Origin of the sequence: uncultured Stenotrophomonas sp., from assembly GCF_913778665.1 — a bacterium.
Lineage (GTDB): Bacteria > Pseudomonadota > Gammaproteobacteria > Xanthomonadales > Xanthomonadaceae > Stenotrophomonas.
Genome location: NZ_CAJYVQ010000001.1, coordinates 1 through 54,742 on the forward strand (window position 1 = coordinate 1; position 54,742 = coordinate 54,742).

Below are 54,742 nucleotides of genomic sequence, written 5' to 3' on the forward strand. Positions count from 1 at the left end.
GTGGGGCCATAGCTCAGCTGGGAGAGCGCTTGCATGGCATGCAAGAGGTCGCCGGTTCGATCCCGGCTGGCTCCACCAACTTTTCGGACATAGGCCGTCCGCAAAGGCGACATCGTTACACAGCGTCCCCATCGTCTAGAGGCCTAGGACATCACCCTTTCACGGTGGCGACCGGGGTTCGAATCCCCGTGGGGACGCCATTTTTCGCAGGAATTCCTCGCGCGCATCCGGGTTCGGCTCTGCCGAACGCAATGAGTGCGGGGTTTGTACATCGGAAGAAAGTCGGGTAAGATTCCGCTTCTGCCAGTACACGTGGGGCCATAGCTCAGCTGGGAGAGCGCTTGCATGGCATGCAAGAGGTCGCCGGTTCGATCCCGGCTGGCTCCACCAACTTTTCGGACATAGGCCGTCCGCAAAGCAACATCGTTATCTGCGTCCCCATCGTCTAGAGGCCTAGGACATCACCCTTTCACGGTGGCGACCGGGGTTCGAATCCCCGTGGGGACGCCAGTTTCAAAACGGACTCTGCTCCCGGCAGATCATCCGGAGTTTCATGGGGCCATAGCTCAGCTGGGAGAGCGCCTGCATGGCATGCAGGAGGTCAGCGGTTCGATCCCGCTTGGCTCCACCACTTCGACATTAGGCCGTCGAGGTTCTACAACTTGAAGTTTTCGTGCGTCCCCATCGTCTAGAGGCCTAGGACATCACCCTTTCACGGTGGCGACCGGGGTTCGAATCCCCGTGGGGACGCCAATTCTTGAGAACCCCGGTTTCGGCCGGGGTTTTTCTTTGCATGCGATTTAGGGGGTGGCGCCCCACCACCGCCCCTCAAAACCGGCGATACATCCCGATCGAGGCCGGTGCGGTCGGCGCAAAACCAAACTGCGCGTACAACCGATGCGCTTCGCCATCGGCCAGCAGGCTGACATATGCCGACGGTGGCAGGTTCGCCTGCATCCATGCGTCCAGGCGCCGCATCACCTCCTTGCCCAGGCCCTGCCCCTGCAACCGGGGCAGCACAGCGATGTCACAGACCTGCAGATGGCAGCCACCATCGCCAACAACACGGCCCATCGCCACCAGCTCGCTGCCCTGGTACGCACACACACCGTACACGGTATTGGGCAGCGCGCGGGTGGCGGCCTCACGGCTCTTGGCGCTGAGGCCGGCCAGTACACGCAGCTGGCAGTAGTCCTCCACCGTGGGCACGGCCTCGCGGAACTCGCAGGCGACGGAATCGTTCATGCACTTTCTCCCTGTTGGTCGGGCTATCCTGCCGCATCCGCGTCGCAGCAGTTGCGACCTACGCCGGCCGAGCTGCCATGTGCTATTCCGCCCTGATCCGTGCCGACTACGCCAAACTGGTGCGCGAATTCGGCGCCATCCTCTCGCTGGAGGCATTCGCCGAGTTGTACGCGCACGATCCTGGCAAGAAGCGCCCGAAGACGCCCAAGGCGATGGACGATGGCTTTGCCGGTGCGCGCACCGAGCAGGGCCGCGATATCGTCGCCAAGATCCAGCAATGGCATGCACAGGAGCGCCTCGATCTGGAAGCGGAACTGGCCCGCCAGCGCGAGCGCCATGATATCGCTCATGCAACGCTGGCGACACGCCCGACCCAGAAGGCACGCAACGACCTGCGCGTGGCCGGCAACCGTATCGAGCGCGCGCAGGCTCGGCTCGCAGACCTGCACCGGGCGCAGCTGCTGCCGCGCGACAACCGCATTTTCCCGGGCACCTACGCGCCAGTGATGGTCAGCGAGAACGGCCAGCGCGTGATCAAGCCGATGCGTTACCAGTGCCGGCTGCCCGACAAACCGGCGCGCAACGATGTGCTCTACCCCGGCACCTACAACGCGCGGCGCGACAGCCTGGAGGGCTACTGGCGAGGTGCGTTCGGCCTGCGCCACGGCGTGGTGGTGGTGCAGGCGTTCTACGAACACGTACCGCGCCACGCAATCGCCGGACGCTCTCTCGGCACTGACGGGAAGGAACAGGACGTAGTGCTGGAATTCCGTCCCGATCCGCCGCGCGACCTGCTGCTGGCATGCCTGTGGGCGGAATGGGAGGGGCCGGAAGGCCGCCTGCTGTCGTTTGCCACGATCACCGACGCCCCGCCCAGAGACGTCGCCGCTGCCGGGCATGATCGCGGCGTGGTGCCGATCCGCCGGGAGCACTTGGATGCCTGGCTCAATCCGGATTCCGAGGATCTGCAGCAGCAGTACCGCATCCTCGATGACCGTGAGGACATCCGCTACGTCTACGAAGCGGTCGCCTGAAGCGTAAAATTCAGGCCTTGACGCTGGAACGGCCTACTGCGCGAACCAGCGCCTGGATCAGATCTGCCGACAGATAGGGCTTTACCAGCAGGATCCCGGCCAGCATCGACGCCGGCAGCTGTTCGGCCAGCATCCCGGTGGCCAGCACGAACGGCACCCTGCGCGCCGACAGCGCGGCGGCGACCGGCTCGCTGGTCTCGTTGTGGGCCAGACGGTAGTCGAGCAGGGCTACGTCCGGCGCCGCGTCTTCCAGCAGGCGCAGTGCTTCGGCGACGCTTGCGGCCAACCCGACCACGGTTGCGCCGGCGTGCACCAGCTGCATCTGCAGCAGTGCGGCACTCATCTCGTCGTTCTCGACCACCAGCACCCTCAGGTCCTGCAACACTGTCATCGGCTACCGCTCCTGGAGGCATTCAAGCCGCCGCAGTATAGCCATCATGGGGCCTATGCCGACAGGAAGCGGCCTGATCGGCCTTCCCTCTATGAAAGCCCTGCCGACCTCGGTTACACTCGCACGCTGCCTGCCGGTGTGGCGGAATGGTATACGCAGCTGACTCAAAATCAGCCGGGGGTGACCCCATGAAGGTTCGAGTCCTTTCACCGGCACCAAAGACCCTTGTGGCGTAAGGGTTTCGACGAAAATGGCGTAATGGAGTCGTGAATTGTCCGACTCCGCTCATTTTTCTTCTGTCTGCTTGCCTTCTCCCGCTTACCCCTTGTCGCACGGTTGACGCCGCGGTAGAACGGGCGTCCCCAATGGAGCAGGGGGAGCTATGCAGGTGAAGCCGCCATGGAAATGCGATCAGTGCGGCGAACCAATCCTCAGCGTTGAGGACGGCTGGGTGGAGTGGCTGAGTGGAGCGGCATCTGGAGCGTATGAAGGTAGCGCCCACCATCTACGGCTTGTCCACACTCGACATTCTTCGCCCCGAGCGGACCGAAGGAATGGCTGTTTCCACGATGAGGCATAGTGGTATGCCACCAAGGGCTGGACGGTTTCGGATCTGCCGCTCTCGATGTTCGTTGGCCCTGACGGCCTTATGCGGCTACTCGAGTTCATCTCTGACAAGCGCTTCGAAGAGCCAGAAGAAGCTCTGGAACTGATCAAGCGCCTCTCATTCCGCGCTACGAGGCAACCCGGCTCTCGCTGGAGGCCGCTATCGCCAATGGCGTGTTCGAACTGAGGTGCAAGCCGAAGTATCAGGATCAGGACGAGTTGCGCGTAGTTCAGAATTGGTTGGCTGAGCAGGAGCAGTAAGGCCTGCTATCAACCCTAGAACCAGTCCGGGATCACCATTTGGCATGGCGACCGAGGTGTACCTCGGTAGTCCTAAACGCCCCGACGTAGCTGATGCAGCCCTGCCCTCACCCACGCCTTGGTTCGGGCGTCTCTCGCTCGGGGTTTCATCTCTGTCGGCGGCTTGCGCGGTTCAAGCGCCGCCTTGATCTGCTCGACCTCCTTCGCTCCTGCCTCGGCCAGACGCCGGGCCTGTTGCTGCTGCTCGCGGGTTGGCGGCAGGCCGGGCAGCGGAGGCTCCGGTTGGATCGGAGTGCTGTCGGTCAGCCGGGCAACCGACTGGCGCAGGGGCAGATCCCGGCACCCAACGACAACTCCAACGCTTGGCATCGGCTTCTGCCAAGCATTGCGGCCAAACACAGGCTGGACAGCAGCGATCTCTTCGCTGCGGCCTTCGAGCAATCACTGACGGTTCTGACTGAACAAATCGACGACGCTCACGCCTGATCGTCACCCGTCTGGTGCCGGCGCGGCGGTGCTCACGCGCTCCCGGGTTGAGCTGCCTGCGACTTCCGATCTTGGGGGTGTAGAGGCGCATGCGCCACGTTCACTTCCATCACGATCCGCATGCCACCTCCTGTTAGTGCAGGAGGGCTGGTTTTCCAGCCCTCCTTGGTCTGTCACGGCACTACGCCCCATCGCATACGCAGACGCCCGTTCTGGTCGTAAACACGCCAGTTTCCGTCGCTGTACTCCGTGCGCATACCGCCGCTCGGTGACGACACACAGAACACGTCAGCCAGCACGTCGAATGCAGACACACCGTTGGTGCTGGCGAGCCTCAGGCCACCCACTTTGCCGTCCGTGCGGACGTTCACCGACCAGGACGCCATGCTCTCCATACCGCCAGCGGACCAAGGGCCCGGCTTGTCCTGCGCTTCCGTGGCCTCCGCCAGCATCGGACGCACCCACCGGACAAAAGACGCAGCCGCTGGCGCTGGGCGAGCGCTTGCGCACCGCGGTCGAAGGCGACCCTGCCGGCCGTCGATGGCCACGTGACCATCAGCGTGGGCGTGGCATGGCAGGCGGCGAGCGATCACCGTGATCCGGCCGACCTGGTTGATCACGCCGAGCAGGCGCTGTACCGGGCCAAGCATGCTGGCCGGAACTGCATGCAGCTGGCCACGCTGGCCGACACACCGGAACCGCGCGCCGGCCAACCCGCCTAGACCACGCGCAGCACCGTTCCTCCATGTGCATGCCCGGCACCGTCGTGCACACGGAAGCCGGCAACGGTCTGCAGCAGCTGTGCCGATTGCTCCTCCATGCTGCGAGCTGCCGCCGAGGCCTCCTCCACCAACGCCGCATTCTGCTGGGTGCCCTGATCGATCAGGTCCACCGCATGATTCATCTGCTGGATGTCGTCGCTCTGCTGCTGCGAGGCGGTGCTGATCTCGGTCATCAGGTCGCTGACCCGGCGCACATTGGTCACGATCTCGTCCATGGTGCGGCCGGCGCTTTCGACCTGGGCGGTACCGGCGCCCACGTTGGCCACCGACTCATCGATCAGCTGCTTGATCTCCTTGGCGGCACTGGCCGACCGCTGCGACAGTTCGCGGATCTCGCTGGCCACCACCGCAAAGCCGCGCCCATGCTCGCCGGCGCGTGCGGCTTCCACTGCGGCATTCAGCGCCAGGATGTTGGTCTGGAACGCGATGCCGTCGATCACGCCGATGATGTCGACGATGCGCCGCGAAGACGCGTTGATCACCGCCATCGTCTCGACCACTTCGTGCACCACGCTGCCCCCGCGCGCAGCGACATCGGCGGCACCGCCGGCCAGCTGGCTGGCCTGGCGCGCATTGGTGGCGGTGCGCTGCACGGTCTCGGCCAGCCCCTTCATCGATACCGCAGTTTCCTCCAGCGAGGCCGCCTGCTGCTCGGTGCGCTGCGACAGATCACTGTTGCCCTGCGCGATCTCGGTCGCACCCACCGCAATGGTGTCGGCGGCGAACTTGATCTGGCCGATGATCGCTGCCATCGCCTCGACCAGTGAATTCACGCCGTCGCACAGATCGGCGATCGGCCCCTGCTTGTCGGCCATCGCCACGCGCCGGGTCAGGTCACCCTGCTTCGCGGCGGCCACCACCTCGCGGGTTTGCGCCACGGCGCGCTGCATGGCCTGGTTCTCATGCACCTGCGCGGTGATGTCGGTAGCGTATTTGACGACCTTGAACGGTTTGCCGTTGAGATCAAGGATGGGGTTGTAGGACGCCTGGATCCAGACCTCGCGGCCACTCTTGCCCAGCCGCCGGTATTGCCCGGCATCGTATTCGCCGCGCCCGAGCTTCTCCCAGAACTGGCGATACTCGGCGCTGCTGCGATGCTCGGGGTCGACGAACAGCGAGTGATGCTGCCCGCGAACTTCATCGATGCTGTAGCCGGTGGCGGCGAGGAAATTGTCGTTGGCCGAGAGAATGCGCCCGTCCATGCTGAACTCGATCACCGCCTGCGACTTGCCGATCGCTGCCAGCTGCCCGGCCGAATCGGCCGCCTGCAGCTTCTGGGCCGTGATGTCGGTGGCGAACTTGACCACTTTGTACGGCCGCCCCTGCCGATCCAGTACCGGGTTGTACGAGGCCTGGATCCAGATCTCGCGCTGCCCCTTGCCGAGGCGACGGTACTGCCCGGCGTCGTACTCACCACGCCCCAGGCGCGCCCAGAAGTCGCGGTACTCGGCGCTGCGCGCATGCTCCGGATCGACGAACAGCGCGTGGTGCTGACCCTGGATTTCCTCCAGCCGATAGCCCATCGCCTGCAGGAAATTGTCGTTGGCCTGCAGGATGGTGCCGTCGAGCGCGAACTCGATGACGGCCTGCACGCGGTGCAGCGCCGCGACCTGAGCCTCGAGTTCGGCGCGGTCGGTCGCTGCTGGTTCGGTGCCGGTGCGGTGCTGCGGGGCCAGGACGCCCAGCAGGGCACGCCAAGGCGACCAACGGGTATACAGCTCGGCCGGCGCCTGCGCGCCCGCCGTGAAGCCTGGAATGAGCATTGTCTGATCCTCGGTGTCCGACAAAGGGTTGCGACCCGACGGGCGGGATGCCCGGCGGCAACTTCAGTTGCTAAGGACTACAGGTGCCGGCAGGCACCCCTCGAGCGGCTGGCAAGAACGTCTCTGGTGCGGGTGCGATCGGCATCTGGGAGTGGCGGAACACACAGCGCGGGCCGCCCATCGGAGGCAGCCTGGGGTCCTGCAGCGGGTGACTGGAGCGGGATCCAGAGGGGATATCGGCGATGCCCGCGTCGGCTTTAGCGGATTTCCGCGACGTCCGTCGCAACTTGCGTGGCTGCTGCGGGAACGCGATAGACAATCGAGGTGTATTTCACGCTGCCCTCACGAAAGATGGGGACGCCACCAAGCGATTCCGCCAATCGCCGGCTGGGTGCGTTCTGCTCGGCCACCGGGTAGCGCAACGCGGTGCAGTCCAGCCGTCTGCACGCGAGCGCGCGAACGGCGGCCGCGGCTTCAGGGCCATAGCCATGCCGGTGCACGATTTCGGCGATCCAGATACCCAGTTCGGGCTCCGCATCACCGGTGCGATGCAGGCCCGCCAAGCCAAGGAACGCATCATCCACGCGTGGCTACTGTCATGGGGCACAGCCTGGCCCGGAACGGCGATGCAGTTCAAGCCGGAAAGGTTTGCATGACCAACGGGAGATTCCCCACTACGTGAAAATGGCGAGCATGCAGCGATCTGCAGGACCGTTCATTGACAAGGAAATCGTATGTTCGTTCGCTTGGGCAGCCTCATCCTCCTTGGCCTGTGCAGCACCGGCGCGTCTGCCGGCGAAGCCGGCTATCAGCGCGCTTTCCATCCCGACCAGTTGAAGGGACCGCCCGCCGGACGCCCGAACGAAGTGCTGGTGCTGGGCACCCCCCACCTCTCCGGCCTGCCCAAGACCTTCCAGCCAGCGTTGCTGGAGCCGTTGCTGCAGCGACTGGTCGCCTGGAAGCCGGGGCTGATCGCCACCGAAGACCTGTCCGGCCTGCAGTGCGATTTCATGCGGCGCAATCCCGCACGCTATTCCGAAAGCGTTGCCACCTACTGTTTCGATACCGCACCGGCGCAGGCCGCGACCGGGCTGGACGTACCCAGCGCCAACGCCGAGATCGAGCGCCTGCTCGCGGCGTGGCCGCAGCAGCCGTCTCCGTCCCAACGTCGGCACCTGGCGGCGTTGTTCCTCGCCGCCGGCGAACGTGGCTCGGCCCACGTGCAGTGGCTGCGCCTGCCTGCTGCCGAACGCAGAGGCGGCGACAGTTTGAGTCCGGCCCTGGTTGAGATCCTCGACAAGGGCATGACCCGTCGCAACGAGACCCACCTGATCGCGGCCGAGGTCGCCGCGCGACTGGGCCACGAGCGGCTCTGGGCCGTCGATGACCATACCGCCGACTCACCCACGCCGGCCGAAGATGAAGAGGCTACCCGGGTCGCCATCACTGCCGCCTGGAACAATCCCCACTCCCAGGCGCGAAAAGCGGCCGATCAGCGCCTGGTGGCCGATCTGGACAAACCTGGTGGCGTGCTGGCGCTGTACAGGGCGTACAACAGCCCGGCCGCGGCAATGGCGGCCTACCAGAGTGACTTCGGCGCGACGCTCGTCGAGCCTTCGCCCAAGGCATTCGGCAGGCAGTATGTCGGCTACTGGGAAACCCGCAACCTGCGCATGGTGGCCAACATGCGCGACGTGCTGGGCCAGCACCCGGGCAGCCGCATGCTGACCATCGTCGGTGCCTCGCACAAGGGCTATTACGAGGCCTACCTCAACCAGATGCACGATGTGCAGCTGGTCAGTGCGGACGCAGTATTGCGTTGACGGGCATAGGTGCCGGCCATGCGCCGGCACTATCCTGCTGGGCCCGATCTGCAGGTGCCGACATGCTGAAAGTAATCGCCGAGGATTTCATCCATCCCGATGCCGTGGACACCGTGCTCCCGCTGTATCGCGAACTGGTCGCGTGCACGCAGCGCGAGCCGCTCTGCCTGGGGTATGAACTGTTCGTCGACCAGAAGGATCCCGGGCACTTCATCTTCATCGAACAGTGGCCGGACCGCGCGGCGCTCGACCTGCACTGCGCCAGCGAACACTTCCAGCGCCTGGTGCCCCGGATCAATGCCTTCCAGCGTGCACCGTGCCGGTTCCTGCTGATGGATGCCGCGCCGCTGTAGTACCCGCATCGATGCCGCCGCGACCGCGGCGGCCACCTCGCCACAGCAGCACGCTGGCCGCCACCGTGCACGCCAGGGTCAGCACCAGCGACGCCACCACGCCGCCGTGCAGCAGCGGCAGCATCGCCTGGGCCAGGCGGTCGTCACGCAATTGTTCCAGGCGCAGGCCACTGGCCAGTGCCAGGCACCAGCCCACCATGGCCGGCGCGTAGGCGGCGACGACATTCCGATTCCAGGTGATCATCCTGCGTTCTCGCTTCCAGATGGGGTTGGGGCGATTGTTCCGCCCCGCCCTCTCACAGGCTGAGACCGCCTCCGGCCGCTACCCCGACCAGCCACCACCGAGCGCGGCCATCAGCGCCGCACTGGCCTGCAGCTGGCGGCTCTGGATGTCCTGCAGGCCGAGCTGGGCCTGGCGTGCGTCGGTCTGTGCACTCACCACATCCAGATAGCTGGTCGCGCCACCGGTGTAGCGATCATGTGCGATCTGCTCGGCACGCCGCGCGGCGGCCACCGCATCCTGCTCGTGGCCGCGCTGGGCATCGAGCTGGCGCAGCAGGGTCAACTGGTCTTCCACCTCGCGGATCGCGGCCAGCACGGTGACGCGGTACTGCGCCGACGCTGCGTCGAACTCCGCATAGGCCTCGGCCTTGGCGGCCTTGCGCCGGCCGCCATCAAACACCGGCAGCGCCGCCAATGGGCCGAGGGCCCAGTAGCGGTTGCCTGCGTCGAGCAGCGCACTGCCACCGGAGGTCTGGCCCCCCAGCAGGCCGCTCAGGCTGAGCTGCGGGAACCACGCGGCGCGGGCCACACCGATACCGGCATTGGCGGCGAATACCCGGCGTTCGGCGGCGGCGATGTCCGGCCGTCGATGCAGCAGGCTGCTGGGCAGATCGGCCGGCACCGATGGCAGCGCCGGCAGACCCGCATCGGCGACGGCGAAACCGCTGGCGGGCGCACCGACCAGTTCGGCGATGGCATGCCGCAGCAGTGCGCAGCGACCGTCGAGCGCATCCAGGTCAGCCTGCGCACTGGCCAGCTGGTGCCGCGCCCGGGACACGTCCAGTTCCGAGGCGATCTCGCCGCGGAAGCGATCCTCGGTCAGCGCCAGCGCCTGCCGGTAATCCTCGATGCTGCCACGCAGGGTCGCCTGCTGTGCCTGCGCGCCGCGCAGCTGCAGATAGAGCCCGGCCAACTGCTGCGACAGGCTCAACCGTGCGGCAGCCAGATCGTCGCCACTGGCGTCGGCGCGCGCCTTACCCGCGGCGGCGGCGTTGCGCAGGCGCCCCCACAGATCGAGGTCGAACGACAACGAGAACGTCGCGCTGTTGCTGTCATAGATCGCGGGCTGGGTGGCACTGCGCAGCGGCTTGTCATCGGATTGGCGCTGACGCACCGGGCCGGTGCTGAAGCCGACCTGCGGCAGGCGTGCCGCCGCCACCTCACCGGCGGCGGCGCGCGCCGCATCGTAGTGCGCCACGGCCAACGCCAGGCTCGGGCTGGCGGCGATCAACTGCTGCTGCAACTGGTCCAGTACCGGGTCCTGGAAGGCACGCCACCAGGCCTGGGGCAAGGGCATCGCGGCCGCTGCTTCCGCGTGCTCATAGCGTGCGGGCATCGCCAGCACCGGCGTCTGGTAGGCCGGCGCCAGCGAGCAGCCGCCCAGCAGCAGGCCGATCACCGCCAGCGCCGCTGCGCGCTCAACCGCGGGCATGCGCAGGCTCCGCGTTACCGGCGACCACGCGCACATGATCGCCCTCGCGCAAGGCATCCGGCGGGTTGGGAATCACCCGGTCGCCCGCCTTCAGGCCACGGTCCACCCGCAGCGTGCTGCCGAGGTCACTGGCGATGTGGATGTCGCGCAGGTGCACGATGTCCTTGCCATCAACCACCGCCACCTGGGTGCCCTTGGCACGGAAGATCAGTACCTCGGCCGGCACGCTCACGCCGGCACCGCCGCCCTGCAGCGGCAACGTCACTTCCGCGTAGCTGCCGGGCAGCAATGCGCCATCGGTGTTGTCGACCACGAACTGCGCGAGCAACGTACCCGAGCTGCGGTCGATCGCACTGGAATCGCCCTGCAGGGTGGCCGTGAAATGACGGCCATCCTGCCCCGGCACCTGCAGCGTGGCCTGCAGGCCGGAGCGGATGCTGGCCGCGCTGTTCTGCGGCACCGGCACCATCAGGCGCAGGCGCCGGGTATCGGCGATGTTGAACAGCTCGCGGCCGCTGTCGTCGGCGCGGATCAGCTGGCCGACATCGGTCTGCCGCGACGTCACGGTGCCGTCGAAGGGCGCGCGCAACGTGCGGTAGCTTCCCAGTTCCTGCAGCCGCGCGTAGTCGGCCTGCGCCGCTTCCACGCTGGCCTGCGCCGCCACCGCGTTGGCCTGCTTCTCGTCGGCCTCCTGGCGCGATACCGAGTGGCTGCCGAGCATGCCCTGCCAGCGCTCGGCGCTGACCTTGGCCAACGCCGCATCGGCCTGCACCTGCAACAGGTGGGCGTGGGCCTGGGCGATCTGCTGGTCAAGTTCCGGGCTGTCGATGACCGCCAGCACCTGGCCGGCCTTCACCGGCTGGCCGATGTCGGCACTCCAGGATTTCAGGTAGCCGCCGACGCGGGCATGGATCGGCGCTTCGCTCCAGGCGCTCAGGTGCGCCGGCAGGGTCAGGGTACCGGCAGCGCCCTGCTCTCCCGCAGTGACCACCTGCACCGAAGGAACCGCTTGGCGTTCGGTCCACTCGACCACCGCGTGCGCCTGCTGTGCGCGCAGGGCCAGACCGGCGGCCACCAGCACCAGCGCCACCGCAGCGGCCAGGACCAGGGGACGGCGCAGCGAACGCTGCGGCAGCGAAGACTCAGACATGCAGGGGTTCTCCGGCAGGAGCAGTACGGGTTTTACGGGAATGGGCCAGTGCGAACACCACGGGCACGAAGATCAGCGTGGCGCAGGTCGCCAGCAGCAGGCCACCGATCACCGCGCGACCCAGCGGTGCGTTCTGCTCGGTGGACAGTGCGGTCGGCAACATGCCCAGGATCATCGCCAGCGCGGTCATGCACACCGGCCGGAACCGGGTGAACCCGGCTTCCAGTGCGGCCTTGGCGGCATCGCCGTGTTCGGCCAGGCGCTCGCGGCAGAAGCTGACCACCAGGATCGAATTGGCGGTGGCCACGCCCATGCACAGGATGGCGCCGGTCAGCGCCGGCACCGACAGCGTGGTGTGGGTCAGGAACAGCATCCAGACCGCACCGGCCAGCCCGGCCGGCAACGCGGTGATGATCACGAACGGGTCGGTCCAGGACTGGAAATTGATGACGATCAGCAGGTAGATCAGCACGATCGCGGCCAGCAGGCCGTAGCCCAGACCGGTGAAGGCCACATGCAGCGCATCGATCTGCCCATGCAGGCCGACCTCGGTTCCGCGCGGACGCTGGCCGGCCATGCCGTCGATGACCTTCTGCACGTCCGCCGCCACCGCGCCCAGGTCGCGGCCCTGCACGCTGGCAAACAGGTCCAGCGTGGGCTGCACGTTGTAGTGGGTCACCACCGCCGAGCTGGAACCGCGCTGGATCTCGGCCAGCCCACCCAGTATCTGCGGAGTACCGCCGCTGCCGGTCACTGGCAGCGCCTGCAGCGCGGCCAGGCTGTCCATGCGGTACTGCGGCGTGGCCGCGACCACGCTGTAGGAGATGCCGTTCTTCGGGCTCAACCAGAAGGTCGGTGCAACCTGTCCGCTGCCGGCCAGGGAGGCCACCATGCTGTTGGTGACGTCGCGTTCGGTGATGCCCAGGCCATTGGCACGCAGGCGGTCGACGTCCACCTTCAGGGTCGGATAGCCGTCGGGCTGCTGCAGGCGCAGGTCGACCAGTCCGGGCACATGGCGCAGACGACGCTGCAGCTCCTGCGCATAGGAACGGTTGCCGGCCGCGTCCGGCCCGGCGATGCGGATATCCAGCGGCGCCGGTGAACCGAAGTTGAGGATCTGGCTGCTGGTGTCGGCTGGCAGGAAGGCGAAGCTGGCGCCCGGGAATGCGGCCGGCAGCACCTCGCGCAGGCGCTTCTCAAACTCGGCCGCATCACCGTGCCCCGGCTTCAGCGAGACCTGGATGTCGCCATCCTGAGGGCCGATGGTGCCGCTGGCGCTGTAGGCCATGTTGATGCCGGTCATCGGCAGGCCCAGGTTGTCGACGATGGCATCGATCTCATGCGGTGGCACTTCCTGGCGGATGCGCGCTTCGATGCGGTCGAAGGCGGCAGCGGTTTCCTCGATGCGCGTGCCCAGCGGGAGGCGCACGTGAAGCGACAGTGCGCTGGCTTCGGTGGCCGGGAAGAAGTCCTGGCCCAGCGTTGGCAACAGGGCGAAGGACAGCAGCACGCAGGCCATGAAGCCGACCAGGAAACGTCCGCGATGGGCCAGCGCCAAGCCAAGCAGCGCGTGGTAGCGGTCGCGGGTTGCGGAAAAACCGGCCTCGAAGCGCTGCTGCCAGCGCACCAGGGTGGCGGTGAGGCGCGCGCGGCGAGGCTGGGGGTGATCACCCTCGTGATGGTTGAGAAAGGCATCTTCGGGATGATGGCCGGCACCCAGTTCCACCCGATGCGGTTTCAACAGGTACAGCGCCATGGTCGGCACCAGCGTGCGTGAGAGCACGAACGAGCTGCCCATGGCGAAGATCACCGCCAATGCCATCGGCCGAAACAGGTAGCCGGCGATGCCGTCGAGCAGGAACATCGGCACGAACACGATGCAGATGCACAGCAGCGAGACAAATGCCGGGCCGACGATCTGCGCGGCGCCATCGAGGATCGCCTCGCGTACGCCCTTGCCCTGCTCCAGATGCCAGTTGACGTTCTCGATGGTGACGGTGGCATCGTCGACCAGGATGCCCACGGCCAATGCCAGACCGCCCAGGGTCATCACGTTGAGCGTCTGCCCGGCCGCCGACAGCAGCGCGATGGCCGACAGCACCGCCAGCGGGATCGACGCGGCGATGATCACCGTCGAGCGCCAGCTGCCGAGGAATACCAGGATCATCACGCTGGTCAGCAGCGCGGCGATGATGCCCTCGCGGGCGACGCTGCTGATCGATTCGCGCACGAAAGTGGAGGCATCGCCCAGCAGCGAGATCCTGAGCGACGACGGCAGCGACTCGCCGATCTGCGGCAGCATCGCGCGGATGCGGCTGACGAGGGTGAGCGTGGATGCATCGCCGTTCTTGAGCGCGGCCATCAATACCGAGTGGCCACCGTTGACGCGCACGATGTTGGTCTGCGGCGGCGAGCCGTCGCGCACATGGGCGACCTGGCCGATGGTGATCACCGCACCGTTGACGGTGCGGATCGGAAGACTGTTGAGCGCCTCGATCTCGCTGGGGCTGTTGTTGAGCAGCACGGTGAATTCGTTGCTGCCCAGCTTGGCGGTACCGACCGGGGTGATCTGGTTCTGCGCGGCCAGCGCATTGCCGACATCCTGCGCGGACAGGCCCTTGGCCGCCATCGCCTGCGGGTCCAGATCGAGGGTGATCTGGCGCTGCTTGCCACCGTAGGGCGCGGGAATGGCCAAGCCGGGAATCGAGGTCAGCGGCGGCCGCACGGTGTTCTGTGCCAGATCGCGGATCTGCGATTCACCCAGCGTCGGGCTGGAGAACGCCATCTGCAGCACCGGCACGGTGGAGGCGCTGTAGTTGAGGATCAGCGGCGGCGTCATGCCAGCCGGCATCTGCTTGACGATCGTCTGCGAGATGGCGGTGATCTGTGCGTTGGCGGTACGGATATCGACGCCGGGCTGGAAGAACACCTTGACCACGCCCATGCCGGCCAGCGACTGCGATTCGATGTGCTCGATGTCGTTGACGGTGGTACTGAGCGCACGCTCGTAGGGCGAAATCACCCGCCCGGCCATCGCATCGGGCGACAGCCCGGTGTACTGCCAGACCACGGCGATGACCGGGATGCCGATATCGGGAAACACATCGGTGGGGGTGCGCAGCGCGCTGAGCGGACCGACGATGCAGATGAAAATGGCCATCACCACGAAGGTGTAAGGCTTGTTGAGCGCGGTCCTGACCAACCCGAGCATGCGGCTCTCCAGCGATGCCACTGCCCACCGCGGGCAGCGCAGGCCGGCAAGTATCGGCGCTGCCGGCTAAAACAATGCTGTGCCGCAGATGAAACATATTTCATGAAGGGGGGGGTTGCAGGGCTGCGCCCTGCACCTGCCGAAGCTTCAAGCCGTAGCCAAGGCCAAAGCAGCTTGCTGGAGGATGGTGGGGTGCAAGCTTCTGCCTTTGACGTTGACGTTGATTGCAGCAGGTGCAGGGCTGCAAGCCCTGCAAGGAAAGAACACCGTCTACAGAACCTGCGGCCGGCACAGCAGGCTGAAGCGAGCGCCGCCCAGTGTGGACTGCGCCACCTGCAGGCGGAATCCGTGCAACCCGGCGATCGCCGCCACGATCGACAACCCCAGCCCAAACCCGCCGCCCTTGCTGGCCTCCGCGCGATGGAAACGCTGGAACACGAGGCTGCGCTCGGCCTCGGCAATGCCCGGCCCGGAATCCTCCACCACGATGCAGGCAGCGCCCTGCTCCACCCGCGCCGAAAGCTGCACACGGCCGCCTTCCGGTGCGAACCGGATCGCGTTGTCGAGCAGATTGCCGATCGCTTCGAACAACAGGCCGCGATCCCCCATCACGCCCGGCAGATCGGCGGCCAGCTCAAGCAGCAGCAGCTGCCCCTTCTCTTCCGCTAACGGCGCATAGAAGGCGTGGATCTCCTGCAGCAGCGCGCCCGGTGCCAGCGTACTGAAACCGGAGCGGCGCTGATGGTCTTCCAGCTCGGAAATCCGCAGCAGCGCGCGGAAGCGTGCCATCAAGGTATCGGTCTCCTCCAGCACCTGCTCCAGCGGCAACCACTGCGGATCGCCGTCGGCCACCTGCTGGCGCATGCGGTACAGCTGCGACCGCACCCGGGTCAGGGGCGTGCGCAGGTCGTGGGCGATGTTGTCACACACCCCCTTGACCTCGGTCATCAGCTGTTCGATGCGGTCGAGCATGGCGTTGACGATGGCCGCCAGCATGTCCAGCTCGTCGCGGCGGTTGGACACCGGCAGGCGCTGGCCCAGATCGCCGGCAACGATATCGGCGGTCGCCTGCTCGATCGCCTGGATGCGCCGCAGCGGACGCTGTCGCAGCAAGTGCCAGCCGAGCAGGCCGGGCAGCAGGGTCAGCGACACCCCCCACAGGAGCGCATCGAGGATCAGATGGTTCACTTCGTTCAGCGGCCCGCTGTAGCGCACCAGCACCAGGATGCGGCCATCGCGGGTTGGCATCGCCAGGCCGAAGCCGCGCTTGCCACGCGCGTAGGCATCGGTGACCGGCAGGCCGGAGACCGGATGCGCGCTGCCATCCAGCGGCAACTGTGCTGGCAGCGACTTCAACATGCCGGCCAGCGGCTTTCCATCGGGCGTGAACAGTCCATACGCATCGATGCCATGCAGATCGTAGCGGCGGTTCTCGCGCAACGCCGCCGTCAGGCCGTCGCCGGTGAAATGCTCGAACAGGTGCGCGCGCTGCAGTACCGCCGACTGCGCCAGCTCGTCCAGATAAACTGACACCCGCCAGTACAGCACACCCAGCAGCACGCACGACCAGGCCACGAACAGCAGGCTGTACAACCCCAGCAGGCGGCTGCTGGACGAGCGCCAGCCGTCAGACAGCTTCGCTGAGGACATAGCCGCTGCCACGTACGGTGCGGATCAGTGACGGCGCGTCGGCCTGGTCCAGCTTGCGCCGCAGGCGGCCGATATGCACATCGATCAGGTTGGTGCCGGGGTCGAAGTGGTAGCCCCAGACCTCCTCGAACAGCATCATCCGGGTCAGCACCTGGCCGGCGTTGCGCATCAGGTACTCCAGCAGCTTGAACTCGGTCGGCAGCAGGCTCAGGCTGCGCCCGCCGCGATGGGCGGTGCGTGCCAGCAGGTCCAGCTGCAGGTCACCCACGCACAGCACGGTCTCGTTGCTGGCCGGGCGCTGGCGACGGCGCAGCAGCACTTCCACCCGCGCTGCCATCTCGTCGGAGGCGAACGGCTTGGTCAGGTAGTCATCACCGCCGGCGCGCAGGCCGCGCACGCGCTCGTCCACATCGGACAGCGCGCTGAGCATCAGCACCGGCGTATCGATACCGATGCGGCGCAGCGTGGTGACGATGGCCAACCCATCCAGGCCGGGCAGCATGCGATCCAGCGTGATCGCGTCGTAGTCGCCGCTCGCCGCGCGCACCAGTCCTTCGCGGCCGTCGGCCACCCAGTCCACCTGCAGGCCATGGCTGCCCAGTTCCGCCACGATCTCCTGGGCAGTGATGGCGTCATCCTCGATGGTCAATACGCGCGACATGGGCACTTCGGAAGTCCAGGCTGGCCCATGCTCGCCAAATCGGCCGGTGCGGGCAAATGAAACATCCTTCATCCGCGCCCACGGGTGCGGGCCGGTTCAGCCCGGCTCGCCGTCGTCGGGCGGCAGTTCGGAAAGTTCGCCCTGCACCTGCACGTTGTTGCGGCCCATCGCCTTGGCGCGGTAGCACTGGGCATCGGCGGCAGCCACCGCCTGGTCCACGCTCATGCCGCCGGCCAGCGGCGCGATCCCGATGCTGGCCCCGACCCGCAGGCGGCTCTGGTCCCACGGAATCGACAGCGAGGCCAGGGTGTTGAGCAGTTCACCGCCAATGCGGGCGGCACGGCGCGGCGTACAGCCCGGCAGGATCACCGCGAACTCGTCGCCACCCAACCGCGCCACCACGTCCGAATCGCGAACGCCATGGCGCAGCACGCTGGCCACCGCCCACAGCACGGCATCGCCAGCCAGGTGACCCCAGGTATCGTTGATCGGCTTGAAGCGGTCGAGATCGATGAACATCAGCGACGCCGCCTGCCCGGTACGCTCGACGCGGGTGATCGCCTGCTGCAGGTGCGCTTCGAAGCCGCGGCGGTTGCCCAGTTCGGTCAGCGGATCGATCTCGGCCAGATGACGGGCTTCGCGCTGGCGCGCACGCTGCTGGGTGTCGTCGCGCAGCACCCACACCGCGCCGCGCACATGGCCTTCGTCATCACGCAGCCAGGCGCGGGTCAGGTCCACCGGCACCGTCGCGGTGCCCAGCCGCATCAGCAGGTCCGCGTGCAGGTCCACCGCATTGCTTTCCGGGTCCAGCAGCACCGACACGTCCAGCACCGAACCCGGCGCGTACTCGGTGGTCAGCGCCAGCACGTCCTGCACATTGTGCCCGGTCAGCGACAGCGCGCCGTCGCCCGCCAGGGTGCGTACCGCCGCCGCATTGGCATAGTCGATGCGCCCATCCAGGCTGACGCTGAGCACCAGGTCGGCCACCGCGTCCAGGGTGATGCGGCTGCGCTGCTCGCTCTCGAACAGGCGCTGCTCGCTGCTGCGCTGGGCGGTGATGTCCTGGATCTGCGACACGAAATGCAACGGTTCGCCGTGTTCGTTGCGTACCAGCGAGACCGACAGGCGCGCCCAGATGGTGCGGCCGTCGCGATCGAGATAGCGTTTTTCCATGTGGTAATGGCTGCGCCGGCCGGCCAGCAGGTCCTGCACCAGGGCCAGGTCGGTCTGCAGGTCGTCGGCGTGGGTCAGGCGCTGGAAATCCACCTGCAGCAGCTCTTCGCGTGAGTAACCGAGGATCCGGCACAGGGCATCATTGACGTCCAGCCAGCGCCCTTCCAGCGACACCAGCGCCATGCCCAGCGCCGCCGAGGTGAAGGCACCGGCGAATTTTTCCGCCGACAGGCGGGCCTCGGCGCGTGCCTGCAGGATCTCGGTAATGTCCAGTGCCATGCCGACATAGCCGATGCGCGCACCGTCGGCGCCGTCCATGCGGCTGATCGACAGGCGCACTTGGCGTGGCTGGCCATCCTTGCGCAGCAGCGTCCACTGCCGCGAATAGGTCTGGCCGTCGGCACGCGCACTGAGCGCTTCGAACACACCCGGCAGATGGCCCTCGGCATCGCCCATGGATTGCACCCAGGCGCGCAGCTCATCCGGATCATGGAACGCGTCCAGGCAGCGCTGGCCGATCACCTCCGCCGCGCTGTAGCCCAGCAGCCGCTGGGCGCCAGTGTTGAACAGGGTGATGGTGCCCTCGGTATCGGTGGCAATCACCGCCACCTCATCGGACGCATCGACCACGGCCTGCAGGCGCTGGCGGGTATCGGCCGCATCATGGCGGGCCTGCTGCAGTTCGGTCACATCGGCATGCGCGCCGGCCATCCACAGCGGCCGGCCCTGCCCATCCCATTCGAAGACACGGCCCCGGTCCTGGATCCAGATCCACTGACCGTTCTTGTGGCGCATGCGCAGCAGGCAGGCGTAGTTGTCGCTGCGGCCTTGGAAATGCTCTTCCAGCGCCGCGTCCGAAAGTGCAACGTCGTCGGGATGCACCAGCTTCAGGAACGTCGACTGGCAGATCGGCTCCAGCTCCTCCAGGCGGTAGCCGACAATCTCGGCCCAGCGCGCGTTGACCCGCATCTCGCCGGTCTGCACATTCCATTCCCAGGTGCCGGCGGCCGTGCCATCGATGATCATCGCCAGCCGGCGGCGCTCTTCGGCCAGCTCCTGCAGCCGGCGTTCCAGCAGTCCATTGCCGTTGGTGCCCTGCCCCGCCATCAGGTCGTCCTCCGGCCCGTGCGGGCAGGCGCGGGCCGCAGCGATTGGCTGCAGCATGCGACGAAGACGGCGGGTCGTGCTGACGTCATGGCCCTCCCCAGCGACAGCGGGGCGGCCGAACGCCTCCCCTCCAGCGCAAGTGTGCGCAATTGCGGGGAAAATCGACAAGTCCCCCGCTACGGATCAACCGTGACGGAGGGCGTGAACCTCAGCTGCGCTTGGCCCGGGCGAAGGCCTCGGCCAGGGCATTGTTGGCCGGCGGCGCGGCATGGGCGGGACGCCCGCCATTGCTCGGGCCCCGGCTCAGCCCGCGGTTCTGGCCGCCGGCCTCGCGGCGCGGCCCCTGGCCCTGAGCGCGTTCATCTCGCTGGCCCGGTCGGCTGGTCACCTGCACGGGGGTATCGTCCAGGCGCCGGGTCAGGGCAATGCGCTTGCGCGCCACGTCCACTTCCAGCACCTTCACCTTGACGATGTCGCCGGCCTTGACCACGTCGCGCGGGTCCTTCACGAAGGTATCGGACAACGCGGAAATGTGGATCAGGCCGTCCTGGTGCACGCCGATGTCGACAAAGGCACCGAAGGCCGCGACGTTGCTGACCACGCCTTCCAGCACCATGCCCTCGCGCAGGTCCTTGATGTCTTCCACGCCTTCGGCGAAGCGCGCGGCCTTGAACTCCGGACGCGGGTCGCGGCCCGGCTTCTCCAGCTCCTTGAGGATGTCGCGCACGGTTGGCACGCCGAAGGTCTCATCGGTGAACTGCTCGGGCTTGAGCCCACGCAGGAAGCTGCCATCACCGATCAGCGCCTTGATCGGGCGCGCGGTGCTGGCCACGATGCGTTCGACCACCGGATAGGCTTCCGGGTGCACCGCCGAGGCGTCCAGCGGCTCGTCACCATCGGCGATGCGCAGGAAGCCGGCGCACTGCTCGAAGGTCTTTTCGCCCAGTCGCGACACTTTCAGCAGGTCCTTGCGGCGCTTGAATGGTCCGTTATCGTCACGGTGGCGCACGATGTTCTCGGCCACCGTCGCCGACAGGCCGGACACGCGCGACAGCAGCGCGGCCGAAGCGGTGTTCACGTACACGCCGACCGCGTTCACGCAGTCCTCCACGCGCGCGTCCAGCGCCCGCGCCAAGCGGTACTGGTCCACGTCATGCTGGTACTGGCCGACACCGATCGCCTTGGGCTCGATCTTGACCAGCTCGGCCAGCGGATCCTGCAGGCGGCGCGCGATCGAAACCGCACCGCGCAGCGACACGTCCAGGCCGGGGAATTCCTTGGCCGCAAACTCGGAGGCCGAGTACACCGAGGCACCGGCCTCGCTGACCACCACCTTCTGCAGCTTCGGGTTGGCAATGGCGGCGATCGCCTCACCGGCCAGCTTGTCGGTCTCGCGGCTGGCGGTGCCGTTGCCGATCGCGATCAGTTCAACGTTGTGCTTGGCGCACAGCTGCTTGATCGTCTGCAGCGACTGGTCCCACTGGCGGCGTGGCTCGTGCGGGTAGATGGTGTCGGTGGCCACCAGCTTGCCCGTGGCATCGACCACAGCGATCTTGCAGCCGGTGCGGATGCCCGGGTCCAGCCCGAGCACGGTCTTCGGGCCCGCCGGTGCGGCCAGCAGCAGGTCCTTCAGGTTATCGCCGAACACCGCGATGGCCTCGGCTTCGGCTTTCTCGCGGGCCTGGTTGAACAGGTCCAGCAGCAGATGGGTGTGCAGCTTGGCGCGCCAGGTCAGGCGGCAGGCATCCAGCAGCCAGCGGTCGGCGGCACGGCCTTGGTCGGCGATGCCGGCCTTGCGCGCCACGCGCCCCTCGGCGTACTGGTGGCCAGCTTCGGCATCGCTGCCCGGGTCCAGCTCCAGGAACAGGATCTCCTCGCGGCGCGCGCGGAACAGCGCCAGCAGCCGGTGCGAGGGAATCTTCGCCAGCGCTTCGGCGTGCTCGAAATAGTCGCGGTACTTGGCGCCTTCGGTTTCCTTGCCCTCGGCGACGCGCGCGCGGATCACGCCGGTTTCGCCCAGCCAGGTACGCAGTTCACCGACCAGCGCGGCGTCTTCGCCCCAGCGCTCCATCAGGATCGCACGCGCGCCTTCCAGCGCCGCCTTGGTGTCGGCCACGCCCTTGTCGCTGTCGATGAAGGTTGCGGCAACGGTCTGCGGGTCCTGCGTCGGGTCGGCCAGCAGGCCGTCGGCCAGCGGCTCCAGCCCCGCCTCACGGGCGATCTGCGCGCGGGTGCGGCGCTTGGGCTTGTACGGCAGGTACAGATCTTCCAGCCGGCTCTTGGTATCGGCGGCAAGGATGTCGTTGCGCAGTTCATCGCTCAGCTTGCCCTGCTCGCCGATGCTGGCCAGCACCGCCGTGCGGCGGTCTTCCAGCTCGCGCAGGTAGGTCAGGCGCACTTCAAGGTTGCGCAGCTGGGTGTCGTCGAGGCCGCCGGTGACCTCCTTGCGGTAGCGCGCGATGAACGGAACGCTGGCACCTTCGTCCAGAAGGCTGACGGCGGCGCGTACCTGGGCGGACTGGGCACCGATCTCGGCGGCGATGGTCTGGGCGATCTGCTGGGCGAGCGCGCTCTGGGCGTTCTTGGCGTCGTGCATTGCTTCAGGTCTGTGCCGCATTACGGGAAGACCCCATTCTGGCAACCTACGACGGAGCCGGACAAGGCATTGACAGGGGGCGAGGTTCAGCGGCGGGGCCGGATTGGACGCCGGCATCCTGGCGATGGGGCTCGGACTGGCCCGGGCTGGGATGCCGGCGCGGGCGCGCGATGGTTGGGGCGCGCCCTGCCGCGTACTGCGAAGGTCAGCGGTAGTGGCGGGCGGCGCGCTGCATGACAATCTCGTCACGCATGCTTTCCAGAGCCATCAGGCGGACTTTGCCAACACCCTGCAGTTCCATGAACCGCTCCGTGTAGAACTCCGGCCCCAGCGCGGTGTCGGCGCGGGATTTGCTGAAACCGTAGGGCACCACGCCCTTCTCGCCATCCTTGCTACCACCGACATAAAGAACGATTGCCATGTGATGTCTTCCTCCAAATTGCTACTGCCTACTGCACGCGATGAGCGATGCCGCGAGCTCATCGAGGGAGAGCTTACCGCGTCGAACCTGACTGGAACGTCACGAAGGCTAATGACGATCGGTTGCATGCAGATGACTGCGGGATCGCAGCAGAATGCTTATGCATCCTTAACTTCCAGCTAACGAATGCAGGGGCGTTCCCGCCAACGGCGCAGCCCCTCGTGGCTTGGCCGCGAAATGCGCTTCATGTGATTGGGTCGGTCGGGGTGGGTGGGGGTGGAGGGGTATCCGCGGCATGGATGCCGCGGCTAAGCCCCCATGGATGGGTTCAAGGCGTCCCCGCCAGCCCCACTCCTCCGGCCAGCCCCCAGCAAGCGGGCATTCGGCGACCCAGCCATGAGGGGCTGCGCCGTTGGCTGGAAACTACGGCCACCAGCCGCGTCCGAACCGGGCGTAATGGTCCGCCGCGCGTTCGAACGGGTTGTGCGCGCTTACCCCACCACACAGCAGGTATACCGGCAGGTACAGCGGCCCCAGTACCAGGTACTGGTAGACATGCGCGCGCTCGTGGTCATCCAGCCGGATCAGCGGCTCCACGCCCCATCCGGCCTGATGCGCATAGGTGCGGCAGGAAATGCACAGATCGTTGCCGGTGTGCAGGATCACGTTGCCCAGCGTGATCGCCCCGCCCGGCCCCCATGGCCAGCGGTCGAACACCACCGCACAGTCGCGCCCGCTCCAGCGCAATGTCGCGCCACCGAGCATGCCGGCCAGCCCACCAACCAGGCCGACCAGGGTATTGGGCAGGGTCCACAGCGCGCCCAGCACCTGCAACGCGCGCAGCCAGCGTGGCCGAGGCCGGGACGTGGTGTTCAATCGGCCTCGTTGGGGATCAGCAGCCACAGGATCAGGTAGACCAGGATGCCGGGGAACGCGGCCGAGCCGATCGATACCAGCACGAACACGATTCGCACCAGGGTGGCATTCCAGCCGAACCGATGGGCGATGCCGCCCATCACGCCGGCAATCATGCGGTCGTTCAGTGAACGCGACAGCGTCTTGGGCGTGGTGTTCATGGCGGCGTCTCCTCGGGAACCAGAATGAGCAGTCGAGTGTGGCCCGACTTTACACTCCGGCCGTGTCTACGGCGTGCGTTGGCGTAACGCCTGCAGGTGGGCGCCGAACCAAGCGGCTGCGGTCTGCTCAGGCTGTCCGGGACACTGAATCCGGTAGGGCTTGCCGCTCATGCTGCTCTGGCTGGCGGCGCGCTCGATGAACTGCTCGGCACTGTTTACCTGATTCTTCTTCAGCAGGTAGTCGTACTTGCGCTGCAGGTGCGCACGCGCATCACCGCCGTCGTACCAGCTGCCATTGCGCTGGAACCGGCACTGCGAACCCTCGAGGCTGCCGATCAGCTGCGCGATCTCGCGCTGCGCCTGCGGGCCCGGGGCGGCGTAGGTGAGTGGCGCGGCGAGCAGTGCGGCCAGGATCAACGGAATACGGTACGTCATCATCCCCCCAAGGTAGTGGAGCATGGCTCGACCTTACAGATCGCGGGCCTTCAGCCAACCATCGATGGTGGCCGGTACTTCACGCTGCGCGCGGCCGGACACATAAATGCCGATGTGGCCGCCACGGAAACTGGACTCGGTATAGTCGTTCGTGCCCAATCGCCCGCGCATCGCCCGCGAAGCATCCGGCGGCACCAGGTGGTCCTGCTCGGCGTAGATGTTCAGCACCGGCAGGGTCACCTGCGACAGATCCACCGCCTCCTCGCCGATCCGCACCGTGCCCTTCATCAGCCCGTTGCCCTGGTAGAACTGCTTGATGAAGTCACGGAACGCCTCGCCCGCCAGGTCCGGCGAATCGAAGATCCACTTCTCCATGCGCAGGAAATCCTCCAGCGCCGCCTTGTCATCGAGGATGTCGAGCAGCCCGACGTACTTCTGCACGTTGAGGCGGAACGGCTTGAGCATCAGGTAGCTGGCATTCATCAGGTCGGCCGGGATGTTGCCCAGCGTATCCACCAGCAGGTCCACATCCACCTGGCGCGCCCAGTGCGAGAGCATGTTGTCGGCGGTCTGGAAATCGACCGGGGTGACCATGGTGATCAGCGTGCCCAGCTTGTGACGCCGCAGCGCGGCATAGCACAGCGCGAACACCCCGCCCTGGCAGATGCCGAGCAGGTCCACCGGCCCGCCACTGCGCGCCCGCAACGCATCCACCGCGCCATCGATGTAGCGCAGCAGGTAATCCTCCAGGGTCTGGAAGCGCTCGGAGCGGTCCGGATAGCCCCAGTCCAGCACGTAGACGTCCTGGCCAAGCGCCAGCAGCTTCTGCACCAGCGAGCGATCGGCCTGCAGGTCCACCATGTACGGCCGGTTGACCAGCGCGTAGACGATCAGCAGCGGCGTGCGCCGCGTCGGCGCCTGCTCGCCGACAAAGCGGTACAGCACCACCTTGCCGTCGCGCCAGACTTCCTCGCGGGCGGTAACGCCATAGTCGACGTCTTCCACCTGCGGCAGCAGCTTCAGCCCTTCCAACAGCTTGCGCTGCATGGCCAGGGTTTCCTGCATCAGGTCATCGGCGTTGAAGCCCAGCGGCCCTTTCATCGCGCGCGGGCCCGCGAGGTGCTGCGCGGCGCCGCCTTCGACGCCGCTGCCGGCTTGCTGGCCGGAGCCTTCCGTACCGCCGTCTTCTTCGCCGCGGGCGGGGTCGCCGGCGCGGCCTTTTTCGCAGGCTTGCGCGTGGCCGGTTTTACCTTCGCGGGTGCTGGCTGTGCCACCGGATCCACGGCAGCGGTGCCGGCCAGTACCGCCACCTGCGCCTGCAGGCGACGCAGGCTGCGTTCCAGCTCGGCGATGCGGCGGTGTGCAGCGTCCATCTCGCTGCGGGTCGGCAGGCCGATGCGTTCGCTGATCTGTTCAATCTCGCGCTGCACGCCCGCGCGCAGGCGCATCTGCGCATTGCCCAGCGCGGCGTACACCTGCTGGAACGGCTCGGACATGGCGACCTTGGCGTAGGCCTCTTCGGCCACTTCGATCCACAGATCGAACATCGCGCGGGCGCTGGTCAGCTGGCTGCCGGGCTGTTCGTGCTGGGCCAGGCGCTGTTCGAACAGTGAGAAGGCCTCATCCAGCGCCTGTCGGATCTGCTCGACGTAGGCCCGCGAATGCTGCTGGTATTCCTCCTGCGCACGCAGCAGTGCCTGCCAGCGCGCCTGGTGCTCGCGACCAGGCCCGAACGCCGGGCTCTGCAGCCACGGGCCGGCCTGCACCTGGAACTGCTGCAGCCACGCCGCGAACTCGGGCACCGCAGCGCCTGCCTGGGTACTGCCACGTGCGCCCTGCAGCATCCATTGCAACATGCCATCGCCCTGCCTCTGCACCGCCTCACGCCAGGCCTGGGCGACCTCCGCACTGCTGGCGTCGCGACCGGCAAAGCGCGCGGCCACTTCCTGCATCGTGCCGTACCAGCTGCCGGCCTGTTGACGGAAGCGCCGCAAGGCGTCTTCCGGCGCGCCCTGCCCCTGTTCGGGCAACAGCTGGCCCCACCAGTCGAACAGGCGCTGCCAGCTGCCGGGGTCATCGCCAGCCGGCGCGCCCGGTGCAGCCGCATGGCGCAGGGCATCGCCCCACGCTCCGAAGTACTGCCGGGACAGGTTTTCGAAATCGCTGCTGCCGGCATCGTGGGCCGAGCTGGTCATCGCAGGCCTCCGCAGGGCTGGCTCATGGCTTGGGAATACGCAGGGTCTTGCTGATCATCAGCGAACCGGACAGGGCGAACAACAGCACCATCGGGTGCAGCTGCCACGGCCCGACCTGCCACTGGCCGAACCACAGGTTCTGGCCGATCGCGTCGGTGCCGGCGGCAATCGCCAGCACGATCACCAGCAGCAGGCTGGTCGGGATCGGCGTACCCTCGAAATACGCCACCTTGCCCTCGTCGCCGGCCAGCGCCTCGGCAGTGACGTTGTAGCGTGCCAGGCGGCTGACGCCGCAGCAGACGAAGTAGCTCAGCACCAGCCAGTCCCAGCCGCCCTGCATGCCGCAGGCATAGGCCAGTGCCGCCGGGGCCACGCCGAAGGAGATCACGTCCGACAGCGAATCCAGCTCACGACCCAGGGTGGAACTGGACTTGCGCCAGCGTGCGATGCGGCCGTCGAGGGCGTCGAAGATGAAGGCCAACGGGATCAGCGCCATGCCGAACAGCAGATAGCCGCGCTCGCCATCCTGCAGGAAGCGCATTGCGGCGAAGACCGCACCGGTGCCGCAGAACGCGTTGGCCAGGGTGAACCAGTCGGCCAGCTGGAATTCGCGCAGCATCGAGAAGTGACGTTTCATGGAGTCTCACGGAGCATCAAGGCCCACAGATTACCGCGAGCGCCGCCGTGGGTGACAGCGCCCAGCGGGGCGATTCTTCACCACTCGCTCACTTGTCTTCGCCATCGGTGAATTTTTCGCCACCCATCTTGACAGCCTAGGGGGATGGCGCCTGTCGCGGCTTATCCACAAAGTTGCCCACGCGTAATCCACACCCCCTGTGGACAACCAGATCTCACCGACTGCGACGCTGGACATTTCCTCATCACCCGACAGCGGGGTTTCCCTACTTCCCAAGCTGCGATGCGGGCGTTATGTTCATCGGCGGACCCGCCGCCGCCACGTCCGAATCTCATCGATGGACGACGACGATGCTGGATGCTTCCACCCTGGCCGCACAGCTGCGGCAGCCCCATGGCGATGCCGCGCTGGCGGTCGCCGAGTCGATGAACCGCAGCAACCGCGCCCTGAACCTGGCCGCGATCGGTCTGCTGGCGGTCACGGCCGGCGAACGCATCCTGGAGATCGGCCCCGGCAATGCGGCCTTCACTCCCCAGCTGCTGCAGGTGCCAGGCAGCCAGTATCTGGGCATTGAACTGTCCGCCGCCATGGTCGAGGCCGGCAACCAGCGCTTGGCACGGGCCGGCCTGGGTGAGCGGGCGGCGATGCGGCTGGGCGATGCCCATGCGCTGCCGCTGGACGAGGCCTGCATGGATGCCGCACTCGCGGTCAACACGCTCTATTTCTGGCCCAACCTGGCCCCGGTGCTGGACGAGCTGGCACGCGTGCTGCGCCGCGGAGGCCGGCTGTGCCTGGCATTCGGCGATGCCGCCTTCATGCGCAGCCTGCCGTTTGCCGCCGATTTCCAGCTGCATCGGCTGGATGCGGTGGAGCTGGCCCTACGCGTATCGGGATTCAACGTCTCGGCCTGGCGCAGCCATCGCGAAACCGCCGCCGGCAACGACGGGCAGACGCGGGAAAAGCATTTCCACCTGCTGCTGGCGCATCGGCGCTGAACCTGGCCGGTTGCTCCGGCCGGGTCGGCGGTCAGGCCGCTGCCGGCAACCGGCTGCGCCACTTGGCGAAACACATCATCTGCAACAGGAGCATCGCTACCAGTCCCAGCGGCCACGCCCACCACAGGCCGGTCAGCCCGTGCCGCGCCTGCAGCCACATCGCCAACGGCAGCTCCAGCAGCAGCACCGCTGCCATGCCCAGCAGCGCCGGCAACAACACGGTCCCGCTGCCGCGCATCACGCCGACCAGCACCGTGGTGCCGCCCATCGCCAGCACACCCCACACCACCGTGCGCAGCTGCGCTGCGGCCAGTTCACGCACCTCCGGCGTCGCCAGGATCAGCCCGGTCAGCCACGGCGCCAGCGCCAGCACCAGCAGCACCACGACCATCAGCATCGCCAGACCCAGCATCACGCCGGTGCGGGCAATGGCGGGCAATCGTGCCGCACGCCCTGCCCCCGTCGCATGCGCGGCGAGGATGGTGGCGGTGATGCCCAGCGACATGGCCGGCAGCTGCACCCAGCTCATCAGCTGGTTGACCGCACCGTAGGCCGCCGTGGCGGTGTAGCCATAGCGGTTTATCCAGCCCAGCAACACGATCTCGGCAATGGCCAGGCTGAGCATCTGCAGCGAGGACGGCACGCCGATGCGCAGCATCGAACGAATGATCGCGCCATCGATACGAATGGCCGTCAGCAGCTCATGGCCCGGTGCCAGCGGATGGCCCAGGCGATGCCAGCGCCACAGCAACCAGAGCAACGCCAGCAGCGAAGCAAATGCCGCCGACACTGCGGCACTGGCCGCGCCCAGCTGCGGCAGACCGCCCCAACCGAGGATCAGCAGCGGCGTGCACAGCAGGCCAAGCACGGTCGCCAGCAGCAGTGCGTGCAGCGGCGTCTTTGCGTCACCCACCGCGCGGCTCACGGCCGTCGCCAGCCACAACAGGAAGAACGCCGGCGCACTCAGCAGCAACACCCGCGCATAGACGATGGCCTCGCCGAGGACCGGCGCCGGCGTCCCCAGCGCCGTCAGCATCTGCGGCGCGAACACGCCGCCGACGCCCGTCACCAGCAACGATAACAGCAGGGCAAGCGCCACGGCACTGCCGGCCACCGCGCGCGCCCGCTGCGGTTGGCCGGCGCCCCAAGCCTGGCCGATCAGCACCATTGCGCCCGTCGCCAGGCCCATCACCAGCGCCATCAGCAGGAAGAACACCGGGAAGAACGCAGCAGCGGCAGCCACCGCCTGCGTGCCAAGCAGATGGCCGAGGTAGACGTTGTCCAGCGTGCCGGCGGCCAGCTGCAGTGCGTTGGTCATCAGCATGGGCAGCAGCAGGGCCAGGTAGGTGCGCGACAGCGGCGGCGCGACTGGAGGTGTCGCTTGTGCGGAAAGGCTCATGGGGTTTCTCTGGGCAAGGCGCTGCCCTGCCCGGCGTTTCCGCCAGCAAAGCAAGCACGTGGGAAGCGGGCAGTCGCCCGCGATCAAGCGGCGCCGTCGTTCATCCACGGCGCCCTGGGTCGGTCGTCAGTACTTAAACAGGCGGGGTATCGAAGGCCAGCCGCAGGGCGTGATCGCGCACGTCGCCGGGCCAGCTGTGCAACGCCGCTTCCAGGCCCGCGCGGTCATGCGCGAACAGGAGGCGGATGGCTTCCTCGAAGCCGGGCAGATCACCCGCAATGGCCTGCAGGAAATGATAGGCACGCTCGGTATCGCGGCGCTGCCGGTCCTTGTCGGCACCCGCACGGCTGGCCGCTTCCACCAGCCTGCGCAGGACCACGGAGGCCCCACCCGGCTGTTCAGCCAGCCACGCCCAATGGCGCGGCAACAACGTCACTTCGCGCGCAACCACACCCAGCTTCGGGCGACCGCGGCCACGTGACGCTGACGGTGCATCTTCGGTGCCATCGGCGTGGGTTTCACCCTCCGTTCGCAGCGGCGCCGGAAACGCTTCGGAGACCCGCGAAAGCAGTTCCGCGTCGCTGCCCCGCGTATCGAAATCGCGAGTACGGCCGGTGACATTGTCAAACAGCAGCAACGGACCTGCGGCGTTGTCGGCGCGCAGCCGCTTGAGCGCCAGCGCCACGGTTTCCGGCGTGCCGGAAACGATCAGGCGATGGCCGTCGAAACAGCTGAAGGGGGGCAGTCGGGACGCGGGCATGGCACTGGCATCGGAGGCGATGCGCAAATATTGCCCGGGTAATTTTCGCTCGTCAATATGACCCGGGTATTAATCTGCCATAAGAGCGTGCCATCCCAGGTGGGCTCTCACCCGATTCGTCGGATCACAGGCGGCTGTAGGACCAACTCACCATTCGGCCGTCCTTGTACGGCATCACGCCATGGAACGGGCGCGGGTCGGCGTCGAACACCAGCGGCAGGAAGTTGCGGTCGCCCTCCCACATCGGCAGCGTGTCCAGCTTGTCCAGGTCCACCCACTCCAGCGTGCCTTCGTGGTTGCCACCGTGAGGGGTGCCTTCGAAGGTATCGATGACGAACACGAAGCCCAGCCAGTCCTCGCCGTGCTTGCCGAAGCCCGGCCAGCTGAGGGTGCCGCGCAGGCGCATGCCGGTGCAGTCGATGCCGGCCTCTTCCTGGATCTCGCGACGCATGCTGGCGGCCACGTCCTCGTCCGCCTCGATCTTGCCGCCCAGCCCGTTGTACTTGCCCAGGTGATGGTCGCCGGGGCGGGTGTTGCGGTGGATCATCAGCACCTGTCGGCGATCGGGCGAAAGCACATAGCCCAGGGTGGCGACGATCGGGGTATAGGGCATGGGGCAGCATCCAGCGGCAGGTCAGCCGTGGATTATCGCCGATCAGCGCACGAGCGACAGGCGGCGTTCGGCAGGCGCGCCGGCACCATCAGGGTCGCGGCGCAGGGTGGCGACGCCGTGGCCGCGCTCGGCAAGGTATTCCAGCCACTTGCCCAGGAAGGTGTTCATCCGCATGCGGTGGCTGATCAGCTCGGCCGGCGGCGGATACAGGCCCATGGTGTCCTGCCAGCGACGGCCGACGTAGCAATGGGTCGTCTCGGCCTGGCGAGCGTCACGGTAAAGGCGCACGTAGGCCGAGGGGTCGGGCTCGCCGGTGACCGGGTCCGCAATGTCGTAGGTGAGGCGCAGTTCCACCGTGTAGCGGTGGCATTCGATCACGTCCAGGCGCACGTCCAGGCCGTCGCCGATCGAGGAAATGTAGCTGCCCGCCACCAGTCCGGCCGGTTCGAACAGGCGCACCAGATGGCGGTAATTCTCCGCGTACAGGCCCATGAGCCAGCTCAGCCGGCTCAGGCGGGGAATGCGTTCGGTACGGGGCAAGGCTCGGGCCATGGGTCGATCCTACACGTTGGTGCTTCAACGTGGGGGCGGTTCCGGCCACAGCCAACCCGTGGGCCGCCGTCACCGCGGTATCGCCGGGCCATGCCCGACGGACGTGGCGCGCGCCTCAATACAGCTCGCGCTGCAGCCCCAGCGTGGCCAGCACTTTGCTGGAGATCTCCTCGATCGAGGTATGGGTGGTGCTCAGGGTCGGGATGCGCTCCATCTGGAACATCACCTCGGCTGCGGCCACCTCGCGCTTGCAGGTATCCAGGTTGGCGTAGCGCGAGTTCGGGCGGCGTTCCTGGCGGATCTGCTGCAGGCGGTCCGGATCGATGGTCAGGCCAAACAGCTTGCGCCGGTAGTTGCGCAGGCGCGGCGGCAGGCGGTCGCTTTCCAGGTCTTCGTCGGTCAACGGGTAATTGGCTGCGCGCACCCCGTAATGCAGGGCCAGGTAGATGCAGGTCGGCGTCTTGCCGGCGCGTGACACCGCCACCAGGATCACGTCGGCGTCGTCGTAGTTCACGGCGATGCCGTCGTCGTGGGTCAAGGCGAAGTTCATCGCGTTGATGCGGCGGTGGTAGGTGTCGAAATCGACCATGCCGTGGGCCTGGCCGACCCGGGCCAGGCGCGGGCTGGCCAGTTCACGCTCCAGCGGCTCGATGAACGGCGCAAACACATCCAGCATCAGCGCGCCACTGTCGGCCAGGATCAGGCTCAGGCTCTGGTCCACGCAGGAGTTCACCACGATCGGCCGGACCTGGTAGCGCTCCCCCGCCGCCTGGATGCGGACGCAGGCTTCACGTGCTTTTTCGGGGTCGTCGACAAACGACATGCGATCGGTAATGAAGCTGAACCCGGAGAACTGGGTCAGCAGGCTATGCCCAATGGTTTCAGCGGTGATACCGGTTCCATCGGAAACGTAGAACACCGGACGGATGGTCGACATGCGCGCTTTTACCCCCTACGAAGCCTAAAAGGGCCGCCAGCACAAGCTTGTGCCGACAGCGGTCTGCCCGGCATCATATCGGCTTCTTCCTACGGACGCGGCCATTCAGCCCGCCTCGGGCGATGGCCAAACGGAGCATCGCGCTTGAACGAGAACATCCTGTGGTTGCACGAACTGCGTCTGGCCGATCTGGCCCGCGTAGGCGGCAAGAATTCGTCGCTGGGCGAGATGATCGGCAACCTGGCCGGTCTGGGCGTTTCGGTGCCGGGCGGTTATGCCACCACCGCTGAAGCCTTCAAGGACTTCATCGCGCACAACGATCTGTCCAAGCGCATCTTCGACAGGCTGGCCACGCTGGACGTCGAGGACGTCAACGCGCTGACCGCCGCCGGCAAGGAAATCCGCGGCTGGGTCATCGATGCCCCGCTGCAGCCGCAGCTGGACCAGGACATCCGCACTGCCTACGCCAAGCTGAGCGCCGACAACGGCGGTGGCGACGTGGCCGTTGCCGTGCGTTCCTCGGCCACCGCCGAGGATCTGCCCGATGCCTCCTTCGCCGGCCAGCAGGAAACTTTCCTCAACGTCACCGGTGCCGACGATGTCGTGCACAAGGTCAAGGAAGTGTTCGCCTCGCTGTACAACGACCGCGCCATCGCCTACCGCGTGCACCACGGCTTCAAGCATGAGGACGTGTTCCTGTCGGCCGGCGTGCAGCTGATGGTGCGTTCGGGCGTTGGTTCTTCCGGCGTGCTGTTCACCCTGGACACCGAGTCCGGCTTCCGCGACGTGGTGTTCGTCACCTCCTCGTTCGGCCTGGGCGAGATGGTCGTGCAGGGTGCGGTCAACCCGGACGAGTATTACGTCTACAAGCCCACCCTGCAGGCCGGCAAGCCGGCGATCCTGCGCCGCTCGCTCGGCAGCAAGGCGATCCGCATGGTGTACTCGGATGTCCCCGGCGAGCGCGTCCGTGTCGAAGACACGCCGGTCGAACTGCGCAACACCTTCTCCATCAGCGACGAGGACGTGCAGGAACTGGCCAAGCAGGCGCTGGTCATCGAAAAGCACTACGGCCGCCCGATGGACATCGAGTGGGCCAAGGACGGTGTCAGCGGCAAGCTGTTCATCGTGCAGGCGCGCCCGGAAACGGTGAAGTCGCGCAGCCACGCCACCCAGATCGAGCGCTTCGCGCTGACCGAAAAGGGTGGCAAGGTGCTGGCCGAAGGCCGCGCTGTCGGTGCCAAGATCGGCTCGGGCGTGGCCCGCGTGGTGAAGACGCTGGACGACATGAACCGCGTGCAGCCGGGCGACGTGCTGATCGCCGACATGACCGACCCGGACTGGGAACCGGTGATGAAGCGCGCTTCTGCCATCGTCACCAACCGCGGTGGCCGCACCTGCCACGCCGCGATCATCGCGCGCGAGCTGGGCGTGCCGGCCGTGGTCGGTTCGGGCAACGCCACCAAGGTCATCGAAGATGGCCAGCTGGTCACCGTCAGCTGCGCTGAAGGCGATACCGGCTTCATCTACGAAGGCAAGCTCGGCTTCGAGCGCACCACCACCGATCTGGGCAACATGCCGCCGGCACCGCTGAAGATCATGATGAACGTGGCCAACCCGGAACGTGCCTTCGACTTCGGCCAGCTGCCGAACGCGGGCATCGGCCTGGCCCGCCTGGAAATGATCATCGCCAGCCACATCGGCATCCACCCGAACGCGCTGCTGGAATACGACCGCCAGGACGCGGCGACCAAGAAGAAGATCGACGAGAAGATCGCCGGCTACGGTGATCCGGTCAGCTTCTACGTCGATCGTCTGGCCGAAGGCATCGCCACCCTCACCGCCTCGGTCGCACCGAATGCGGTGATCGTGCGCCTGTCGGACTTCAAGTCCAACGAGTACGCCAACCTGATCGGCGGCAGCAACTACGAGCCGCACGAAGAGAACCCGATGATCGGCTTCCGCGGCGCCAGCCGTTACGTCGACCCGAGCTTCTCGGCCGCCTTCGCGCTGGAGTGCAAGGCCGTGCTGCGCGTGCGCAACGAAATGGGCCTGGACAACCTGTGGGTCATGATTCCGTTCGTGCGCACGCTGGAAGAAGGCCGCAAGGTTATCGAGGTACTGGAACAGAACGGCCTGAAGCAGGGCGAGAACGGCCTGAAGATCATCATGATGTGCGAAGTGCCGTCCAATGCACTGCTCGCCGATGAGTTCCTGGAGATCTTCGACGGCTTCTCGATCGGCTCCAACGACCTGACCCAGCTGAGCCTGGGCCTGGACCGCGATTCGTCGATCGTCGCCCACCTGTTCGACGAACGTAACCCGGCGGTGAAGAAGCTGCTGTCGATGGCGATCAAGTCGGCACGTGCCAAGGGCAAGTACGTCGGCATCTGCGGCCAGGGCCCGTCCGACCATCCGGATCTGGCCGAGTGGCTGATGCAGGAAGGCATCGAGTCGGTGTCGCTGAACCCGGACACCGTGGTCGATACCTGGCTGCGACTGGCCAAGCTGAAGGCCAACGGCTGATGCACTGAAGGGCGCAGGCTGACGTCGTGTTCATCGGCGTCAGCCCATACTGCCGCTGTACGCAAGCCCCGCCTCTGCGGGGCTTCGTGTTTCGGGCGTCCATGGACGCCCTGCCCCTTCGCACAAAGGACGTCCGCATGATCGCCGCAGCAGCACCCGCCGCTCCCGCCACAACGCCCTGGTTCCACTCACTGGACTGGGAGCGCCTGCTGGAAACCTATGGCTTGCCGTTGCTGGCCGCGATCGTCGTACTGCTGATCGGTCTGTGGATCGCTCGCCGCATTTCCAACGCAATGCCGCGTGCCACCTCGCGCATGGGCGTGGATCCGATGCTGGGCAGTTTCCTGCGCAACGTGGTGTACGCGGCGGCGCTGGTGATCGTGGTGGTGCTGGCGATCGCCACGCTCGGCGTGCCGATCTCGCCGCTGCTGGCCGTGCTCGGCACCGCCGGTCTGGCCGTGGGCCTTGCGCTGAAGGATTCGCTGTCCAATATCGCTTCGGGCGTGATGCTGGTGACGCTACGTCCGTTCCGCGTCGGCGACGTGGTCACCATCGCCGGGCAGACAGGCACCGTGCGCGAAGTGCGCATCTTCCAGACCGTGCTTACCGGTGCCGACAACCAGCACACCACCCTTCCGAACACGCTGATCACGGCCGCGCCGATCATCAACCTGACCGCCGAACCGACCCGCCGCGTCGAGCTGGTGATCGGCATCGGCTACGAAGACAACATCCAACTGGCACGCGACACCGCACTGGCGCTGATGAAGGCCGACCCGCGCGTGCTGCAGACGCCGGCACCGGACGTGGTGGTGTACGAACTGGGCGCACACGCGATCAACCTCGGCATCCGCTGCTACGTGAAGTCTGCCGACTGGTTTGGCACCAAGGTCACGCTGCTGGAGCAGCTGAAGCTGGGCTATGACAAGGCCGGCATCAACATCCCGTACCCGCAGCAGGACATGCACCTGTACCTGCACGGCAAGGATGGCGGCGTGGTCGAGGCCGAGGCGCTGGTGCGCGACAAGCCCTGATCCATCCTGGTAGTGCCGACCAACGGTCGGCACCTACCCACCGGCATCGGCAGCGCCGGGCCATGCCCGGCGGATGTTCGGCATCAGGCCTCGACAACCTCTTCCAGCGCCGGGTAATCGGTGAAACCCTCGGCACCACCACCGAAAAATGTGGCGCGATCCGGCGGATTCAGTTCTGCCCCCGTGCGCAGGCGCTCAGGCAGATCCGGGTTGGCGATGAACGGCCGCCCGAACCCGATCAGGTCGGCCCAGCCCTCCACCAGTGCCTGCTCCGCGCGCTCGGCGGTGTACTTGCCGGCGTAGATCAGCGTGCCCGGGTAGACCATGCGCAGTGCCTGCTTGAACGCCACCGGCATCAACGGCGCATCCTCCCAATCGGCTTCGGCGATGTGCAGGTAGCCCACACCCAGCTCACCCAGCAGGTGCGCCGCGGCCAGATAGGTCGCCTGCGGCGTATCGTCCACCGCGCCCTGCAGCGTGGTCAGCGGCGCCAGACGCACGCCGACGCGGCCGCCGCCCACCACCGACACCACCGCCTGCACCACCTCGCGCAGGAAACGCAGGCGGTTCTGCAGCGAACCACCATAGCCGTCGGTGCGCTGGTTGGCCTGCGAGTCGATGAACTGGTTGATCAGGTAGCCATTGGCACCGTGCAGCTCTACGCCATCGAAACCTGCCTCGAGCGCATTGCGCGCGGCCTGCGCGTAATCGGCGACGATGCCCGGAATCTCGTCTTCGCGCAGCGCACGCGGCATCGAATGCTGGATCATCTCGCCGACGCCGGCTTCGGGCCCCGCACCGGTCGGATCAACGAATACCTTCACGCCTTCGGCCAGCAATGCCGAGGACGACACCGGCGCTGCACCGCCCGGCTGCAGGGCCACATGCGAGACGCGGCCGACGTGCCACAGCTGGGCGTAGATGCGGCCACCGGCGGCATGCACCGCATCGGTCACCTGCCGCCAGCCCTGCACCTGTTCCGGGCTGTGGATGCCCGGCGTCCAGGCGTAGCCCTGGCCCTGCGCACTGATCTGGGTGCCTTCGCTGACGATCAGCCCGGCGCTGGCACGCTGCGCGTAGTAGGCGGCCATGTCCGCGGTGGCGACGTTGCCGTCGGCGGCGCGCGAGCGGGTCATCGGCGGCATCACGATGCGGTTGGGCAGCGTCAGCGCGCCCAGGCGGTGAGGGGTGAACATCATGGCGGCAATCTCTTGCGGGGGGAGTGCCGCAAAGGATGGGGATGCCGGCTGCCAGGCAACAGGCACGCACTGGCAAAACAATTGTTCCCTGAAGGCAAGGATGGGCTCCAGGATCAGATCCGTTTGCACAGCAAATGGATCTGACCCCAACACCGGTTACAGCGCGGGCTCGATCTTCATCGCGCCATGCGCCACCCGGTCATAGCAGGTGCGCACCACGTCTTCGCCGTACTTCAGCTCCAGCCGGCGCACGATGAAGTGGCCGCGCGCCATGTCCTGGTAGTAATCGGTGAACATGGTGTTGAGCGTTGCACCGGCGGCGGCGCCGACGATCGGCACCGCCTGCGCGGCGAACTTCTCGGTGACCACCACGCCGAAGCGCGCCGCCACTTTTTCCACCATCTTCGCCAGCAGCTTGCCGGCTTCCTTCGGTGCCACGCCCAGGGTCAGGTCGCGGCCGGTCACCACGCGCCCAGCCAGTTCGGCCGACAGGTGCCGCATCACATCGGTGGTGAAACCACGGGCCAGGTAATAGCCCGTCTCACTGGCGTCATCGCGCGGCGAGTTGCCGCCCAGCGCGAACACCTCCAGGCAGGCCTGGCGGGTGCTGAACTCGGCCAGGTCGAAGCCCTCGCTACGCGCCACGTCGGCCACCGCGCGCATCATGATGGTGGTCGACACCGGCAGCTCGATGAACAGCGCGGCAAAGCCGAAGGCGCCGCCAACGGCGCCCGACGTTGCGGCGGCCACCTTGTGCCAGCGGGTGGAGGCGCCCTTGCCGGGGGTGTTGTCCATGCTCCACAGCGCCGCCTGCGCCGACTTGGACAGCGCCACCTGCACGGCGCCATGGATGCGGCCGGAGACTGCCTTGGGCAGCGCCTTCACCGCGAATTCCAGCGGCGTACCGACCAGATTGGCCATGCGCGCGGTCAGCGTCGGCGCTTCCAGCAGGGTCACCGCACGCTGCAGGTCGGACCAGTCGCGGGCGTCGTGGGCAATATCGCGGGGAAGCAGGATCGGCTCGTTCATGGCGCCGATCTTAGCGCCAGGAAGTTGAACGGTTCGTCGCGGGGCACGGCAGCGAGGTCAGAGCCCTGTCCGCCGGCAAGGAATCCCACCCCGGCCCATTGCCGGCCAGCGGCCGGCCCCACCCCGCCCAGCCTCATCCGCCAGCGCCGGGCCGCGCCCGGCGTTGTTGCTCAGGCAATGGGCAGGCCCGACAGCGCGCCCATGAACTGGCGGTAGTGGCGCAGTTCGGCGATCGAGTCATGCACATCGCTCAGCGCGGTGTGGTTGCTGTTCTTGCCGACGCCCGCGGCCACGCTCGGCGACCAGCGCTTGGCCAGCTCCTTCACCGTGGACACGTCCAGGTTGCGGTAATGGAAGTACTTCTCCAGCCGCGGCATCTGGCGGTGCAGGAAACGGCGGTCCTGGCAGATCGAGTTGCCGCACATCGGCGACAGGCCGGCCGGAATCCACTGGGCGAGGAAGTTCACCGTCTGCGCCTCGGCCTGGCCAAGGGTGGTGGTGCTGTCCACCACGCGCTGCCACAGGCCCGAGCGACGGTGCTGGTTGCGGTTCCACTCGTCCATCGCTTCCAGCGTTTCCAGCCGGTGGTGGATGGCAAACTCCGGGCCTTCGGCCAGCACGTTGAGCTGCGCATCGGTGACCACGGTGGCGATCTCGATGATCGAGTCGTTGTCGGTATCCAACCCGGTCATTTCCAGGTCGATCCAGATCAGTCGCTCGTTGGCCGCGCCGTTGTCCGCCATGTGTCGCCTCGTTGCTGGGCAGGCACGCGGCCTACCGGTTGGGAAAAGAGGCGCCCATCATACCCGTTCGCCGTTCAGCCCTCGCCGGCGTGGTCTTCCAGCAGCAACGGCGCCTTGCCACGCTTGGCGCGGAAGTAGTTGGTCAGGCGCATGCCGGCTTCCTTGGCCAGCACGCCGCCGTGGATCTCCACCCGGTGGTTGTGGCGCGCATCGCCGAGCAGGTCGAATACACTGCCACAGGCACCGGTCTTGGGATCGCTGGCGCCATACACCAGGCGCGAGATGCGCGCATGCACGATGGCCATCGCACACATCGCGCACGGCTCCAGGGTCACATAGAGGGTGCTGCCGAGCAGGCGATGGTTGCCCAGCTGCTTGCCGCCGGCACGCATCGCCACGATCTCGGCATGTGCACTGGGATCGTGCGAGGCGATGTTGAGGTTCCAGCCCTCGCCCAGCACCTGGCCATCGGCAGCGACCAGCACCGCACCGACCGGGATCTCGTCGAACTCGCGCTGCGCGCGCTCGGCCAGCGCCAGCGCGTGGCGCATCCAGTGCTCATCGACGTCATGCACCGGTACACCCAGGACATCGGTCATGGCGGTTCTCGCGTATCAACAGGGCCAGGATGGCCGCCGGGGCCGCATTGTACGCCCCCGCCCGTGCAGGCGTCGCTAACGCGCGTCGAAGCGCGCGCGGGCGGCGTCCAGCGTTGGGAAGTTGTGCTCGGCTAAGCGATCCAGGGCGGACAGCGTGTCGACCAGGCCGCGCGCGGTCTCGGTCAGACGGTACTCCACGTGCAGCGGCTTGCTGCCCCGGTCGCAGCGCTCGACCAGGCCATTGCGCTCCAGTTGCCGAAGGGTCTGGGTCAGCACCTTCTGCGAGATACCTTCGATCTTCCGCAGCAACGCGCCGTTGCGCATCGGACCCAGGGCCAAAGCAGGCAACAGCAGCATCACCCACTTGCCGGAAATCAGCGCCAACGCATCGCGCGCCGAGCCGCCGGCGGCATAGACATCGCCAGGAAAGGCCATGGTTACCTCAAGGTGCGTAATTGCCGGAGCACTCCGGCATCGCGAGGATGGCCGCACACTCCACGGACACTTCGCCCCATGCGCGCCCTGATCCCGCTGGTCCATCCCGAACCACGCTCGTTCAACGCCCATCTGGCCGCGCAGGCCGCCCAGCAGATGCGGCACGACGGACTCCCGGTGCAGATGATCAATCTGCATGCCAACGGCTTCGATCCGCTTGAAGCGCCCCATCACCCTCCGCGGCGCCCGCGGCCGGACCGGTTCGATGCGCAGCGCGAACAGCGTCACAGCGCCGAGCAGGGCCAGCTGCCGATCGATGTGCAGCGCCACCTGCATCTGCTGCAGACCACGGATCTGCTGATCCTGCAGTTCCCGCTGTGGTGGTTCGCGGCACCGGCGATCCTCAAGGGTTGGCTGGACCGCGTACTGGTCTACGGGCCGGTCTACAACAGCCGGCAACGTCACGAACACGGCGTGATGCGCGGCAAACGTGCCCTGTTGAGCGTCACCACCGGCGCCTCGGCACGGGCGTGCGCGGTCGATGGCCGCGAAGGCGATACCCGTCTGTTGCTGTGGCCATTGATGTACAGCCTGCGCTACATCGGCTTCGAGGTGATGGAACCGCATCTTGTACACGCCGTGCGTTCCGGTCCGGCACCAGAGCGCGCGCAGGCACACGATGCGGCGCTGGCGGCAGCCACTGATGATTATCGGAAACGACTGGCACACTGGCGACAGTGGCCAATCGTGCCGTTCAACGACAGCGAGGACGTCGAGGACGGCGTCGCCCTGCGCGCGGAGGCGACCGCTTACAGTCCCTTCATCCGCCACCGCGATGCCGGATGAATCCACGCCTGCGCTGGGTCGGGATGCTTCATACTAGGTATTCCCTGCAAGCACCTTGGTGAGCCCATGACCACCCTGCGCCCCTCGCGCACCGACGACGGCGCGGCCCTCGTCGACCTCTGGCGCCGCGCTGTCGACGCCACCCACGACTTCCTCAGCATTGACGACCGCCAGGCCATCGATGCCGAAGTGGCCAGCTTCCTGCCACACGCGCCCTTGATCGTCGCCGTCGATGCCCAGGACAACCCGCAAGGCTTCATGCTGATCGATGGCACGCACATGGAAGCGCTGTTCATCGACCCGGACGTGCGTGGCACCGGCATCGGCCGCCAACTGCTGCTGCACGCATTGGCGCTGCATCCGCAGTTGAGCACCGACGTCAATGCGCAGAATGCGCAGGCCGTGGGGTTCTACCTGCGCATGGGTTTCGTCGAAACCGGCCGCTCAGCACGGGATTCGCAGGGCCGTCCGTATCCGCTGATCCACCTTCGGCACGCGGGCTGAGCGCCTCCGGTCAGGCGGTCGCGCCGAACGCCGGGGAATAGCGCACCTCTCCCTGCGCCCACGGCGGTTGCAGGCACAGCGCCTGGAAATACCCGGCAGGCACGCCCGGCAGCACCAGCCCCGGTTCGGCACGGAAGCCGAAACGACTGTAGTAGCCCGGCTCGCCCAGCAGCACGCAGCCACGGGCGTCCTGCTGGCGCAGCGTGTTGATGGCCGCGCGCATCAACGCAGCACCGATGCCCTGCCCCTGCCGGTCTGGCAGCACCGAGATCGGGCCCAGGCCAAACCAGCCGGTGCTGCCATCGGAAACCGTCACCGGCGACACCGCGACGTGGCCGAGCAACCGCCCGTTGTCCACGGCCAGCAGCGAGATCGGCAGCTCACCGCGCGCGCGCAGTGCGTCGACGATGAACTGTTCGGTGTGGCTGCTGTGCTCGGCCGTGGCGAAGGCCGCTGCCGTCAGCTCATGGATGCCGGCGATATCGGCCGGGGTTTCAGCGCGGATGATGAAATTCACAAGGCACCTCGTTCAGTGCGACGTACCCGGCCAGCGGGTCTGGAGAATGGGGAATGGGTCCATACGACGTGCATCATCGATTGTCCAGCTGCGGGCGCACCGCGACCAGGCCGGCGCGGTTGATCCGGTAGGGACGACCGTCATGCGAACTGATCAGGAGCTTGTTCTTCAGCTTCTTGAAGACGGCCAGCGTGCAATCGCTCAGCAACAGGCCTTCACGGCTGAAGCATTCAACGCTGCGGACGCGGCCTGAGCCATCACGACTGAATGCAATGCAGCCGCCCTGGGCGAGGACGTGCAACGTCCTCTGCTCCGCTCGGGAGATATTCATGGAGGTGATCCTGCGTAATCGGAAATGCGGACGACACGGGCTGCCAACGGCACCCGGCCAACGGAACACGCATTCGATAACCACACCCGGCAGACACACGGGCAGGGTTATCCGATGACGACAATCTCCAACATGAAAGACCACACTCGGTAAGCGCCCGCGTACTGCGGGCCCGCGCACGTTACCCAGCCCCCTGCGCCGGGTCAACCTCGGCGCCACGGCGATTGGGTGATAATTTGTCTTTCATCTGCAGGAGGCGACGATGGACTGGGTGGCTCAGGCACGCGCATTGGCCAGCGAGGCCCATGCCGGGCAGCAGGACAAGGCAGGACATCCCTATATCGAACATGTAGCGCGCGTGGCAGCGGCAATCCGTGACGACGACATGGCCAAGGCCGCAGCCTGGCTGCATGATGTGGTCGAGGACTGCCCGCAGCATGCGGCGCAGGTACTGGCCTTTCCGGCACCGATCCGCGACACCGTGAGCCTGCTCAGCCGGCACAGCGCCGCGGATGCCAATCAGTACTACGCACGCATCCGCCAGCACCCACTGGCCCTCAAGGTGAAGCTGGCCGACATCGCCGACAACGCCCATCCGCGCCGGCTGCTGCAGCTGGCCCCTTCGGTGGCCGACCGCCTGCGCGGAAAGTACACCGCCGCTCTGGCCGCGCTCGGAGGTCGCATCCAGCCGACCGCCGCCGCCGATCCGGCGCCTTCGCGGCTGCTGCAGCTGATGGACGCGGCACAGACGTTGACGGCGCTGGCAGACGAAGCCAACGTGAGCGCCCGCAACGGCCAGGATGCACCGCACCCACGCCGGGCGGCACTGCTCAAGGTGCGCGACATCGTGCTGGCCGAACTGGAGGCACAGATGACACCGCAGACCTTCGTCATCTGGAGCGACATGTACGTGCAGTCCTGAGTGGGGCCGCGTCGACGCGCGCACCACCGGCCAAACGCTGATTCTTGGCAACGGGCGCTGATCGCTGCTGCGGTGCAGCAGTACAATGGGTGGCTCTCCCGCCCCATCGCGCCCCCCCCCCCCGCATGAGCCCCAACTCTTCCCTGGCTGCGCGGCTGACGCCCCGTCAGCGCACCCTGATCATCCTCGCCCTGTCGCTGGGCGGCTTCGCCATCGGCACCAGCGAGTTCGCCAGCATGGGCCTGATGCTGGAGATCAGCCGTGGCCTGTCGATCTCCGAAACCCAGGTCGGCCACCTGATCAGCGCCTATGCCATTGGCGTCGTGGTCGGCGCGCCCATCCTGGCCTTCGTCGGCGCCGGCTTCCCGCGCCGCAGGCTGCTGCTGGCGCTGATGGGGTTCTATGCCGTCGGCAACCTCGCCAGCGCGCTGGCGCCGAACTACGCCACCATGCTGCTGGCACGCTTCGTCGCCGGCCTGCCGCATGGCGCCTACTTCGGCGTGGCGATGCTGGTGGCCGCAGCGATCAGCCCCGCCGGCCAGCGCGGCCAGGCGATGTCGCGCGTGCTGCTCGGCCTGTCGATTGCGATCCTGGTCGGCAATCCGCTGACCACCTGGCTGGGCCAGCAGCTGAGCTGGCGCACCGCCTTTGCCCTGGTCAGCCTGCTGGCGATCGCCACGGTGGCGATGATCGCCCGCTTCCTGCTGCCCGATCCGGACGAGGTGCGTACCTCACCGATGCGCGAACTGCGCGCCTTCAACACTACCCAGGTATGGCTCGCGCTGGCAATCGGCGCGGTGGGCTTCGCCGGCATGTTCTGCGTGTTCACCTACCTGGCGCCGACCCTGGTGCAGGTCACCGGCGTGGCCGAATCGTGGATGCCACTGGCGGTGGGCGTGTTCGGCATCGGCGCGATCATCGGCAACATCGCCGGCGGTTGGCTGGTAGACAAGTTCCACTTCAAGGCCGCCGCGATAGTGCTGCTGTGGTCGATCGTGATGCTGCTTCTGTATCCGCTGGCCGCGCAGTCGGTGTGGACCATTGGCCCGATGATCATCACCGTCGGCACCATGGGCGCGCTGGCGGCGGTGCTGCAGACCCGCCTGATGGATGTGGCCGGTGAAGCGCAGACCCTCGCGGCCGCCTCCAACCACGCCGCGTTCAATACCGCCAATGCGCTGGGCCCGTGGCTGGGCGGCATGGCGATCAGCGCCGGCTTCAGCCCGGCCAGCACCGGCTACGTTGGCGCCGCCACGGCCGTCGGCGGCCTGCTGTTGTGGGGCGTAGCGGTGATGCTGGACAGGAACCGCAAGCACGCCGCCACCGGCAGCCGCTGAGCATCGCGACGGGTCGTCTCCGCGCCGTCACCTGCCCGGTGACGGTGCGGGGACCGGCAGGTGCCGCGCGCAGGCTTCTCATCCTCGCGGTGATGGCCCACCATCTGCATGTTGCCGGCAACCCGCCGCCGATCTCAGCATGCAGAAGGAGTCGACGTGGCAGCAGGACCGACCCGGAACCGTGAGAAGCTGCTCGATGACCTGCTTTCGCTGGGCCGCAACTGGGCCCTGGCGATCGCCATCGCCGGTGCCGGCGCCGCAGTCCACTACAGCGAATCGGTTTACGAGGCAGGCCTCTGGCGCGGGCTGCTGCCCACGCTCTGCTTCCTGATCGCGATCGTCTGGATCGTGCTCAGCATCATCCGCTTCGACCTGACCATCCAGCAGCACTTCGAGCGCACGCTGTCGCGCTGGCTCAGCCGCCTGTTGTACGTGGTGTTGCTCGGCATCGGCATCACCGCCGTGTTCTTCGTCACCGAACTGGCGTCCAACAACCACATCGCACGCATGTGCGACTCGGTGGTCGACGAGCCGGCCAGCCGCATCCACCGGTCCGCCGAATGCCAGCGCCTGTACCAGCACCGCGCCGCCTATCGGCAACGGCTGGAATCGTCCGAGGGCGAGTTCGACTGAGCAGGCCGCCATCTGCGGCCTGCTGCTGCAATGAACACATTGCGTGGATGTTCCTTTCGGCACAGTGCGACCGACGCCGCGCTGTCGGCCCGCACCGGAACCGCCATGCTTCCCCACTCCCGCCCCGCCCGCCACGACGCCATTGCCCTGCAGGCGGGCGTGCTCGGCAGCGTGCTGGGGCTGGGGTTGTTCAAGGCCATCGCCCTGTCAGCGCTGGCGAGCGGCTCGCTGCTGGTGATCGGCGTTTGGCTGCTGGCCTGCGCCCTGCTGGCGGCGTGGGCCTTGGCGGCGTGCCTGGCCTGCCTGGCGCTGAGCCGGCGTGTGTTCGTGCTGATGCTGGTGCTGTGCAGCCTGCTGCTGATCTGCGTCGCATGATGCGGCGAGTCGCCCATCGCGGCCACCAGGGCGCAGCGTCGCAATAGCCGCGTCCGCTTGACCCGCCGCATGCACGGAGCTGACCGCGCCATCACCGCCGTTGAGCAACGATGCGCCATGTGCCCCTGCCGAGATGTCCATGCCTGACTCGATCCATCCCGTCATCCGCGCCTTTGAGGCGGTGTTCAACCTGTCTGGTGGAGTGGAGCGCATTACTGCGCTGACCATTACCTGCCGGCACTGCGCGGAAACCACCTCGGCCAGCGAACACAGCCTGCTGCAGCTGCCGGGCGGCGCCCTGTTCCGTTGCGAACGCTGCGGTTGCCACCAGCAGGTCAGCCACGCACGGGTGGCCGATTGGCAGCTCCCCACACTGTTGGGTGTATGAGCATGTAATGTCCGGATGCCGCGCGTGCCTGTGCAGGACGTGCTGACATGCACTCGGCTATGCTGCCGCACCTTTCCGCGTCGACGGCCATGCATCCCTTTCCCCTCTCTGTCTCCACGCCCGACCAGCTGGCCTACCGGCTGCTGCAGGACAGCGATTGGGCCCGTTCCGCCGCCGCCGCGAGTGCTCCCCCCGAACTGCGCACCCTGCTGGCGATGATCCTCGACTCTCCCGAGCCGCTGTGGATCGCGTGGGGCCGTGAAGAAAAGGCGTTCTTCTTCAACGATGCCTATCTGCCGATGCTGGGTGACAAGGTGCACGGCGCGATGGGCAACCGCTTGCAGACCGTCTGGGCCGACGTCTGGCAGGATGTGGCGCCGGCCATTGATGATGCGTTCGCCGGCACCCATCGCAGCTTCAACAACCTGCCGCTGATGATGGACCGCGACGGTACGCTGCGGGAAACGTTCTGGACGTTCTCCTATTCGCCGCTGCGCATGGGCAGCGGCGCGGTGGCCGGCATCTTCTGCGTGGTCAGTGAACAGACCGAGCGGGTGATCGAGCGCGACATGCACAGCCGCCAGGTTGCCGCCATCACCGAACAGGCACGCGAAGCGCACCTGGAGCTGGTACGCGCACGCGAGCAACTGCGGCAGTCGCAGAAGCTGGAGGCCATCGGCCAGCTCACCGGCGGCGTCGCCCACGACTTCAACAACCTGCTGCAGGTCATCACCGGTTCGGTGGACATGCTGCTGCATACCTGGCCTGGCGACGATCCGCGCCTGCGTTACGTCCAGGCCATCGGCAGCGCCTCGGACCGGGCGACCCGGCTCACCGCGCAGCTGCTGGCATTCTCGCGCCGCCAGAGCCTGTCGCCGGAGGTCTTTGATCTCTGCGAGAGCGTGCAGGCTCTGTCCGACATCATCGGCACCGTGCTCGGTGCGCGCATCACGATGTCGGTGAACCTGCCCGGCACGCCGTTGCCAGTGCTGCTGGACCGCACTCAGCTGGACACCGCGCTGATCAACATCGCGGTCAATGCACGCGATGCGATCGATGGCCAGGGCACCGTGACGATCGATGTCGAACAGGTCACCGCGGTTCCATCGATCCGCTTCGCCGCACCGATGAAGGGCGCGTTCGCCGCCATCAGCGTGACCGACAGCGGCGCAGGCATCGATCCGGCGATCGTCGATCGCATTTTCGAACCCTTCTTCACCACCAAGGGCGTGGGCGCCGGCACCGGCCTTGGGCTCAGCCAGGTGTTCGGCTTCGTCAAGCAATCGGAAGGCGAAGTGGATGTGAAGAGCGAAGCGGGTGTCGGCACGCGCTTCACGCTCTACCTTCCGTTGGCACACGCCGGCGCCAGCATCGTCCGTGCGCAGCCGCAGCCGGGCCTGGTCCACGGTCATGGGCTGTGCGTGCTGGTGGTGGAAGACAACGTCGATGTGGCCGAGTTCGCGGTCGGTGCACTGCGCGAACTCGACTACAACGTGGTGCTGGCACGCAACGCGGACGAAGCGCTGGCGGCGCTGGAACAGGATGCTGCGCGCTTCCACGTGATGTTCAGCGACGTGGTCATGCCCGGTACCAACGGGCTGGAGCTGGCGCGCAACGTCCGCAGCCAGTTCCCGGATCTGCCGATCATCCTCACCAGCGGCTACAGCGAACTGCTGGCACGCGACCCGGGGCATGGCTTCACCCTGCTGCGCAAACCCTATTCGCTCAAGCAGCTGGCCGCGGTGATGACCGAGGCGGGGCGACAACGTTCGCCGATGCCGGTACGGGTGTAGGGTTCCTGCGCGGAGCAACCGGCGACTATCGCGCACCTGTTACATCATAACAAGTGCGCTTGGGTGGATTGCGCGTGCGCGCTGTCGCGGATTTGAATCGCAGGGCCAGTCCGGCATTCCCTCCGAGAACCGCCATGACCCCGTCGTCCCCGTGCCGCGCCACGCTTGCCTTGATCCTCGTGTCCGCTCTCAGCGCCTGTGCCACTTATGACGACAACGCGATGCGCCCGGCCTGCCAGGAATCACCGCACCTCAAGAACCTGCCGCCTGACGTCGCCGCCCGCGAAAGCCGCTGCAACAAGGGCCTGGAGGTCTGGTCGAGCGAGCGCAAGGGCAGCGACAAGCCGCTGGACCTGAGCGGCAAGAAAAAGGACCTCTGAACACCGTCGGCGCAGCTCTCGCCGGCTGCGCCGCAACCGCACCGATCAGGCCGGCGCCAGTGCACCGAACCAGCGCTGCAGTGCCTCGGCCAGCCCGGTCGCATCGCCGCCGGCATCGCAGGCCCAGGCCACGATGCCATCGGGCCGGACCAGCACCGCGCCCAGACCCCGTGTGTCGTGCACCGGCGAAGCGATGCAGGTGAGGCGACGCCATTCGCGGTCAATGCCTTCGCACAGCGCCGAATCAGTGTCGAACAGCAGCAGCACACCGCCACCGGCGCGCAACCGCTCGCCCATGCGACAGCCATCGTCCCACTGGAAGTCAGGCACGCTGCGGCCAACCAGCGGATGCGCTTCGCCCAGATCCAGCCGCTGCGCGATGCCCCAGACCCGCTCGGCCAGATAGGTCGCGCCGTCTCGGGTCTCGGCCAGATCGGCCATCACCGCCGCCAATGCGCGTGACCCTGCGCCGGGTCGCATCAGCGCGACCTGCGCGCGCGACCAGTCCAGCACCCATGCACCGATCGGATGGCGCTCCGCGCCATAACTGTCCAGCAGCGCGTCGTCGGCCTCGCCGCGCACGACCGCCGCCAGCTTCCAGCCAAGATTCATCGCATCGCCGATGCCCAGGTTCAGGCCCTGCCCGCCCAGCGGCGAGTGCACATGCGCGGCATCGCCGGCCAGCAGCACGCGTCCGTTGCGATAGGCCTGCGCTTGGCGCGCACCGTCGGTCCAGGTGCTGTGCAGATGCAAGGCCGTGATCGTTGCATCACGACCGGAGACGCGCCGCAACAGGGCCTGCGCAGCGTCCCGGTCAAGCACGGCGCGGTGGCCTGCGCCGCCATCGAAGTCCGCCAATGCCAGCGCCCCGGGTAGAGTGAAGTTGCACATGCCGTGCGCGGTGTACTGCCTGCCCGGCGTCAGCACCGACGGGTCTTCCAGCTCCACCAGCAACGAGTGGCCAGTGAACTCTGGGGCGGTGCCGACGAAGTTGAAGCCACTCTGTTTGCGCACGGTGCTGCGGCCACCATCACAGCCGACCAGCCAGCGACCCCGGACCGGCCCCTCGTTGGTCTCAACCACCACCGCGTCGTCGCCAGCGCGCATGCCCTGCAGCGCACGGCCATGCTCGATCCGCACGCCCAGCGCAGTGGCGCGCGTGGTCAGCAAGGCTTCCAGTGCATGCAGCTCCACCGCCATCCGGGGGCCAACCGGTGTGTCCAGGCGATACGGCCAGCGCCCGCCGTCGACCTTGTCCAGCGCAAATGGGATGCCGGCAAAGTGACCGCCCAGTGCCCGTGGCTGTGCCAGCCAGTGCGCAGTGCCGGGCGGCGGTGCGCCCTTGTCCGGCTTCAGCACCTGGGTGGCCGCGACCGCGTCCAGCAGGCCACGCCGATCCAGCGCCTCCAGGGTGGGCGCATTCAAGCCGCGCAGGCCGAACGGCAAGCGCTTCAATGGCGACTCGGGCGACCCGGCGACCTCCAGCAACAGTACCGAACAGCCGGCCCCCGCCAGCTCACAGGACACGAACAGCCCAACTGGGCCCGCCCCTGCAATGACGACGTCGTACAGCATGAGGATTCCTCGTGAGCACCGGGTCGGCGCTCTGGCGGCACAATGTTACACTCGGTGTACGTTTTCATGAGTGAACTGCCGATGACCCCGCCCCCAGGCCGCCGCGAGCAGCGCAGGGCCCAGACCCGACAAGCGATTTCCGACGTTGCCACCGGGCTGATCATCGCGCGCGGCTTCGAGGCCGTGTCCATGTCGGAGATCGCCGAGGCCGCCGGGGTCTCTCGCAAAACAGTATTCAACTACTTCGCCAGCAAGGAAGACCTGGTATTCGACCGTGACGAGGAAGCACGGACCCTGCTGCGCGAGGGCATGCGGGCGCGCAGCGGCATGACGCCGCTCACCGCGTTCCAGTCGCTGGTGCGCGAACTGCTCGAGGGCGGCCATCCGCTGCTGCGGATCAACCCGGGCGCGGCCGCGTTCTGGGCCACAGTGGCCGACAGCCCGGTGCTGGTCGCGCATGCCCGGCGGTTGCAGGCGCAGCTGACCGACGATCTGGCACAGGTGATGGCGGAGACGGTCGGACGACCGCCCGACGATGCCGAGGCGCGTTTGGGCGCCGCGATGCTGCTGGCCTCGATGGTGGCCGCCTACGAAAAGGGACTGGCCAGCCAGGCGCTGGGCGAGGACCCGCGCGACGCGATGGTGCAGCTGATCGTACGCGGTGCCACCGGCGTACTGGCCGCCCTCGCCGGCACCCCGTACACCGACCCCGGCGCACGTCCATAGTGCGTTCGGGGGGTAGGCCACGAAGTGTTGCAAATGCTACTCTTTCTCATTTGCAACCACTCCTCCCCTTCCATGCCCCTGCCGATGCTCCGCCACCGCGTCCTCTCCGTGGCGCTGACCCTGCCCCTGGCCGCGCTTGCCAGCGCCGCCGAACCCTCGACCAACACCCCCACCGCGCTGGACAGGGTGGAAGTGCGCGGCCGCGCGCAGACCCTGTACCGGGTCGACGACGCCGCCGTGGGTACCCGCACCGACACCCCGCTGGCGCTGGTACCGCAATCGATCCAGGTGGTGCCACGCGAGCTGATCGACGATCAGGCAGCGCGCCAGGTCACCGACCTGTACCGCAGCATCAGCGGCATCAGCTTCTTCAGCTATGCCGGTGTCACCCTGCGCGGCTTCCGCCAGGAGAACGTGCTGTACGACGGCCTGCGCGGCGATCCGTATGCCGGCTTCTCGGTGCCGCAGCTGTTCAACATCGAGCGCGTGGAAGTGCTGAAGGGTCCGGCCGGCGCGCTGTACGGCGGCGGCGACGCCGGCGGGGTCATCAACTACGTCACACGCAAGCCCAAAGCCAGTGCCGAGCGCCGCATCGAAGCGCAGATGGGCAACAAGGATTTCCGCGCCGGCTCCATTGAAGGCACTGGCCCGTTGAATGCCAGCGGCAGCATGCGCTACCGCGCCGGGCTGTATGCCGACACCGAGCAGGGCCTGCGCTGGAATGCCGATAGCGAAAGCGTGATCGGTGATGCCTCGCTGGCCTTCGATGTCGGCCGGACCGGCGAGCTGGTGCTGCAGTTCACCGACATCACCCAGAACCTCGGCGGCAACCGCCTGCGCGGTGTACCGGTGAACGATGCCGGCACCTTCCTGACCGACCGCCGCTGGAACCACAACGAGGCCAGCGACTTCCTCGACATGCGCGCCAAGGTAGCGCTGGCGCAGTATCGCTTCGCACCGCTCGACACGCTGGATGTGGATGTTGCCGCGCGCTGGTTCAGCAACAACGAGCACCAGATGTACCACGAGCCGATGGGGCTGATCGACCACGACCGCGATGGCGTGGCCGAATGGATGACCCGACAGCTGCGCAACCAGATTCGCGACAACCAGGCATTCACCGCCAACGCCAATGCGGTGTGGCGGACCGACACCGGCCGTATCGGACACAAGGTGCTGTTCGGTGCCGATGTGTACCAGCTCGACGCCGACTTCACCGCGCAGACCGCCAACAGTGCCGATCTGGCACGCGGTGCCGGACCGGTGCGCGGCATCGACCTGTTCAATCCGGTGTACGGCGCCAGTACCTGGCACGATTACAACCTGGCCGCCCTGCCCTGGCGCAGCACCTCCAGCCGCAGCAAGCGCTATGGCGCCTACCTGCAGGATGAGCTGGCCCTGGGCCCGCGCTGGCACGTGCTGGCCGGGCTGCGCTGGGACAGCTTCCAGGATGAGGATCGCCTCGGCGGCAGCCGCGTGGACGGCAACGATCTGAGCTGGCGGCTGGGCAGCACCTTCAGCGTGCGCGAGGGCCTGAACCTGTACGCCAACGTGGCCAGCGGCTTCGTGCCGCAGAGCGCTGCAAACCAGAACCCGGCTGCCGGCGGTCCATTCGACGCCGAACGCAGCAGGCAGTGGGAAGTGGGCCTGAAATCCCTGCTGGCCGACCGCGTGACCTTGAACATGGCGGCGTACCGCATCGATCGCAGCAACATCGTGCAGTCCACCGGCGAGGTGATCGGTGGCGTCAATCAGCTCGCGGCGCTGGGCTTGGTGCGCAGCACCGGCATGGAGCTGGACCTGCTGGCCGATGTGACCGAGCGCTGGGTGCTGAACCTGACCTACGCCTACAACGACGCGCGGGTGAAGGATGCCGGACCGGGCGGCATCACCAATGCCTCCGGCGACCGCTTCGCCAATGCCCCACGCAACAAGGTGGGGCTGTGGACGCGCTACGCCCTGCCAGCGATCAACTCGGCCATCGGCTTCGGCGCCGACCATGTCGGCGAGCGTGTCAGCCTCGATGGGCAGACGGTGAAGGCCTATACCGTGTTCGACATGAGCTGGAAGACCACCTGGAAACAGTGGCAGTTCCAGGCCAACGTCAAGAACCTGTTCGACAAGGTGTACGCCGCCAGCGGCTTCATCGAACGCAACGGGCATTTCCCTGGCGAGCCGCGGCGGGTGTATCTGCAGGCGGGTTACACCTTCTGAGCGGCCGCTCACTGTCGCGCCGGGCTGATGCCCGGCTGCACCCAGCGTGATCTAATGGCCTTCCCATGGATGAGGCCTGATGCAATGACACGGATCCGTACCCTGCTGCAGCGCGCAGTGTCGCTGGTGGCCCTGCCCCTGCTTGCCGCCTGCCAGAGCGAACAGGTGGGCGAGTTCTTCAATCCCCCTCAGGACGTCCAGGCCAGCAGCGAATTCCGCATGAGTACCCCGCCGGGGCTGGTGCATGACAATCTGTTGTCATCGGCCTCGGTGAAGGACGGCCAGGCCCGGGTGGATTCGGGCGGACCGGGCTACCTCGATATCCGCTTCTTCCCCATCACCCACGCCGATGCGCTGGACACGATGGACCCGCATTGGCCGTCGGCGCGGCACTCGCGCGACAGCGAGCTCGATCTGGGCAACGTGGATTTCAGCAGCCACTTCGTGTTCCTGGTCGCGCATCCGGAACTGACCGGCTACGCCGCGATGAGCAGCGGCCAATACGCCACGTTCTTCAGCTCGGTGAAGGTTGCCTACCTGGATGACCGCGTGGTGGTGCATCTGGAAGCGTCGCGGCTGGGCGACATCAGCCCGATGGTGCTGCTCGGCAGCCCCTGGGCCGGCAAGCTTTACACACTTGAACGGCGTGGCCGGAAGCAGCTGGAAGTGAAGCTGTACGACAACCGCTACCAGTTCTCGCTGGTGCCGGAGGTGGTACCGGAGGTCGCGTCCGAGATTCCACCGCCACGTATGCCGTGACGCCTTGACTGTCATGCGGAAGCAAGACGGCAACACGCCCCGATTCAGGTATCCTTGCGCGCAGTCAGCGACACCCTCATGCGGCCACTGCGCTGCAGCACGGACGTTGCCGACGAAGACACGATTCACCATGGATGTTTCAACGTAATCACAGGGGAAAATGGATGAAGAAGTTCCTGTTCGCAGCGATCCTCGCTGTGTCGCTGGCGGGTTGCAGCACCAATCCTCCGCTCAATTTCTCGGTTCCGAACGTCGGCGTCAGCAGCAAGAAGATCGACGGTGAGCTGAAGTCGCTGACGGTCACGCTCGCGCGCCCGGACGAGGCCAAGGGCAAGATTCCGGCGCAGGCGCAGCACGAAGTGCCGCAAATGTGGCAGAACGCGCTGACCGAAGCACTGAACAAGATGGCGGTCTTCCGCGACGATGCGCCGGTCAAGCTGAGTCTGTCGGTGAAGATCTTGGCCATTGACATTCCGAATTTCGGCGCATCGATGACCACCAAGACGATCGCCCGGTATGAGCTGATCGATCGCGCCACCGGCAGCATCGTCTACACCCAGGACGTGAGCGCCTCCGGCGAAGTACCGTTCAACTATGCCTTTGCCGGTGTGATTCGCGCCCGCGAGTCGATCAGCCGATCGGCACAGAACAACATCGCCCAGTTCCTGCAGGCGCTGGAGACCGTGGACATCACCAAGCCGATGTTCCCGAACAAGCAGGAAGCGCCGTGAAGCGCTTGCTGCTGACCGCTTCGGTTGCGGCACTGTTGACGGCGTGCGCTCCCAATGTGCGCACCGACAGCTACTCCATTGGCTCGGTGGGCCAGGTCAATCGAACTGTCGGCGGTACGGTCATCAGTGTGCGCTCGGTGAGCATCGACGGCACCCAAGGCGGCGGCACCGTCGCGGGCGGTGCCGCAGGCGGCGTTGCCGGCTCGACCCTCGGCGGCAGCGATCAGGCCGCCGCCATTGGCGCCATCGGTGGCATGGTGGTGGGCGCGATTGCCGGTGCCGCTTCCGAACGCGCACTGTCCAAAGCCCAGGGCCTGGAGTACGTGGTGCAGACCGAGAACGGCAACCTGATGACCGTTGTGCAAGGCCCGGATCCGGTATTCAGCACCGGCATGCGGGTGCTGGTGCTGTATGGATCGCCCTCGCGCATCATTGCCGACCCGCGGCAGCAGAAGGCGGCGCCGTAAACCCCGACGATGCCCCTTCTCAGGGGCATCGTTGTATTGGGGACACCGCCCCCCCCTCCGCTGGGTCAAGCAGACACCCACTGTGAACGGGATGGGTTGAACCCGACAATCTCCCGCGTTAGCCTCCCAGATGCCCAAGGAGGGCTATCAACGGAGTGAAGCATGAAGATTGGATTCAAGCTGTCTGTTGCTATTGCGGCTGCTGCACTGACTCTCGGAATGGGCAGTGTCTCCGCGCAATCCCGGTGCACCCCGTGCTACACCGCCTACGAGGCATGTCTGGCGGCGGGTAATGGCGAGAACGTCTGCTACCCCGCGTTTGCCCGCTGCTTGAGAAACAGTGGCTGCACCATCCCGTAAGTCACGCGCTGGCGTGATGCATGCCAGCCCTCGTTCGCAGGGCTGGCATTGGCGCGCGCCTCAGGAAGCGTGCTTGAAGCCGCGATAGGTTTCACCCCACTCCCGCATCGCCAGCAGCACCGGGACCAGCGTGCGCCCGAATTCGGAAAGCTCGTATTCCACCTTCGGCGGCACCTCGGGATAGACGTGGCGGATCACCACCCCGTCGGCCTCCAGCTCACGCAGCTGACTGGTCAGCATCGACTGCGTGGCGTTGGGCACCCGACGCGTCAGTTCCATGAAACGCCGCTTGCCCG

General features: G+C 66.9%; 56 protein-coding genes and 7 tRNA genes (1 of these 63 cut by a window edge). 28 read left to right on the forward strand and 35 right to left on the reverse strand.

What is annotated here, in order from left to right; all coding sequences use genetic code 11:
- Positions 1-2 precede the first annotated feature (2 nt).
- From QZ853_RS00005 to QZ853_RS00030, 6 genes are all read left to right on the forward strand, one after another.
- Positions 3-78: transfer RNA gene (locus tag QZ853_RS00005), tRNA-Ala, on the forward strand.
- Positions 79-124: 46 nt separating this feature from the next.
- Positions 125-200: transfer RNA gene (locus tag QZ853_RS00010), tRNA-Glu, on the forward strand.
- A 114-nt stretch (positions 201-314) separates the two neighbouring features.
- Positions 315-390, forward strand: a tRNA-Ala gene (locus QZ853_RS00015).
- Positions 391-434: 44 nt separating this feature from the next.
- Positions 435-510, forward strand: a tRNA-Glu gene (locus QZ853_RS00020).
- A gap of 45 nt (positions 511-555) precedes the next feature.
- Positions 556-631: transfer RNA gene (locus QZ853_RS00025), tRNA-Ala, on the forward strand.
- Between the two features lie 46 nt (positions 632-677).
- Positions 678-753 (forward strand) — tRNA-Glu (locus tag QZ853_RS00030).
- A gap of 75 nt (positions 754-828) precedes the next feature.
- Here QZ853_RS00030 and QZ853_RS00035 read toward each other — a convergent pair.
- On the reverse strand, positions 829-1,245 hold the full coding sequence (locus QZ853_RS00035) for a GNAT family N-acetyltransferase (RefSeq protein ID WP_295569698.1): 417 nt from the start codon (positions 1,243-1,245) through the stop codon (positions 829-831).
- 77 nt (positions 1,246-1,322) lie between these two features.
- Between QZ853_RS00035 and QZ853_RS00040 the strand changes: the two genes are divergently transcribed.
- Positions 1,323-2,279: an SOS response-associated peptidase family protein gene (locus tag QZ853_RS00040; RefSeq protein WP_295569700.1), complete on the forward strand. Its 957-nt coding sequence runs from the start codon at positions 1,323-1,325 to the stop codon at positions 2,277-2,279.
- Between the two features lie 10 nt (positions 2,280-2,289).
- On the opposite strand, the gene QZ853_RS00045 is transcribed toward QZ853_RS00040, so the two are convergent.
- Positions 2,290-2,670: a response regulator gene (locus QZ853_RS00045; RefSeq protein WP_295569701.1), complete on the reverse strand. Its 381-nt coding sequence runs from the start codon at positions 2,668-2,670 to the stop codon at positions 2,290-2,292.
- 132 nt (positions 2,671-2,802) lie between these two features.
- On the opposite strand from QZ853_RS00045, the gene QZ853_RS00050 reads away from it, so the two are divergent.
- Positions 2,803-2,888, forward strand: a tRNA-Leu gene (locus tag QZ853_RS00050).
- A 721-nt stretch (positions 2,889-3,609) separates the two neighbouring features.
- Here the strand turns inward: QZ853_RS00050 and QZ853_RS00055 are convergent.
- Together QZ853_RS00055 and QZ853_RS00060 are read right to left on the reverse strand one after the other, a co-directional pair.
- The gene (locus tag QZ853_RS00055; RefSeq protein WP_295569945.1) at positions 3,610-3,906 is read right to left on the reverse strand and encodes a hypothetical protein; all 297 of its coding nucleotides are present in this window, start codon (positions 3,904-3,906) and stop codon (positions 3,610-3,612) included.
- Positions 3,907-4,196: 290 nt separating this feature from the next.
- The gene (locus QZ853_RS00060; RefSeq protein ID WP_295569703.1) at positions 4,197-4,409 is read right to left on the reverse strand and encodes a hypothetical protein; all 213 of its coding nucleotides are present in this window, start codon (positions 4,407-4,409) and stop codon (positions 4,197-4,199) included.
- A 162-nt stretch (positions 4,410-4,571) separates the two neighbouring features.
- On the opposite strand from QZ853_RS00060, the gene QZ853_RS00065 reads away from it, so the two are divergent.
- Positions 4,572-4,745, forward strand: coding sequence for a GGDEF domain-containing protein (locus QZ853_RS00065; RefSeq protein WP_295569705.1), 174 nt, complete (start codon positions 4,572-4,574; stop codon positions 4,743-4,745).
- Here the strand turns inward: QZ853_RS00065 and QZ853_RS00070 are convergent.
- Both QZ853_RS00070 and QZ853_RS00075 read right to left on the reverse strand, forming a co-directional pair.
- Entirely contained in the window at positions 4,742-6,568 is a 1,827-nt protein-coding gene (locus tag QZ853_RS00070) for a methyl-accepting chemotaxis protein (RefSeq protein ID WP_295569706.1), read from the reverse strand. The two genes, QZ853_RS00065 and QZ853_RS00070, sit on opposite strands and share 4 nt — an antisense overlap.
- Positions 6,569-6,825: 257 nt before the next feature.
- Positions 6,826-7,152 carry a GNAT family N-acetyltransferase gene (locus tag QZ853_RS00075; RefSeq protein ID WP_295569708.1) on the reverse strand — a complete coding sequence of 109 codons (327 nt, stop codon included), beginning with the start codon at positions 7,150-7,152 and terminating at the stop codon, positions 6,826-6,828.
- A 150-nt stretch (positions 7,153-7,302) separates the two neighbouring features.
- Here QZ853_RS00075 and QZ853_RS00080 point away from each other — a divergent pair, with 150 nt between their 5' ends.
- Complete coding sequence (locus QZ853_RS00080; RefSeq protein WP_295569710.1) at positions 7,303-8,391, forward strand: DUF5694 domain-containing protein; 1,089 nt, start codon at positions 7,303-7,305, stop codon at positions 8,389-8,391.
- Positions 8,392-8,453: 62 nt separating this feature from the next.
- Entirely contained in the window at positions 8,454-8,744 is a 291-nt protein-coding gene (locus QZ853_RS00085; RefSeq protein ID WP_295569712.1) for a putative quinol monooxygenase, read from the forward strand.
- Here QZ853_RS00085 and QZ853_RS00090 read toward each other — a convergent pair.
- The 15 genes from QZ853_RS00090 to QZ853_RS00160 all read right to left on the reverse strand — a co-directional run bounded on the left by QZ853_RS00090 (position 8,686) and on the right by QZ853_RS00160 (position 26,770).
- The gene (locus QZ853_RS00090; RefSeq protein ID WP_295569714.1) at positions 8,686-8,988 is read right to left on the reverse strand and encodes a hypothetical protein; all 303 of its coding nucleotides are present in this window, start codon (positions 8,986-8,988) and stop codon (positions 8,686-8,688) included. The genes QZ853_RS00085 and QZ853_RS00090 overlap by 59 nt on opposite strands.
- Positions 8,989-9,066: 78 nt before the next feature.
- Positions 9,067-10,458 (reverse strand): efflux transporter outer membrane subunit, encoded by a 1,392-nt coding sequence (locus tag QZ853_RS00095; RefSeq protein ID WP_295569716.1) that lies wholly within the window; start codon positions 10,456-10,458, stop codon positions 9,067-9,069.
- Entirely contained in the window at positions 10,445-11,608 is a 1,164-nt protein-coding gene (locus tag QZ853_RS00100; protein WP_295569718.1) for an efflux RND transporter periplasmic adaptor subunit, read from the reverse strand. Before QZ853_RS00100 ends, QZ853_RS00095 begins: the two co-directional genes overlap by 14 nt.
- Positions 11,601-14,819: an efflux RND transporter permease subunit gene (locus tag QZ853_RS00105; RefSeq protein ID WP_295569719.1), complete on the reverse strand. Its 3,219-nt coding sequence runs from the start codon at positions 14,817-14,819 to the stop codon at positions 11,601-11,603. Before QZ853_RS00105 ends, QZ853_RS00100 begins: the two co-directional genes overlap by 8 nt.
- Positions 14,820-15,089: 270 nt before the next feature.
- Positions 15,090-16,469 carry an ATP-binding protein gene (locus QZ853_RS00110; protein ID WP_295569721.1) on the reverse strand — a complete coding sequence of 460 codons (1,380 nt, stop codon included), beginning with the start codon at positions 16,467-16,469 and terminating at the stop codon, positions 15,090-15,092.
- Positions 16,447-17,130, reverse strand: coding sequence for a response regulator transcription factor (locus QZ853_RS00115; RefSeq protein ID WP_295569722.1), 684 nt, complete (start codon positions 17,128-17,130; stop codon positions 16,447-16,449). Before QZ853_RS00115 ends, QZ853_RS00110 begins: the two co-directional genes overlap by 23 nt.
- 96 nt (positions 17,131-17,226) lie before the next feature.
- Complete coding sequence (locus QZ853_RS00120; RefSeq protein WP_295569947.1) at positions 17,227-19,410, reverse strand: PAS domain S-box protein; 2,184 nt, start codon at positions 19,408-19,410, stop codon at positions 17,227-17,229.
- A gap of 208 nt (positions 19,411-19,618) precedes the next feature.
- Positions 19,619-22,006: a Tex family protein gene (locus QZ853_RS00125; protein ID WP_295569724.1), complete on the reverse strand. Its 2,388-nt coding sequence runs from the start codon at positions 22,004-22,006 to the stop codon at positions 19,619-19,621.
- A 205-nt stretch (positions 22,007-22,211) separates the two neighbouring features.
- On the reverse strand, positions 22,212-22,427 hold the full coding sequence (locus QZ853_RS00130) for a hypothetical protein (protein WP_006374014.1): 216 nt from the start codon (positions 22,425-22,427) through the stop codon (positions 22,212-22,214).
- 423 nt (positions 22,428-22,850) lie between these two features.
- Positions 22,851-23,303 carry a hypothetical protein gene (locus tag QZ853_RS00135; protein WP_295569726.1) on the reverse strand — a complete coding sequence of 151 codons (453 nt, stop codon included), beginning with the start codon at positions 23,301-23,303 and terminating at the stop codon, positions 22,851-22,853.
- On the reverse strand, positions 23,300-23,503 hold the full coding sequence (locus QZ853_RS00140; protein WP_295569727.1) for a PspC domain-containing protein: 204 nt from the start codon (positions 23,501-23,503) through the stop codon (positions 23,300-23,302). The genes QZ853_RS00135 and QZ853_RS00140 overlap by 4 nt, the downstream gene beginning before the upstream one ends.
- A 66-nt stretch (positions 23,504-23,569) precedes the next feature.
- Positions 23,570-23,938, reverse strand: a complete 369-nt coding sequence (locus QZ853_RS00145) for a YfeK family protein (protein WP_295569949.1) — start codon at positions 23,936-23,938, stop codon at positions 23,570-23,572.
- 33 nt (positions 23,939-23,971) lie between these two features.
- Positions 23,972-25,039 carry a class III poly(R)-hydroxyalkanoic acid synthase subunit PhaC gene (gene phaC, locus QZ853_RS00150; protein ID WP_295569728.1) on the reverse strand — a complete coding sequence of 356 codons (1,068 nt, stop codon included), beginning with the start codon at positions 25,037-25,039 and terminating at the stop codon, positions 23,972-23,974.
- On the reverse strand, positions 25,036-26,133 hold the full coding sequence (gene phaE, locus QZ853_RS00155) for a class III poly(R)-hydroxyalkanoic acid synthase subunit PhaE (protein ID WP_295569729.1): 1,098 nt from the start codon (positions 26,131-26,133) through the stop codon (positions 25,036-25,038). The genes phaC and phaE overlap by 4 nt, the downstream gene beginning before the upstream one ends.
- A gap of 22 nt (positions 26,134-26,155) precedes the next feature.
- Positions 26,156-26,770, reverse strand: a complete 615-nt coding sequence (locus QZ853_RS00160; RefSeq protein ID WP_295569731.1) for a CDP-alcohol phosphatidyltransferase family protein — start codon at positions 26,768-26,770, stop codon at positions 26,156-26,158.
- A 350-nt stretch (positions 26,771-27,120) separates the two neighbouring features.
- Between QZ853_RS00160 and QZ853_RS00165 the strand changes: the two genes are divergently transcribed.
- Entirely contained in the window at positions 27,121-27,765 is a 645-nt protein-coding gene (locus QZ853_RS00165; protein ID WP_295569747.1) for a class I SAM-dependent methyltransferase, read from the forward strand.
- A 31-nt stretch (positions 27,766-27,796) separates the two neighbouring features.
- On the opposite strand, the gene QZ853_RS00170 is transcribed toward QZ853_RS00165, so the two are convergent.
- The 5 genes from QZ853_RS00170 to QZ853_RS00190 all read right to left on the reverse strand — a co-directional run bounded on the left by QZ853_RS00170 (position 27,797) and on the right by QZ853_RS00190 (position 32,026).
- Positions 27,797-29,164 (reverse strand): MATE family efflux transporter, encoded by a 1,368-nt coding sequence (locus tag QZ853_RS00170; RefSeq protein ID WP_295569749.1) that lies wholly within the window; start codon positions 29,162-29,164, stop codon positions 27,797-27,799.
- Between the two features lie 133 nt (positions 29,165-29,297).
- Positions 29,298-29,924 (reverse strand): DUF2239 family protein, encoded by a 627-nt coding sequence (locus QZ853_RS00175; protein ID WP_295569751.1) that lies wholly within the window; start codon positions 29,922-29,924, stop codon positions 29,298-29,300.
- Between the two features lie 124 nt (positions 29,925-30,048).
- Positions 30,049-30,537: an 8-oxo-dGTP diphosphatase gene (locus QZ853_RS00180; RefSeq protein WP_295569753.1), complete on the reverse strand. Its 489-nt coding sequence runs from the start codon at positions 30,535-30,537 to the stop codon at positions 30,049-30,051.
- A 42-nt stretch (positions 30,538-30,579) separates the two neighbouring features.
- The gene (locus QZ853_RS00185) at positions 30,580-31,089 is read right to left on the reverse strand and encodes a DUF1249 domain-containing protein (RefSeq protein WP_295569755.1); all 510 of its coding nucleotides are present in this window, start codon (positions 31,087-31,089) and stop codon (positions 30,580-30,582) included.
- A gap of 115 nt (positions 31,090-31,204) precedes the next feature.
- On the reverse strand, positions 31,205-32,026 hold the full coding sequence (locus QZ853_RS00190; RefSeq protein WP_295569757.1) for a pyruvate, water dikinase regulatory protein: 822 nt from the start codon (positions 32,024-32,026) through the stop codon (positions 31,205-31,207).
- A 144-nt stretch (positions 32,027-32,170) separates the two neighbouring features.
- Between QZ853_RS00190 and ppsA the strand changes: the two genes are divergently transcribed.
- Together ppsA and QZ853_RS00200 are read left to right on the forward strand one after the other, a co-directional pair.
- Positions 32,171-34,549, forward strand: coding sequence for a phosphoenolpyruvate synthase (gene ppsA / locus QZ853_RS00195; protein WP_295569758.1), 2,379 nt, complete (start codon positions 32,171-32,173; stop codon positions 34,547-34,549).
- Positions 34,550-34,686: 137 nt separating this feature from the next.
- Positions 34,687-35,583 carry a mechanosensitive ion channel domain-containing protein gene (locus QZ853_RS00200; protein ID WP_295569760.1) on the forward strand — a complete coding sequence of 299 codons (897 nt, stop codon included), beginning with the start codon at positions 34,687-34,689 and terminating at the stop codon, positions 35,581-35,583.
- Between the two features lie 83 nt (positions 35,584-35,666).
- Here the strand turns inward: QZ853_RS00200 and QZ853_RS00205 are convergent, their stop codons facing one another.
- The 5 genes from QZ853_RS00205 to QZ853_RS00225 all read right to left on the reverse strand — a co-directional run bounded on the left by QZ853_RS00205 (position 35,667) and on the right by QZ853_RS00225 (position 39,588).
- The gene (locus QZ853_RS00205) at positions 35,667-36,782 is read right to left on the reverse strand and encodes an alkene reductase (RefSeq protein WP_295569762.1); all 1,116 of its coding nucleotides are present in this window, start codon (positions 36,780-36,782) and stop codon (positions 35,667-35,669) included.
- Positions 36,783-36,938: 156 nt separating this feature from the next.
- Positions 36,939-37,811: an EcsC family protein gene (locus QZ853_RS00210; RefSeq protein WP_295569764.1), complete on the reverse strand. Its 873-nt coding sequence runs from the start codon at positions 37,809-37,811 to the stop codon at positions 36,939-36,941.
- A gap of 170 nt (positions 37,812-37,981) precedes the next feature.
- Positions 37,982-38,554, reverse strand: coding sequence for an oligoribonuclease (gene orn / locus QZ853_RS00215; RefSeq protein ID WP_295569766.1), 573 nt, complete (start codon positions 38,552-38,554; stop codon positions 37,982-37,984).
- A gap of 74 nt (positions 38,555-38,628) precedes the next feature.
- Positions 38,629-39,153 (reverse strand): tRNA adenosine(34) deaminase TadA, encoded by a 525-nt coding sequence (gene tadA / locus QZ853_RS00220; protein WP_295569768.1) that lies wholly within the window; start codon positions 39,151-39,153, stop codon positions 38,629-38,631.
- 75 nt (positions 39,154-39,228) lie between these two features.
- Positions 39,229-39,588, reverse strand: a complete 360-nt coding sequence (locus tag QZ853_RS00225) for a helix-turn-helix domain-containing protein (protein WP_295569770.1) — start codon at positions 39,586-39,588, stop codon at positions 39,229-39,231.
- A 78-nt stretch (positions 39,589-39,666) separates the two neighbouring features.
- Between QZ853_RS00225 and QZ853_RS00230 the strand changes: the two genes are divergently transcribed.
- Complete coding sequence (locus tag QZ853_RS00230) at positions 39,667-40,434, forward strand: NAD(P)H-dependent oxidoreductase (protein WP_295569772.1); 768 nt, start codon at positions 39,667-39,669, stop codon at positions 40,432-40,434.
- Positions 40,435-40,500: 66 nt separating this feature from the next.
- Positions 40,501-40,938, forward strand: a complete 438-nt coding sequence (locus QZ853_RS00235) for an acetyltransferase (protein WP_295569774.1) — start codon at positions 40,501-40,503, stop codon at positions 40,936-40,938.
- Positions 40,939-40,948: 10 nt separating this feature from the next.
- Here the strand turns inward: QZ853_RS00235 and QZ853_RS00240 are convergent, their stop codons facing one another.
- Together QZ853_RS00240 and QZ853_RS00245 are read right to left on the reverse strand one after the other, a co-directional pair.
- Complete coding sequence (locus tag QZ853_RS00240; protein ID WP_295569776.1) at positions 40,949-41,455, reverse strand: N-acetyltransferase; 507 nt, start codon at positions 41,453-41,455, stop codon at positions 40,949-40,951.
- A 73-nt stretch (positions 41,456-41,528) separates the two neighbouring features.
- A complete protein-coding gene (locus tag QZ853_RS00245; RefSeq protein ID WP_295569778.1) occupies positions 41,529-41,786 on the reverse strand; it encodes a YjhX family toxin in 258 nt (85 codons plus the stop codon).
- Between the two features lie 262 nt (positions 41,787-42,048).
- Between QZ853_RS00245 and QZ853_RS00250 the strand changes: the two genes are divergently transcribed.
- The 7 genes from QZ853_RS00250 to QZ853_RS00280 all read left to right on the forward strand — a co-directional run bounded on the left by QZ853_RS00250 (position 42,049) and on the right by QZ853_RS00280 (position 47,614).
- Positions 42,049-42,708 carry an HD domain-containing protein gene (locus QZ853_RS00250; protein WP_295569779.1) on the forward strand — a complete coding sequence of 220 codons (660 nt, stop codon included), beginning with the start codon at positions 42,049-42,051 and terminating at the stop codon, positions 42,706-42,708.
- Between the two features lie 125 nt (positions 42,709-42,833).
- Positions 42,834-44,045, forward strand: a complete 1,212-nt coding sequence (locus QZ853_RS00255; protein WP_295569781.1) for an MFS transporter — start codon at positions 42,834-42,836, stop codon at positions 44,043-44,045.
- Positions 44,046-44,201: 156 nt separating this feature from the next.
- The gene (locus tag QZ853_RS00260) at positions 44,202-44,678 is read left to right on the forward strand and encodes a hypothetical protein (protein WP_295569783.1); all 477 of its coding nucleotides are present in this window, start codon (positions 44,202-44,204) and stop codon (positions 44,676-44,678) included.
- A gap of 105 nt (positions 44,679-44,783) precedes the next feature.
- A complete protein-coding gene (locus tag QZ853_RS00265) occupies positions 44,784-45,053 on the forward strand; it encodes a hypothetical protein (protein ID WP_295569784.1) in 270 nt (89 codons plus the stop codon).
- Positions 45,054-45,192: 139 nt separating this feature from the next.
- The gene (locus QZ853_RS00270; protein WP_049458780.1) at positions 45,193-45,441 is read left to right on the forward strand and encodes a hypothetical protein; all 249 of its coding nucleotides are present in this window, start codon (positions 45,193-45,195) and stop codon (positions 45,439-45,441) included.
- Between the two features lie 89 nt (positions 45,442-45,530).
- On the forward strand, positions 45,531-47,234 hold the full coding sequence (locus tag QZ853_RS00275) for a PAS domain-containing sensor histidine kinase (protein WP_295569787.1): 1,704 nt from the start codon (positions 45,531-45,533) through the stop codon (positions 47,232-47,234).
- 134 nt (positions 47,235-47,368) lie between these two features.
- Positions 47,369-47,614, forward strand: a complete 246-nt coding sequence (locus QZ853_RS00280) for a hypothetical protein (RefSeq protein WP_295569789.1) — start codon at positions 47,369-47,371, stop codon at positions 47,612-47,614.
- Positions 47,615-47,659: 45 nt separating this feature from the next.
- Here the strand turns inward: QZ853_RS00280 and QZ853_RS00285 are convergent, their stop codons facing one another.
- Positions 47,660-49,189 carry an FAD-dependent monooxygenase gene (locus tag QZ853_RS00285; RefSeq protein WP_295569791.1) on the reverse strand — a complete coding sequence of 510 codons (1,530 nt, stop codon included), beginning with the start codon at positions 49,187-49,189 and terminating at the stop codon, positions 47,660-47,662.
- An 81-nt stretch (positions 49,190-49,270) separates the two neighbouring features.
- Here QZ853_RS00285 and QZ853_RS00290 point away from each other — a divergent pair, with 81 nt between their 5' ends.
- The 5 genes from QZ853_RS00290 (at position 49,271) to QZ853_RS00310 (ending at position 54,086) form a co-directional block, all read left to right on the forward strand.
- Positions 49,271-49,915 carry a TetR/AcrR family transcriptional regulator gene (locus QZ853_RS00290; protein WP_295569793.1) on the forward strand — a complete coding sequence of 215 codons (645 nt, stop codon included), beginning with the start codon at positions 49,271-49,273 and terminating at the stop codon, positions 49,913-49,915.
- A 72-nt stretch (positions 49,916-49,987) separates the two neighbouring features.
- Positions 49,988-52,129, forward strand: coding sequence for a TonB-dependent siderophore receptor (locus QZ853_RS00295; protein ID WP_295569795.1), 2,142 nt, complete (start codon positions 49,988-49,990; stop codon positions 52,127-52,129).
- Positions 52,130-52,213: 84 nt separating this feature from the next.
- Positions 52,214-52,888 (forward strand): hypothetical protein, encoded by a 675-nt coding sequence (locus tag QZ853_RS00300; RefSeq protein ID WP_295569797.1) that lies wholly within the window; start codon positions 52,214-52,216, stop codon positions 52,886-52,888.
- A 164-nt stretch (positions 52,889-53,052) separates the two neighbouring features.
- Complete coding sequence (locus tag QZ853_RS00305; protein WP_295569799.1) at positions 53,053-53,619, forward strand: UDP-N-acetylglucosamine acyltransferase; 567 nt, start codon at positions 53,053-53,055, stop codon at positions 53,617-53,619.
- Positions 53,616-54,086 carry a hypothetical protein gene (locus QZ853_RS00310; protein WP_295569802.1) on the forward strand — a complete coding sequence of 157 codons (471 nt, stop codon included), beginning with the start codon at positions 53,616-53,618 and terminating at the stop codon, positions 54,084-54,086. Before QZ853_RS00305 ends, QZ853_RS00310 begins: the two co-directional genes overlap by 4 nt.
- 420 nt (positions 54,087-54,506) lie before the next feature.
- On the opposite strand, the gene QZ853_RS00315 is transcribed toward QZ853_RS00310, so the two are convergent.
- On the reverse strand, positions 54,507-54,742 hold the 3' portion of the coding sequence (locus QZ853_RS00315; RefSeq protein ID WP_295569804.1) for a winged helix-turn-helix transcriptional regulator. 103 nt of this gene lie beyond the right edge of the window; only the last 236 of its 339 coding nucleotides appear in the window; the start codon falls outside the window, past its right edge — the gene reads right to left on this strand; it ends in the stop codon at positions 54,507-54,509.

Coding starts and splice junctions, on each gene's coding strand:
- QZ853_RS00035 (WP_295569698.1), bottom strand. CDS start 1,245: ATGAACGATTCCGTCGCCTGCGAGTTCCGCGAGGCCGTGCCCACGGTG.
- QZ853_RS00040 (WP_295569700.1), top strand. CDS start 1,323: ATGTGCTATTCCGCCCTGATCCGTGCCGACTACGCCAAACTGGTGCGC.
- QZ853_RS00045 (WP_295569701.1), bottom strand. CDS start 2,670: ATGACAGTGTTGCAGGACCTGAGGGTGCTGGTGGTCGAGAACGACGAG.
- QZ853_RS00055 (WP_295569945.1), bottom strand. CDS start 3,906: ATGCCAAGCGTTGGAGTTGTCGTTGGGTGCCGGGATCTGCCCCTGCGC.
- QZ853_RS00060 (WP_295569703.1), bottom strand. CDS start 4,409: ATGGCGTCCTGGTCGGTGAACGTCCGCACGGACGGCAAAGTGGGTGGC.
- QZ853_RS00070 (WP_295569706.1), bottom strand. CDS start 6,568: ATGCTCATTCCAGGCTTCACGGCGGGCGCGCAGGCGCCGGCCGAGCTG.
- QZ853_RS00080 (WP_295569710.1), top strand. CDS start 7,303: ATGTTCGTTCGCTTGGGCAGCCTCATCCTCCTTGGCCTGTGCAGCACC.
- QZ853_RS00085 (WP_295569712.1), top strand. CDS start 8,454: ATGCTGAAAGTAATCGCCGAGGATTTCATCCATCCCGATGCCGTGGAC.
- QZ853_RS00090 (WP_295569714.1), bottom strand. CDS start 8,988: ATGATCACCTGGAATCGGAATGTCGTCGCCGCCTACGCGCCGGCCATG.
- QZ853_RS00095 (WP_295569716.1), bottom strand. CDS start 10,458: ATGCCCGCGGTTGAGCGCGCAGCGGCGCTGGCGGTGATCGGCCTGCTG.
- QZ853_RS00100 (WP_295569718.1), bottom strand. CDS start 11,608: ATGTCTGAGTCTTCGCTGCCGCAGCGTTCGCTGCGCCGTCCCCTGGTC.
- QZ853_RS00105 (WP_295569719.1), bottom strand. CDS start 14,819: ATGCTCGGGTTGGTCAGGACCGCGCTCAACAAGCCTTACACCTTCGTG.
- QZ853_RS00110 (WP_295569721.1), bottom strand. CDS start 16,469: ATGTCCTCAGCGAAGCTGTCTGACGGCTGGCGCTCGTCCAGCAGCCGC.
- QZ853_RS00115 (WP_295569722.1), bottom strand. CDS start 17,130: ATGTCGCGCGTATTGACCATCGAGGATGACGCCATCACTGCCCAGGAG.
- QZ853_RS00120 (WP_295569947.1), bottom strand. CDS start 19,410: ATGGCGGGGCAGGGCACCAACGGCAATGGACTGCTGGAACGCCGGCTG.
- QZ853_RS00125 (WP_295569724.1), bottom strand. CDS start 22,006: ATGCACGACGCCAAGAACGCCCAGAGCGCGCTCGCCCAGCAGATCGCC.
- QZ853_RS00130 (WP_006374014.1), bottom strand. CDS start 22,427: ATGGCAATCGTTCTTTATGTCGGTGGTAGCAAGGATGGCGAGAAGGGC.
- QZ853_RS00140 (WP_295569727.1), bottom strand. CDS start 23,503: ATGAACACCACGCCCAAGACGCTGTCGCGTTCACTGAACGACCGCATG.
- QZ853_RS00145 (WP_295569949.1), bottom strand. CDS start 23,938: ATGACGTACCGTATTCCGTTGATCCTGGCCGCACTGCTCGCCGCGCCA.
- phaC (WP_295569728.1), bottom strand. CDS start 25,039: ATGAAAGGGCCGCTGGGCTTCAACGCCGATGACCTGATGCAGGAAACC.
- phaE (WP_295569729.1), bottom strand. CDS start 26,133: ATGACCAGCTCGGCCCACGATGCCGGCAGCAGCGATTTCGAAAACCTG.
- QZ853_RS00160 (WP_295569731.1), bottom strand. CDS start 26,770: ATGAAACGTCACTTCTCGATGCTGCGCGAATTCCAGCTGGCCGACTGG.
- QZ853_RS00165 (WP_295569747.1), top strand. CDS start 27,121: ATGCTGGATGCTTCCACCCTGGCCGCACAGCTGCGGCAGCCCCATGGC.
- QZ853_RS00170 (WP_295569749.1), bottom strand. CDS start 29,164: ATGAGCCTTTCCGCACAAGCGACACCTCCAGTCGCGCCGCCGCTGTCG.
- QZ853_RS00175 (WP_295569751.1), bottom strand. CDS start 29,924: ATGCCCGCGTCCCGACTGCCCCCCTTCAGCTGTTTCGACGGCCATCGC.
- QZ853_RS00180 (WP_295569753.1), bottom strand. CDS start 30,537: ATGCCCTATACCCCGATCGTCGCCACCCTGGGCTATGTGCTTTCGCCC.
- QZ853_RS00185 (WP_295569755.1), bottom strand. CDS start 31,089: ATGGCCCGAGCCTTGCCCCGTACCGAACGCATTCCCCGCCTGAGCCGG.
- QZ853_RS00190 (WP_295569757.1), bottom strand. CDS start 32,026: ATGTCGACCATCCGTCCGGTGTTCTACGTTTCCGATGGAACCGGTATC.
- QZ853_RS00200 (WP_295569760.1), top strand. CDS start 34,687: ATGATCGCCGCAGCAGCACCCGCCGCTCCCGCCACAACGCCCTGGTTC.
- QZ853_RS00205 (WP_295569762.1), bottom strand. CDS start 36,782: ATGATGTTCACCCCTCACCGCCTGGGCGCGCTGACGCTGCCCAACCGC.
- QZ853_RS00210 (WP_295569764.1), bottom strand. CDS start 37,811: ATGAACGAGCCGATCCTGCTTCCCCGCGATATTGCCCACGACGCCCGC.
- orn (WP_295569766.1), bottom strand. CDS start 38,554: ATGGCGGACAACGGCGCGGCCAACGAGCGACTGATCTGGATCGACCTG.
- tadA (WP_295569768.1), bottom strand. CDS start 39,153: ATGACCGATGTCCTGGGTGTACCGGTGCATGACGTCGATGAGCACTGG.
- QZ853_RS00225 (WP_295569770.1), bottom strand. CDS start 39,588: ATGGCCTTTCCTGGCGATGTCTATGCCGCCGGCGGCTCGGCGCGCGAT.
- QZ853_RS00230 (WP_295569772.1), top strand. CDS start 39,667: ATGCGCGCCCTGATCCCGCTGGTCCATCCCGAACCACGCTCGTTCAAC.
- QZ853_RS00235 (WP_295569774.1), top strand. CDS start 40,501: ATGACCACCCTGCGCCCCTCGCGCACCGACGACGGCGCGGCCCTCGTC.
- QZ853_RS00245 (WP_295569778.1), bottom strand. CDS start 41,786: ATGAATATCTCCCGAGCGGAGCAGAGGACGTTGCACGTCCTCGCCCAG.
- QZ853_RS00250 (WP_295569779.1), top strand. CDS start 42,049: ATGGACTGGGTGGCTCAGGCACGCGCATTGGCCAGCGAGGCCCATGCC.
- QZ853_RS00255 (WP_295569781.1), top strand. CDS start 42,834: ATGAGCCCCAACTCTTCCCTGGCTGCGCGGCTGACGCCCCGTCAGCGC.
- QZ853_RS00265 (WP_295569784.1), top strand. CDS start 44,784: ATGCTTCCCCACTCCCGCCCCGCCCGCCACGACGCCATTGCCCTGCAG.
- QZ853_RS00270 (WP_049458780.1), top strand. CDS start 45,193: ATGCCTGACTCGATCCATCCCGTCATCCGCGCCTTTGAGGCGGTGTTC.
- QZ853_RS00275 (WP_295569787.1), top strand. CDS start 45,531: ATGCATCCCTTTCCCCTCTCTGTCTCCACGCCCGACCAGCTGGCCTAC.
- QZ853_RS00280 (WP_295569789.1), top strand. CDS start 47,369: ATGACCCCGTCGTCCCCGTGCCGCGCCACGCTTGCCTTGATCCTCGTG.
- QZ853_RS00285 (WP_295569791.1), bottom strand. CDS start 49,189: ATGCTGTACGACGTCGTCATTGCAGGGGCGGGCCCAGTTGGGCTGTTC.
- QZ853_RS00290 (WP_295569793.1), top strand. CDS start 49,271: ATGACCCCGCCCCCAGGCCGCCGCGAGCAGCGCAGGGCCCAGACCCGA.
- QZ853_RS00295 (WP_295569795.1), top strand. CDS start 49,988: ATGCCCCTGCCGATGCTCCGCCACCGCGTCCTCTCCGTGGCGCTGACC.
- QZ853_RS00300 (WP_295569797.1), top strand. CDS start 52,214: ATGACACGGATCCGTACCCTGCTGCAGCGCGCAGTGTCGCTGGTGGCC.
- QZ853_RS00305 (WP_295569799.1), top strand. CDS start 53,053: ATGAAGAAGTTCCTGTTCGCAGCGATCCTCGCTGTGTCGCTGGCGGGT.